The sequence below is a fragment of the Subtercola boreus genome (genome assembly GCF_003399645.1).
GTDB classification, from domain to species: domain Bacteria; phylum Actinomycetota; class Actinomycetes; order Actinomycetales; family Microbacteriaceae; genus Subtercola; species Subtercola boreus_A.
This window is the reverse complement of record NZ_NBXD01000020.1, coordinates 1-57,671: the sequence shown is the minus strand read 5'-3', so window position 1 is coordinate 57,671 and position 57,671 is coordinate 1. Positions and strand designations below refer to the sequence as shown.

Genomic DNA, 57,671 nt, shown 5'->3' with positions numbered 1-57,671 from the left:
GCACCTTCCCGGTGACGCTCCGCCTCGCGGTCATCGCCCTGCTCATCGAGACCATCGCCGGCATCCTCGTCGGAATGGTCGCGGGCCTTCGCAAGGGAAAGCTGTTCGACGGAACGACGCTCGCCATCAGCCTCATCCTGATCTCGCTTCCGGTCTTCGTGATCGCCTTCGTGGCGCAGTTCGTCTTCGGCGTGCAGCTGGGCTGGGCGCGCACCACGGTGGGGGAGGGCGCACCCACCATCGACCTGATCCTGCCCGCCATCGTGCTGGCGAGCATCAGCTTCGCGCAGATCGTCAGGCTCACCCGGTCATCGGTGATCGAAACGTCGAGCCTCGACTTCGTGCGAACGGCCTACAGCAAGGGTCTCGGCCGCGGCCGCATCATCCCCGTGCACATCCTGCGCAACTCGCTCATCCCCGTGGTCACCTACCTCGCCACCGACTTCGGAGTGCTGCTGGTCGGCGCGACCGTGACGGAGGGCATCTTCAACGTTCCCGGCGTCGGCAATACTCTCTACCAGGCGATCATTCGCGGTGAAGGGCCCACGGTGGTCTCGTTCGTCACCGTGATGGTTCTGATCTATCTGCTCGTGAACCTCGCTGTCGACCTGCTCTATGGTCTGCTCGACCCAAGGATCCGCTATGTCAAATGAATTCACTCCGGTGCCCTCCACCGGTCCGGCCACGCAGGAACGCTCGCGAAACCATTTCGTCGCGCCCCTCGAGGAGACCCCGCTCGTCGCCATCGACGTCGTCAAGGTCGCCGAGAAGCCCAGCAACCTCTGGATCGATGCCTGGCGTGACGCGCGCCGCCGCCCGATCTTCTGGATCTCGGGTGTGCTCATCCTGCTGGTGCTCGTCGTCGCCGTCTTCCCCGGGCTCTTCACCAGCGTGGCGCCGAACAACGACTGCCAGCTGGCGCTGTCGAACGGTGGGCCCACCGCCGGTCATCCCCTCGGCTTCACCAAGCAGGGCTGCGACGTCTACTCGCGCATCATCAACGGAACGTCGACTTCGCTGACGGTCGGCATCATCGTCATCCTGCTGACGACCGTGCTCGGTGTCGTGTTCGGTGCCTTCGCCGGTTTCTACGGCGGCTGGATCGACTCCGTGCTGTCGCGCATCGGCGACATCTTCTTCTCCATCCCCTACATCCTGGCCGCCGTGGTCATCATGTCGGTTCTCGCCCAGTACCGAAGCGTCTGGACGATCTCGCTCGCCATCGGCATCTTCGCGTGGCCCTCGACGGCGCGCGTGCTGAGGGCCGAGATCCTGTCGGTGAAGCAGAGCGACTACGTCATGGCGTCGGAGGCGCTCGGGGTGTCGAAGCTCCGCATCCTCTTCCGGCACGTGCTGCCCAACTCGATCGCCCCGGTGATCGCGATCACGACCATCTCGCTCGCCGCCGCGATCGTGGCCGAAGCGACGCTGTCGTTCCTCGGCGTGGGTCTCGGCAGCGACATCATGTCGTGGGGCAACGAGATCAACCAGGCCCAGCGCGACATCCGGACCCATCCGCAGACCCTGATCTACCCGTCGGTTGCACTGTCGGTGACCGTGTTCGCCTTCATTCTGATGGGCGAAGTCATTCGAGAAGCACTCGACCCGAAAGCGAGAGCACTCCGATGAGCTCAGTTTCCAACCCGCGCCGGGATGCCGGCGCCCCCCTCCTCGAGATCAAGAACCTCCAGGTCGGGTTCCAGACCCAGAACGGCACCGTGCAGGCCGTCCGCGGCGCCTCGCTCTCGCTCCGCGCCGGGGAGACCCTCGCCATCGTGGGCGAATCAGGATCGGGCAAGTCCACCACCGCGCACGCGATCATCAACCTGCTTCCCGGCTCCGGTCGCATCACCGGCGGCGAGATCCTGTTCGAGGGCCGCGACCTCGCGAAGCTCTCGCAGAAGGAGATGGAAGACGTTCGGGGCAAGCTGATCGGCTTCGTGCCGCAGGACCCGATGTCGAACCTCAACCCGGTGTGGAGCATCGGCTTCCAGGTCGAGGAGGCCATCAAGGCCAACGGAATCGCCACGGGCAAGCGGGAGATCAAGAAGCACGCGATCGAGGTGCTGAAGGAGGCCGGTCTCGGCGACGCCGACAAGCGGCTCCGCCAGTTCCCGCACCAGTTCTCGGGCGGAATGCGCCAGCGCGTGCTGATCGGTATGGGGCTGTCGTCCCGGCCGAAGCTGCTGATCGCCGACGAGCCGACCTCTGCTCTCGACGTCACGGTTCAGCGAACCATTCTCGACAACCTCGACAAGCTCACCCGCGAGATCGGAACGGCCCTGCTGTTCATCACCCACGACCTGGGCCTCGCCGCCGAGCGGGCCGAGCACCTCGTGGTGATGTACAAGGGGCAGGTCGTCGAGTCGGGCCCGTCGCGCGAGATCCTCCAGAACCCGCTGCACCCCTACACCCAGCGTCTCGTTGCCGCGGCTCCGAGCCTGGCGTCGCGTCGCATCCAGTCGTCGTCGCACTCGCTCGGCGATCTCGACTACTCGGCTCCGAGATCGGTCGAGGGTCTCGACCTCATCGCGGCTGCCGAACATCGCGCCGAACTGCAGGCAGAGGCGCCCCAGCGCGAGGACTCGATCGTGGTCGAGAACCTCACCAAGGTCTACAAGATCCGCGGCGCCAAGGGTGATTTCAAGGCCGTCGACGACGTGTCTTTCGCCATCGAGCGCGGAACCACCACCGCGCTGGTGGGCGAGTCTGGCTCGGGCAAGTCGACCGTGGCCAAGATGCTCCTGCGCCTCGAAGACGCCACCGACGGCAAGATCCTCATCAACGGCACCGACACGGCTCCGCTGAGGGGCAAGGAGCTGCTGGCGCTGCGGCGTCGCATGCAGCCCGTCTTCCAGGACCCCTACGGGTCGCTCGATCCACTTCGCAACATCGGCAACACCATCGGCGAGCCCCTGGTAACCCACAACATCGGCGACCGAACCTCACGCCGTGAGCGCGTGCTCGAGCTGCTCGAGCAGGTGTCGCTGCCGGCCACGCTGTCGACCCGGTACCCGAACGAGCTCTCGGGCGGGCAGCGGCAGCGCGTCGCCATCGCTCGGGCTCTGGCGCTGAAGCCCGACATCGTCATCCTCGACGAGGCCGTCTCGGCACTCGACGTGCTGGTGCAGGCACAGATTCTGCAGCTGCTCTCCGACCTGCAGGGCGAGCTGGGGCTGACGTACCTCTTCATCACGCACGACCTGGCGGTGGTGCGGGTGATCGCCGACAACGTCTGCGTCATGCAGCGCGGGCGCATTGTGGAGAAGGCGAGTACCGACGAGGTCTTCGACCGCCCGCAGATGGAATACACTAAAGAGTTGCTGAATGCGATCCCCGGGGCTGGAATTGCCCTCGGAGTCTAACTCCGCGTTCACTTCCTGCGTGTATTCTCCTGCTGGGTCTGGGCCGTCAGGTCTGGGCCGTCAGGTCTGGCCCCGGAGGGAAGAAAACCCCCGGGCGTCGCAGCCCCAACCCGTTCATTCGCGGGCTCGCCACCAGTATGAGTCCGCACAACTTTGAGGACTATCATCCATGGCGTCAGCCACCCGCGATGACCTACGTAACGTAGCGATCGTTGCCCACGTCGACCACGGTAAGACCACGCTCGTCGACGCGATGCTCAAGCAGACCAACTCGTTCGACGCCCACTTCGAGGGCGAAGACCGCATGATGGACTCGAACGACCTCGAGCGCGAAAAGGGCATCACCATCCTGGCCAAGAACACCTCGGTGCTCTACAGCGGCAAGCACGCAGATGGCAAGAACATCGTCATCAACGTCATCGACACCCCGGGCCACGCCGACTTCGGTGGTGAGGTCGAGCGCGGCCTCTCCATGGTGGATGGCGTCGTGCTGCTCGTCGACGCGTCAGAGGGCCCCCTGCCGCAGACCCGCTTCGTGCTCCGCAAGGCGCTCGAGGCGAACCTCCCGGTCATCCTGCTGGTCAACAAGACCGACCGCCCGGATGCCCGTATCGACGAGGTCATCGCCGAGAGCCAGGACCTCCTGCTCGGCCTCGCCTCGGACATGTCGGACGACCACCCCGACCTCGACCTCGACGCTGTGCTCGACGTGCCGATCGTCTACGCCTCTGGCCGTAACGGCGCCGCCTCGAACAACAAGCCCGAGAACGGCACCCTGCCCGACAACGATGACCTCGAGCCGTTGTTCGAGGCCATCCTGAAGCACGTTCCGGCACCGGTCTACGACGACGAGCACCCGCTGCAGGCGCACGTCACCAACCTCGACGCCTCACCGTTCCTCGGCCGCCTCGCCCTGCTCCGCATCTTCAACGGCCACATCAAGAAGGGCCAGCAGGTCGCCTGGGTGCGCCACGACGGTTCGGTACAGACCGTCAAGCTCACCGAGCTTCTGATCACCAAGGCCCTCACCCGCTTCCCGACCGAGACGGCCGGCCCCGGCGACATCGTCGCCATCGCCGGAATCGAAGAGATCACCATCGGCGACACGATCAGCGACCCCGAGGATGTTCGGCCGCTGCCGATCATCACGGTCGACGACCCCGCCATCTCGATGACCATCGGCACGAACACGTCGCCGATGATCGGTCGCACCAAGGGCTCCAAGGTCACCGCCCGCATGGTGAAGGACCGCCTCGACCGCGAGCTCGTCGGTAACGTCTCGCTGAAGGTCGTCGACATCGGCCGCCCCGATGCGTGGGAGGTGCAGGGCCGTGGAGAACTGGCTCTCGCCATCCTCGTCGAGCAGATGCGACGCGAGGGCTTCGAGCTCACCGTGGGCAAGCCGCAGGTGGTCACCAAGCAGGTCAACGGAAAGACGCATGAGCCGTTCGAGCACCTGACGGTGGATGCGCCCGAGGAGTTCCTCGGCGCGATCACCCAGCTGCTCGCGTCTCGGAAGGGCATGATGACGACCATGCAGAACCACGGCACCGGCTGGGTCCGCATGGAGTTCATCGTTCCGTCGCGTGGGCTCATCGGGTTCCGCACCGAGTTCCTCACCACCACGCGTGGCACCGGCATCGCGAACGCGATCTCGCACGGCTACGACGCGTGGGCCGGCCCCATCGTCACCCGCAACAACGGCTCCATCGTGGCCGACCGTTCGGGCGTCGTGACGCCGTTCGCCATCGTCAACCTGCAGGAGCGCATGTCGTTCTTCGTCGAACCGACGCAGGAGGTGTACGAGGGCATGGTCATCGGCGAGAACTCGCGCGCCGACGACATGGACGTCAACATCACCAAGGAGAAGCAGCTCACCAACATGCGCCAGTCGACGTCTGACACGTTCGAGCGCATGACGCCGTCCCGCAAGCTCACGCTCGAGGAGTCCCTCGAGTTCGCCCGCGAAGACGAGTGCGTCGAGGTGACCCCCGAGTGGGTGCGCATCCGCAAGGTCGAGCTCTCGGCGCAGGCGCGCCAGCGCAGCGCCTCGCGCGTCAAGAGCCAGAACGCGAACGCCTAGGTTCTGCTGAACCACTGAGCGGCGCGGTTCGCGCCCGCTCCCGAAGCCCTCGCCGGCCGAGTCCTCGACTCGCCGGCGGGGGCTCCGTCGTTTCCGGCCCAGGCCGTCTCGCGTCACGGGAACCCACCCGGACTGAGCCCAGTCGATCCTCCGGTGTATTCGGGTCGGGTCTTCCCGGCTCCGTCCGAGCGGGAAGCGCGCCTTCTGGTGCGACGGCCGGGGTGTTAGCGCCACTTATCGCGGGAATGGACGCCATTTCGATCCTCCGCCGCACCATTGGGCGCGGGCCCCCACGAACGTGTCGGTTCTGCGCTCGGCTGCTGGCAGGTAGCTAGGCGGGCGGGCAGACAGGGGTGGGGTGGGAGACAGGGGTGGCGTGGGAGACAGGGGTGGGGTCGGGTGGGGTCAGTCGGCGTCGGCGTAGGAGTCGACGATGCTGATGTCGAGCGGCACGTCGAGCGGAAACTGGCCGAAGAGCAGGCGGGTGGCGGATGCTGCGGAGGCACGGATGGCCTCCGCGACCTCCTCGGCCAGCGCCGCCGGGGCGTGCACGATGACCTCGTCGTGCAGGAAGAACACGAGGTGCGGCGCCCGCGCGAACGGCGCTGCCGCCCGCCCCGCGACCACCGCTGCGCCGCCCCCGACGCCCGCTCCACCCTGGAGGGCGGCGGTGCTCGCCCCGCCCTGCAGGGCAGCAGTGCCCGCCTGACCCTGGAGGGCAGTGGTGCCCGCCTGACCCTGGAGGGCAGTGGTGACCGCCCTACTCTGGAGGGCAGTGGTGCCCGCCTGACCCTGGAGGGCAGTGGTGCCCGCCCCGCCCTGGAGGGCTGCGGTGACCGCCTGACCCGGGAGGGCAGTGGTGCTCGCCCCGCCCTGGAGGGCGGCGGTGCCCGGCCCACCCGCGGCTACGGTCGGTGGCTGCGTGGTGCCGGGGCGAGCGGACGTCGCGGGCGCGGTGGGAGGAGTCGCCGCGGTGGTGGCGGGTGCAGTGGCGGGGTTTCCGGGGGCCGGGCCGGTGGTGGTCGTGCTCACGGCGGCGTGAGCTGCGGCGGGAGCGGCCGCGGGAGCGGCGGTGGGACGGACGCTGCGGCCGGCGGACCTGAGCTCGGCGAGGCGGGCGGCCATGGCGGCGACGGGGTCGGCGGCCTTGAAGGGGGAGTCCGCGGCCTTGCGGCGTTCGCGCTCGGCGATCTCCGCCTCGATGGCGGCGATCCGCGCGGCCTCCCGTTCGACCGGTGACAGTTCCGCGGCCGCCGTGGCGTCGGCCGAGGCATCCGCGTCGGTGGCGACGCCAGCGGCACCGCCGGCGAGACCGTCGTGTGCGGGGTGTGCGGTTGCAGGGCCGGGCGCAGCCGGTGATCCGGACGCGACGGCGGCTGGCGCGACGGCGGCTGGCGCGACGGCGGCGGTGGCGGCGGGGGAGCCGGCGCCGGGCGCCGAGGGCTCGGGCGCGGCGAGTGTGGTCGCAGAGGGGTCCGGCGCGGCCGGCTCGAGCTCGGGCTCGAGCTCGGGCTCCGGCTCGGGTGCAAGGGCCGCCAGGCGGCGGCGGAGGTCGGCCAGCCAGCACAGCGCCCAGTCCGCCGCGCTCGCCTGAACCACGAAGTTGCGCGTGAAGCGACCCCAGTCGCGGGCTTCCCGCCGCGCCAGCTGCTGCACACGCTCGTCGGGGGCGCCCTCCCGCGCGAGCGCCTGCGTCTCCCACCAGGTCTCGGCGGGGCGCGGGGCGCTGCGGCCGAGGCGTGAGGTGACGATCTCGCCCCGCTCGCCGGCCCGCGCGGCGGTCTCGACGTAGTCCAGCGCGGTGGGGAACGCGCGCGCCAGCCGCGGCAGCAACCGCCCGCTCTCACCGCTGGTGGCACCGTACATCGCCCCGAGCATCGCCACCTTCGCCTCGGCCCGCGTCTTCACCGCACCGCTCTCGACGATCCCGGCGTACAGGTCGGAGCCCCGGCCGGCCGCCGCCATCACGGTGTCGGCCGAGATGCCGGCGAGGATGCGCGGTTCGAGCTGCGCCGCATCGGCGACGACGAGCTTCCAGCCGTCATCCGCTGTGACCGCACGACGCACCTGTTTCGGCAACTGCAGCGCGCCCCCGCCGCGCGCGGCCCAGCGCCCCGACACCACCCCGCCCGGCAGGTAGTCGGGGTGGAAGCGGCCGTCTCTGACCCACGACGCCATCCACGACCATCCATTTGCCGTGAAGAGACGCGACAGCTTCTTGTATTCGAGCAGGGGCGGGATCACCGGATGCTCGATTGCCTGCAACTCCCAGGAGCGCGTCGTTGTGACACTGAGCCCGGCGGCGCGGAGCGCGCGCAGCAGCTCCTGCGGCGAATCCGGGTTCAGCTGGGGTGCGTCGAGCGCCCGCCGCACGGCCTGGGCGAGCGCTTCGAGGCGGGCCGGGCGCTGCCCGGCCGGTGCCTCAGGCCCCAGGAGCTCGGTGAGCAGTTCGTCGTGCACGCCTTCGTGCCAGGGCAGCCCGGCATGCGTCATCTCTGCGGCGACGAGTGCGCCCGCCGACTCCGCCGCAATGAGCAGCCGCAGCCGGTTCGGCTCGGTGGCGGTGCGGATGGCGTCGAGCTGCAGCACGAGCTCTGCGACGGCCTCATTCGCCAGCACCTCCTCATCGTCGGGGCCGCCGGGTTCGACGGCGCCGTCGAAATCGAACGCCACCGCCGAGCCCGCGGCATCCCGTTCACCGTCGTCGGCGGCAGCCCCCGGACCGGTGGGCGGCGCTGTCGCATCCCACTCGCCACGGGTCGACAGGGCGAGCCGACTGCCCGCAGAGAGAGCGGATGATCGAAGGATCGCCCGCGTCAGCCGAAGGTCGTGGCACCGGTCGACACGGACCCCGTGCGCCAGCAGCCAGCCGTATCGGCTGGCCGTGTCGGCCCACACCCACCGTGGATTCTCGAGCTCCAACGCTTCGACGGCCTCCGCGAGGTCGTCGCCGGCGAGCTGTTGGGCAGGCTCATCGGGGCCCGGCAGACCGGAGTCGTCGAGCGGCGTGAGGGTGGCGCTGCCCGTTGGGGCACCGGAGATGACGACGTACACGCTTCCATTGTGGTCGCTCGAGGCGGTGGCGGCTGTCGCCTCGCGGGGGGCTGGGAACATCGCCACATTCCCAATGCAGGTAACCCTTACTAAGTGTAGGCTTACCTATGTTCCGTCGACCGGCGAGCATTTCGATCCTGCGCACAGCGCCCTCGAGCTGGAGATCCCCCACTTGCTTGCCACGTTCGTCATCGGCCTTCGCGAAGGGCTCGAAGCCGCGCTGATCGTCGGTATCATCGCAGCCTTCCTGAAGCGCAACGGGCACTCGCTCAAGTCGATGTGGGTCGGTGTCGTCGCAGCCATCGCCCTCAGCATCGGTGTCGGTGTGCTGCTCGAGGTCATCTCCGTCGGCCTGCCGCAGGCTGAACAGGAGGGCATGGAGTCGATCATCGGGGCCGTCGCCGTCGTGATGGTCACGGTCATGATCGTGTGGATGTCGAAGCACGCACGCAACATGCGCTCGGAGCTCGAGTCCGAGGCAGGCGATGCCCTCGCACAGGGTTCTGTTCTCGCGTTGGCCGTCATGGCCTTCCTCGCAGTGCTGCGCGAAGGCTTCGAGACCAGCGTGTTCCTGCTGGCGGCGTTCCAGTCCTCGGTCAGCCCGGTCATCGCCGGCGCCGGCGCCGTTCTCGGCCTCCTCGTCTCCGTCGCGATCGGCTACGCCATCTACCGGGGCGGCATCACGCTGAACCTCGGTAGGTTCTTCACCGTCACGGGTGTCTTCCTCGTCTTCGTCGCCGCGGGTCTGGTGATGAGCGCCCTCCGAACCGCCCACGAGGCAGGGTGGATCGTGATCGGCCAAGGCGCCACGGTCGACCTCTCCTGGCTCGCGCCGGCCGGCTCCGTGCAGGCTGCGCTCGTCACGGGCGTGCTCGGTGTGCCGGCCGACCCCCGAGTGGTCGAGGTGCTCGGGTACCTGCTGTACCTCGTACCCGTTCTGCTCTTCGTGCTCTGGCCGCGGTCGCTCCGCCCCGGAGCGCGCGCCCACCGGGTGCAGTTCGGCCTCGCCGCGGCCGCCGCTGTCGCCGCCGTGCTGCTGTTGATCGCCGTGCCCGCTGGCGCGACCGCTCAGGTTGCGGCGGGCCCGAGCGCCCTCACGGCCGCCGACGGCCGCCAGATCGGAACGACCGAGCTCGCCCCGACGCCCACCGGTTTCGAGCTGCGCTCGACCGTGCTCACGCTGTCGACCACCACCGCGCTCGATGCATCCGCCTCGACGACGGAGTCGCACCTGGGCCAGGATGCCCGTGCCTGGGCCGTCACGACCGAAACCGACCCGACGGGCCTTCCTGCCGTGGTCACGCTCGACCAGATCGGCGTGCTGAACGGCGGCCGCACTCCCGTCGGGGTGAACCGCGCCCAGAACCCCGGGCCGTTCGACGCGGTCTGGCAGGTGACGCTGAACCAGCACGTCTGGGCGGTGGGCGACACCCTGCTCGACGCGACCAGCGCGTCGGTCACCACGCTCACGATCTCGGGCGGCGGCCTGACGGCGCCCCGCACCCTCACCGTCAGCGGGGGAGACACCGCCCCAGAGTCGCTCTCCTGGGCGGTGGCCGCCTCCCAGACCGAACTCGTCTCCGGTGCCCTCGCGGCGCAGCAGTCCGAGACCGACGAGGTTGCTCTGTTCAGGTTCTACCTGCCCGCTGTGCTCGCGATCACGGCGCTGGTGCTCGCGGTCTTCGGGCTGCGCGGCCTCCGGGCGACCCGGCGCGGTGCCCGCGACGTGGCGGCCGGGCCGGCGGGTGGCCAGACCGTGGCCGGCCCGAACGGTGGCGCGCAGGCCGGCGATCGCACCGCCGCCGAACGGGATGCGGCCAAGGCTTCGCCCCCGGGCATCCTGAACCCCGCCGCACCCGCAGAGGGCGCCCCCACACCTGTTTCCGCCCGCAGCTGACCCACCCCCGAGGAGCCTCTTCCATGACACCGTCACGCACCCGCTCGGCCCGAAAGCGCCCGGCCACCCGCGCCACGTATGCGCTGCTCGCCGGCCTCGCCGCCGGCAGCCTCCTGCTCGCCGGCTGCTCGAGCTCGACCACCGCGACCGCCGGCAGCACCGCGTCGGCCGACGGTGCGGCTCCCGTGACGAACGGCGCCGCGCAGGTGAAGGTCACCCTGTCGGGCAACGACTGCGCGATGGACTACGCCAGCGCCCCTGCGGGCCCGGTCACCTTCGAGATCACCAACACCGACGCCGCCGGGCTCAGTGAGGTCGAGCTGATGAGCGACAAGCGCATCCTGGGTGAGCGTGAGAACATCGTCGCGGGGCTCAAGTCCGCGTCGTTCTCGGTGACGCTCACGGGCGGCACCTACCAGCTGAACTGCCCGGGGGCGACGACCGAGAACACCGACTTCACGGTGACGGGTGAGGCCACGGCCGAAGCCAGTGACGTGCAGGGCCAGCTCACCGAAGGCACCTCCGGCTACGGAACCTATGTCGAGGGACAGGCTGCGAACCTCGTCGAGGCCGTGGGAGTGCTCGACGCCGCCGTGCAGTCGGGCGACGTGGCCGCCGCGCAGACCGCCTACGCCACCGCCCGCCCGTTCTACGAGCGCATCGAGCCGGTCGCCGAGAGCTTCGCCGACCTCGACCCCGAGATCGACGCCCGCGTCGCCGATGTCGAGCCCGGTGCGGAGTGGACGGGCTTCCACCCGATCGAGAAGGACCTCTTCGAGACCGGCGCGATCACCGACGCGACGAAGGCGCTGAGCACGAAGCTCGTGGCCGACATCGCCCAGCTGCAGACCCTCACCACCGGTCTCACCTACAAGCCCGAGGAGCTCGCCAACGGCGCCTCGAGCTTGCTCGAAGAGGTGCAGTCGTCGAAGATCACCGGCGAAGAGGAGGCGTACAGTCACATCGACCTCGTCGACTTCGTCGCGAATGTCGAGGGCTCGGAGCAGGCCTTCGAGTACCTCAAGCCGGCCCTCACCACGATCGACCCCGATCTGACCGCTTCGATCAGCGCACAGTTCACGTCGGTCGACGCCATGCTCGCGACCTACAAAGACGCGGCCTCTCCCGGCGGCTACGCGCTCTACACCGAGGCGCTCCGCACCTCCGATGCGCCGAAGCTGACCCAGTCGATCCAGGCTCTGCAGTCACCGCTCGCGCAGCTCAGCGAGAAGGTGGCGACGGCGTAGGTGAGACGCAACAGGATCGAACGGGATGACCGGCAGGGCGACCCCGTAGCGCCCGGTCCCAGCGCTGAGCCGAGAGACCAGCACGCGGGTCTCAGCGCTGGGCCGAGAGACCCGCACGCGGGTCTCAGCGCTGGGCCGAGAGACCCGCACGCGGGTCTCAGCCGCCGCGCCTTCTTCGCCGCCGCGGCATCGAGCGCCGCCGCCGGCGCGGCCATCGGCGTCACCGCCACGGGAATCGCGGGCCAGGCCGCCTCGGCCGGTCAGGTCGAACTCACAGCCCAAGCCGACGAGACGTACCCGTTCTATGGGGAGCACCAGGCGGGCATCCGCACCCCGCCGCAGGATCATCTCGTGTTCATGGTCTTCGACGTCACCACCACGTCGGCCAGCGAGCTGCAGGTCATGCTCGCCAAATGGTCTGCGGCGATCGCCCAATACACCGCGGGGCTCGCGGTCGGTGCGGTCGAACCCGAGCGGGAGCTCGCGGTGCCGGGCGACACCGGCGAGGCCGCGGGCATGGGCGCGAACCAGCTGACCGTCACCGTCGGGTTCGCCCCGTCGATGTTCGACGACCGGTTCGGCTGGAAGAAGTACAGGCCCGCCGCACTGAACGACCTGCCTGCGTTCGCCAGCGACGCCCTGACGCCCGAGTTCACCGGCGGCGACATCTGCGTGCAGGCCTGCGCGAGCGATCCCCTGGTCGCCTACCACGCCATCCGCAATCTTGCGCGAATGGCCCGCACCACCGCGACCACACGGTGGACGGTGCAGGGTTTCGGCCGGGCATCCCGAAGCGGCGACCGGGCGACGCCGCGCAACCTGATGGGGTTCAAAGACGGCACCCGCAACATCGAGACCGATGACGATTTCGCCCAGCAGGTGTGGGTGGGTGACGGCAGCGACCAGCCGTGGATGACCGGTGGCAGCTACCTCGTGGCCCGCAAGATCCACATGCTGATCGAGACCTGGGACACCGACTACATCGCCGACCAGCACGCCGTCTTCGGCCGTACGAAGCTCGAAGGTGCCCCGCTGACGGGCACGAAGGAGTTCGACACCCCCGACTTCCAGGCGACCGGTGCCGACGGCAAGCCGGTCATTCCGGCGAACGCCCACGTGGCGCTGGCGGCGCACGAGAACAACAACGGCACCAAGATCCTCCGGCGGGGCTACAACTTCACCGACGGTATCGACAGCGTGGGCCGATTGGATGCGGGACTCATGTTCATCTCGTACCAGCGCGACCCGCAGCAGTTCATCACCCTTCAGCAGAAGCTCGGCTCGATGGATCGCCTGAACGAGTACATCCGCCACGTCGGCTCAGGTGTGTACGCGGTTCCCCCTGGCCTCAGCGCCGCGGGCGACTACTTCGGCAAGGCCCTGTTCGCCTGAGACCGGCGTCGTTCTTCTTCGCACCGCGCTTGGCTGACCGGCAGTTGGGGCAGTGAGAAGAGAAGTAGCGCGACGGCGCTTGACCGCCTTCTCATTAATGAGCTTCACTCGATTAAGCACCTGTGCTGCACTGCGAGAGGAAGTCTCTGATGAGGAAAAACATTGCCGGGATGACGGTAGTCGTGGGAGTGATCGTCGCGCTGATGGCTCAGCCACTTGGCGCTCAAGCATCAGTACCGAGCTGGACTGATTCCGATTCAACGACGATGACCATTCATGGCTTCGACGCAGACGTTGCCGCCGAGAATGGATTCACCATCATCACGAACGCAGAAGGTATCCAAGAATCGATTCCTGTCAGCGATTCGGCAAAGGCCCTGGTTGTTGCAGCTGCTCAAGAAGGTCATCAGAACACCGGCACGCTCACGTACTCGTGTGGGTCGTCCTGGCTGACCATGACGAGGGCCGGTTCGACGAGTGTCTACTTCAATACGGGCTTCAAAGTCTATCTGCCCACGCTCTGGCATAGCTGGGCCGTAGACATGTTCAGCAGCCGCGGCGGCTACTCGGTCGGTCTTGATGGAGGCCCGACCCCGCCGGTGTGGGATGACGGCTGGACGATCAACGTCGGTAGCAGCTTCGGAACACACGGCAATGTGCGACCGGGATCGTTTGCGGTGCTGACCAACGGGGCGTTCTGCTATTCGAACTCCCCAACGGCCGGCACCTGACCGGAGCACACACGATGTTCTCTGGCGGTCCACCTGGCGCTGGGGGCGAGACCGGTGCGATGCTCACAACACAGAACGAGCCTGAGGCGGCTCGAAAGCTCGAGAGTCCGGTTGGTCACCTTCGATTGAATGACGAAGTTGAATTTCGGGGTTACAGCTGGCGGGGAGGGAGCGCTCCCGGGTTCCCGATCAGGCAGCACATGGTGGACGCAATCTATGGTGTGCACCACGGGGGGCGCGTCGTGGAGGTTAGCGTTCGCAGCTGGTCTGACTCTATGGGGGCTCGCTCGCGCGAAAGATCCTTCGGGTTCGATTCCCGTGTTGCCGTTCACGCGATGGACTTTCTCCATTCAGTGTCTTCAGTGCCGCTCACAGTGGCGCGCGGGCTTATCGAGACTGCGATCGAAGGTGAGATCGCGAGTCCTGGGAGTCCCGCCGTGCTCGTGGTCGGCGATATTCGGTGCGAACTATGGTCTGGGCGTGGCGCTGCCATTACCATCGCGACACAGCCGTCGAATCTCTGGTTCGAAGACCTCCACGCGGAGTTATTCATCACGTCGAACTGAACACAGTCAGACCGGCGGGGAAGCAGGCGGGTGACCCCGCGACCCGGCGAGCGACTTCTGGGCAGCTTCAGGGCGGGCAGCCGTCCAGGCCGGTGCGCGCACTCGCCTTTCAGGGCGAGATTTCTTTCGTCTAGGGCTGGTCCATCGTGTCGGGCACGATGCCGAACGAGTCGGTGAGGTCGGCGACGGCGCTCCTCAGCGAGGTGCGCTGGGTATCGGTGAGGGTGTCGTAGCCGGGGAAGGTAACTCCCGTGCGGAGAGCGTTCAGCTCGTTTTCGACGGCCTCGAAGCGGTGGTCGAGGGTCGTCGCGAGTGCCGCGTTCTGCGTCACGAGAATGGGGCGGAGGCCCGAGAACGCCTCGCGCGACCCGTCGACGTAGCCCTGCAGATCGGAGAGGTCGGTGTGCGAGAGCGGTTGCTCCGTGCCGGCTGCCGCAGCGGTCGCGCGACCGGAGAGCAGGGTGGCCACCCCGTCTGCCTGTTCGGCGACGGTGGGGCGGATGCTCTCGACAGCGGCGACGAGGGCTGCCGTGTCGGCGTCGAGCTGCCGGGCCGGGCCCGACCGCTGCTCGGGTGACGACATCCGCCCCGAGGGAGCCGTTGCCGGAGCGGGGGCATAGAGAGCCTGCTCGATGGTGTGCCAGCCGGCCGACGGTCCGTCGAGCGACGCATCGAGTTCGGGGAACGAGCCGGCTGCGCCGAGCATCCGGTTGTAGAACGAGCGGGTGGGTGCGTACAGCGCACGGGCAAGATCGTCGTCGCCCGACTCGTAGGCTGCGGTGAACTCCGTGGTGCCCGCGCTGAGCTTCTGCGCCTGCTGCCCGAGGTACTCCCCGAAGTCGGTGCTCGACACAGAGAGCTGGCGCGTGATGAAAGCGGCCTGGCTCAGCGGTTTCGCCGCAGCCGCCGCGGCCGCCTCGCCGGGGGAGTTCGTTGCGCAGCCGCTCAGCAGGAGAAGCAGCGCCGCGCCCGCGCCGATCAGGGCGAGACGGGCCCGCGGTGGGGCTGGATGCTGGGGCACGAACGGTCTCCGTGGATGGTGTGACAGGGCTGGGGCGACGCCGTTGTCACCTCAACGCTAACAGCGCCCAGCTTGGCTCGGTACATTGGGGGCACCAACCGAAAGGCAATCGTGATGTCGCAGTTCCCTGCTCCCGTCTCAGGGCCGACCGCCGCCCCGGGCGACGGGCAGGCCGCTCAGGCCGCGGTACCGCATCCCGTGGAGCCCGTCGGCGAGTCGGGCGTCGTGCGAGCCGCCAGCTGGGCCGTCGGCCTGCTGCTCGGCGTGGTCTTCGGCATGCTCGGCACCGTCGTGAACCAGGCGAGCATCAGTTTCTTCGGCCTGTTCGACGCACCGATCGGGCTCGTGCTCGCGATCGCGGCTGTCACCCTGCTGCTCGTGGGCCTCCGGCTCGTGTTGCCGTCGAGGCTGATCGCCTTCCTCGCGGCCCTCGGACTGGTCGGCATCGTGGCCGTTCTCACGCTGCCGAGTCCCGGGGGATCGGTGCTCGTTCCGGCGAACACCGCCGGATACGTGTGGACGTTCGCTCCGACCGTCATCGCCCTCGTGGTGATCGCGTGGCCGAAGCTCGGCCGCCGCCGCGTTTAGAATGGAACCTGTCTGTTCGGAAGGATCTCACCACAGTGACCTATGTCATCGCTCTGCCGTGTGTCGACGTCAAGGATCGCGCCTGCATCGACGAATGCCCGGTCGACTGCATCTACGAGGGTGAACGCTCGCTCTACATCCACCCCGACGAGTGTGTCGACTGCGGTGCGTGCGAGCCCGTCTGCCCCGTCGAGGCGATCTACTACGAAGACGACCTCCCCGAAGAGTGGGCCGACTACTACAAGGCGAACGTCGAGTTCTTCACCGACATCGGATCGCCGGGCGGCGCCGCCAAGATCGGCGTGATTCCGAAGGACCACCCCGTCATCTCGGTGCTTCCCCCGCAAGAGACGCACCAGTAACCGGTGGCGCTCGGCTCTCTGCCCGACTACCCGTGGGACGCGATGAAGCCGTTCGCCCGGGTGGCGGGGGCGCATCCGGGAGGCATCGTCGACCTCTCGATCGGCTCCCCGGTCGATCCCACCCCGCAGGTGGTGCGTGACGCGCTCGCGGCGGCGACGGATGCCCATTCCTACCCGGCGACGGCCGGCAGCCCAGAGCTGCAGAACGCGATCGTGTCCTGGTTCGAGCGTCGTCGCGGCGTGACCGGGCTGACATCGGCGCGGGTACTGCCGACGATCGGCTCGAAGGAGCTCGTGGCCTGGCTGCCGTTCATGCTGGGGCTCGGCGAGGGTGACGTGGTCGTGCATCCACGGGCCGCCTATCCGACCTACGAGATCGGCGCGACGATCGCGGGCGCTCGCTCGCTCGCTGCCGACGACCCCGACGAGTGGCCCGCCGAGACGAAGCTGGTCTGGCTGAACTCCCCCGGCAACCCGGATGGCGCGGTGCTCGACAGCGTGCAGCTCTCCCGTGCGGTCGTGCGGGCCCGGGAGTTGGGCGCCGTGATCGCGAACGACGAGTGTTACGCCGACCTCGGCTGGGACGGCCGGTGGGCGAGCGAACCGGTACCGAGCATCCTCGATCCCCGCGTGACCGGTGGTGACCTGACGGGCATCCTCGCGGTGTACTCGCTGAGCAAGCAGTCGAACCTCGCCGGCTACCGTGCGGCCTTCGTCGCCGGTGACGAGACGATCGTCGAGCGGTTGCTGACCGTGCGCAAGCATGCCGGCATGATGCCGCCCGCACCCGTGCAGACGGCGATGATCGCGGCGCTCGGCGACAGCGCGCACGTCGATCGGCAGAAGGAGCTCTACCGGGCTCGCCGCGACATCCTGAAGCCTGCCCTCGAGACCGCTGGCTTCCACATCGATCGCAGCGAGGCCGGGCTCTACCTCTGGGCGACCCGGCGCCAGGATGCCTGGCAGAGCATCGCCGAACTGGCCGAGCTGGGTATTCTGGCGGGCCCGGGCCCGGGCCCGTTCTACGGCGACCACTTTCCCGAGCACGTGCGGTTCTCGCTCACGGCGACCGACGAGCGCATCCGGGCCGCGGCCGAACGGCTGGGTGCCGACCGTGCTTTAGGCTGAGTGCTGTGCAACACGAATCTCGAGGAGGCGCCGTGGGCGACACCGATCACGCTGCAGACATCGAGCAGAAGGCCACACTGACCTTTCCGGGGGGCACGGCGGAGTTCCCCATCCTGACGAGCGTCGACGGGGCGTCGTCGGTCGACATCTCGACGTTCACGAAGCAGACCGGCCTGACGACGCTCGACTACGGGTTCGTCAACACCTCGGCGACACGCTCGACAATCACGTACATCGACGGCGACAAGGGCATCCTGCGCTATCGCGGCTACCCCATCGACCAGATCGCCGAGAACTCGACCTATCTGGAGACGGCCTGGCTGCTGATCTATGGCGAGCTGCCGACGGCTGAGCAGCTGTCGAAGTTCGACGATGAGATCCGTCACCACACTCTGCTGCACGAAGACCTGAAGCGCTTCTTCGACGCCCTGCCGCACAACGCGCACCCGATGTCGGTGCTCTCGGCCGGCATCTCGGCGCTGTCGACCTACTACCAGGACTCGCTCGACCCGCGTAACCCCGAGCACGTCGAGATCTCGACGATCCGCCTGCTGGCGAAGCTGCCGGTGATGGCGGCGTACGCGCACAAGAAGAGCCTCGGGCAGGCGTTTCTGTACCCCGACAACTCGCTGAGCTTCATCGACAACTTCCTGCGGCTGAACTTCGGCACGATGGCAGAACCGTACAAGATCAACCCGGTGCTGTCGAAGGCGCTGGAGCGACTGCTCATCCTGCATGAAGACCACGAGCAGAACGCGTCGACGTCGACGGTGCGGCTCGTCGGTTCGACCGAGGCGAACATGTTTGCCTCGATCTCGGCCGGTATCAACGCGCTCTACGGCCCGCTTCACGGCGGGGCGAACGAGGCCGTGCTGACGATGCTGGCGCAGATCCGCGACTCTGGTGAGGGTGTGGAGAAGTTCGTCGAGCGGGTGAAGAACAAGGAGGCGGGCATCCGTCTCATGGGCTTCGGTCACCGCGTGTACAAGAACTACGACCCGCGCGCGAAGCTCGTGAAGGAGGCCGCCGACGAGGTTCTCGCGGCCCTCGGTGTTCAGGATGACCTCCTCGACATCGCCAAGGAGCTCGAGGCGATCGCGCTGGCGGACGACTACTTCATCTCGAGGCGCCTGTACCCCAATGTCGACTTCTACACCGGCGTCATCTACAAGGCGATGGGCTTTCCGACGCGCATGTTCACGGTGCTCTTCGCGATCGGGCGGCTTCCCGGCTGGATCGCGCACTGGCGCGAGATGCAGATCGACCCCGCCACCAAGATCGGCCGCCCGCAGCAGCTCTACCTGGGCAGCCCCGAGCGCGAGTGGCCCACCGACCGCTGACCCGCGCCGCGCCCCGCGCCCGCCGCGCCGCCGCGCGCCGGCTCCTCCTCGTAATTGAGACAGCTCCGGACAGGTGAGACAGGCGTGCGCCTCTTACGTGTCCGTAGCTGTCTCACTGGGCCGAGCCGATCGGAGCGGAGCGGGGGAGCGGAGCGGGGGAGGTGGGGCGGGGCGGGGTCAGGCGTGCAGGGTCTCGTTGAGGGTCACGCCGGCGCCGGTGCGGCTCAGGGCCTCTACGGCGCCCGTCAGGGAGTTGCGACGGAAGAGCAGGTTCGGGCGGCCCGAGAGTTCGATGGCCTTCACGCTCGGTGTGCTGCCGTCGTTCCGGCGCGGGGCGCCCACGAGGTACACCTTGGTGCCCGCGGTGACGTAGAGCCCCGCCTCCACCACGGAGTCGTCGCCGATCGAGATGCCGATGCCCGAGTTCGCCCCGAGCAGGGCGCGCTCGCCGATCGATACGCGCTCGGTGCCGCCGCCGGAGAGGGTGCCCATGATGGATGCCCCGCCGCCGACATCCGACCCGTCACCGACCACGACCCCCTGCGAGATGCGACCCTCCACCATGGAGGTGCCGAGCGTTCCGGCGTTGAAGTTGACGAACCCCTCGTGCATCACCGTCGTACCGGGCGAGAGGTGGGCGCCGAGCCGCACCCGGGACGCGTCGGCGATGCGCACCCGGTCGGGGCTGACGTAGTCGAGCAGACGCGGGAACTTGTCGATGCCGTGCGCCGCGATGCCGTGCCGCTGCAGGGACGGGCGAAGACGGTCGAAGTCGGCGGGGAGTACCGGGCCCGCGTTGGTCCACACCGTGATGGGGAGGTGCCCGAAGATGCCGTCGAGGTTGATGGTGTTCGGCCGCACGAGCAGGTGCGAGAGGAGGTGTAGCCGAAGGTAGGCGTCTGGCGTCGAGGCGGGCGGGTCGGCCAGGGTGATCTCGGTCGTGACCACTTCGACGCGCACGTTCCGCCGATCATCCGGAACAGCCTGTGCAATGAGGTCGTCGAGAACGGATGCTGCGTCGGCACCACCCCGTTCAGGGTCGCGTTCGCCGAGCCGGGGTGCCGGGTACCACGTATCGAGAACGGTGCCGTCGCCGGCGACGGTGGCGAGGCCGTGGCCCCAGGCGGATACGGGCACGGAGAGGTCGATCGTCATTCCCCAAGGGTACCGGCGGGGGGCGTGGCGGGCGGCCGCAGCGGATGTCGGCGGGCTCGCCTAAACTGGGCTGCATGCCGGAGACTCTCGCCCCGATCATCCCGCTCGACCTCGCGGCCAGCTCGATCGATCTCACCCGGCAGCTCTGCGACATCCACTCGGTGTCGGGCGATGAGGGGCCGCTCGCCGACGCGATCGTCGCCAGCCTGGCCGGAGCGGAGCACCTCGAGATCATCCGGGACGGTGACACGGTCGTGGCCCGCACGAACTTCGGGCGCGAACAGCGGGTCGTGATCGCCGGCCACATCGATGTGGTGCCCGAGAACGGTAACGTGCCGACGCGGTACGAGACGATCGACGGCCTCGACTACCTCTGGGGCCGCGGAACGGTCGACATGAAGGCCGGCGTCGCGGTGCAGCTGAAGCTCGCGGCCGAGCTCACCGACCCCCGCGTCGATGTGACGTGGATGTGGTACGACCACGAAGAGGTCTCGGCGGCGCTGAACGGCCTCGGCAGGCTGGCAGCGAACCGTCCCGACCTGTTCGTCGGTGACTTCTCGATTCTCGGCGAACCGTCGAACAGCCAGATCGAGGGCGGCTGCAACGGCAACCTCCGCATCGAGGTGCGTGCCTTCGGCAAACGCTCCCACTCGGCACGCGGCTGGGTGGGTTCGAACGCTGTGCACAAGCTGGCCCCTGTGCTGAACACGCTCGCCGCCTACGAGGCCCGCGAGGTGGAGGTCGACGGTCTGGTCTACCGCGAGGGTCTGAACGCCGTGGGTATCAGCGGCGGAATCGCAGGCAACATCATCCCCGATGAGGCGATGGTGCACATCAACTACCGCTTCGCGCCGAGCCGGTCGGGCGACGAGGCCATCGCCCACATGAACGAACTCTTCGGCGACTACGAGGTCACGGTGGTCGACCTCGCCGAGGGCGCACGGCCCGGGCTCGACGCTCCGCTGGCGAAGGAGTTCCTGGCTGCGGTCGGCGGGGAGGCGAAGCCCAAGTACGGCTGGACCGATGTGGCCCGCTTCTCGGCACTCGGCATTCCGTCGGTGAACTTCGGCCCCGGCGACCCGATGAAGGCGCACGCCGACGATGAGCGGGTGCTGCTGTCACAGATCACCTCCTGCGAAGAGGCCCTCCGGGTCTGGCTGTCGAAGAGCTGAGCCGTGATCTCCGACCCGTGCAGGCTGGCATGACGCAGGCCGTAGACGACCGGCACGCCGAACCGGTTCCGCCCGGGGGCGCTGCCCCGGGCATCCGGAGCCGCACCTCGGGCGCGTGGTGGCAGCGCCTCTGGGCCTCGGCGGTGGTCGACGTTCTGCTGGTCTATGCCGGTGCCCGCGTCGTCACCACCGTGATGCTGCTCGTGCTCGCCAGCGTGCAGGGCCAGAACCCGTGGACGGGCGCGAAACCGTCGTACTTCGACTACGCGTCGATCTGGGACGGTACCTGGTACAAGATCGTCGCCTACTGGGGCTATCCGTCGCAGTTGCCGCTCTCGACCTCAGGGCACGTCGAACAAAACTCGTGGGCGTTCCTGCCGGGGTATCCATTCCTCGTACGCGCCCTGACAACCGTGACCGGTGTGCCGTGGGAGTACCTGTCGGTCATCGTGTCGCTGCTCTTCGGCGCCGGCGCGGCCGTCATGTTCTACCGGCTGATGCGGCTCACACTGCCGCACGGCACCTCGATGTTCGCTGTGCTGCTGTTCTGCATAGCTCCCGTGTCGCCGATGTTCCAGGTCGCGTACGCCGAATCGATGTATCTGTTCCTGCTGACCGTGGCGCTGTATCTGCTGGTCAGGCGAAAGTACGCGTGGCTCTTCCCCGTGGTGCTGGTCATGTCGTTCACCCGGCCGAGCGGGCTCGCGTTCGCGCTGGCGCTCGGGTTGCACATCGCGCACCGCTGGTGGGTGCGGGCGCGCGATCCGTTCCCGGTGCGGGAGCGGGTGCTCGCGACCGGCGTCGCCGCCTTCAGTGTGCTCAGCGGACTGCTCTGGACGGTCATTGCCTGGGCCGCGACGGGGTACTTCACCGCCTACACCGAGACCGAGTTGGCCTGGCGGGCGACCTACATCGGCTACAGCCACCTCGTGCCTTTCACCTCCTGGCTCCAGGGGGGCAACTGGTGGCTGGACTGGTGGCTGGGGGTGCCCGTCGGGGTGGGCATCGGCGCCGTTCTGGTGGTGCTGCTGGTGGTGATCTTCGCGCTGGTGATGGCGACGCGCGGGGTGCGGCGCATCCCTCTCGACCTGCGGTTCTGGGTCATCGCCTACGCGATCTACCTGCTCGCGGTGTTCTTCCCGCAGTCGAGCATCTTCCGGTTGCTGATGCCGCTGTTCCCGCTGCTCGGGGTCGTCGCGCTGCCGAAGTCGCGCGTCTACCGCGTGGCGATCGTCATTGTCTTCCTGGCCGCGCAATGGGGCTGGTTGCTGATCTGCTGGGGAGTCGACGGGTCTGACTGGACTCCGCCGTAAGAGGCGCAGGGGCATGGCGGTACGACCGTCGAGGTTCGAAAGCCCCGCGCCGATGAACGATAATAGAGATACGACACCACGGAAGGGGATGCCGCATGGCCGCCATGAAACCCAGGACCGGAGACGGCCCGATGGAGGCTGTCAAAGAAGGACGCCTCATCATTGTGCGAGTGCCGCTTGAAGGAGGAGGCAGACTTGTTGTCTCCGTCAACGACGCTGAAGCACGGGAACTGCACGACGCGCTTGCAGGGGTCGTAGCTCCCGCCTAGGCGATTCATCAGCCGAAAAGGGCCCCCGCCACAGTTCCTCCGGGAAGCGTGGCGAGGGCTCTCTTCTGTGTCGGGGGTGTCTGTATTGGGTGCGGCTGCGCAAGGGGCAGCTGTGCCGGGTGCGGCTCCCGCCGGTTCAGGATGCTCAGCCGAGCACTTTCGAGATCTGGAGCAGACCGTCACCGACCGGTGAAAGTGCCGCGATGACGGCGTTCGACTGCGAGAGTTCGCTGAGCAGGGAACGAAAGTCGGCGACGGTGTCGTCACGCTGCACCGGGTCGGCGACACGGTCGCGCCAGAGGGCGTGCGGCACGGCGACGGTACCGCCCACCCGCACCAGGCGGAGGCCGTGTTCTACGTACTCGATGACGGACTCGGGATCGGCGTCGACGAGCACGAGATCGTACGAGCCCTCGTTCATGCGCGGCAGGACATCTTTTGCGCGGCCGGTGATGAGCCGGATGCGGTTGGCCGCGACACCCGAGGCGGTGAAGGCGGCGCGGGCGGACTGCTGCCTGTCGACCTCGGTGTCGATCGAGGTGAGCGTGGCCTTCGGGGCTCCGGCGAACATCCAGAGCCCGGAGACGCCGAGGCCGGTGCCGATCTCGACGATCGACTGCGCCGATGCCGCGCCGGCCAGCACGGCGAGCTGCGCACCGATCCCGGGGCTCACCGATTCGACCCCGAGCTCGGCCGCGTGGGCGCGGGCGTCGGCAATGACCGCCGGCTCCGTGACGATGTCTTCGGCGTACTTCCAGTTGGTCTCTTTCGACACAGGTATCGACCTCCGCCCTCAGCTTAGGGGCCGTGCCGGGGGCTGGCTGGCAAGCTCGGCGGCAATTGGGTTTGCAGCCCGTTTCGTCGCGTAGGGTGGACACATGTTCGGGTTGACCTTCGAAAAACTGATCATTCTGGGCGTCGTTGCGGCTTTCGTGATCGGCCCCGAACGCCTGCCCCACTACGCCTCAGTGCTGGCCAAGTTCGTGCGCCAGCTGCGCGACTTCACCAACGGCGCGAAGACGCGCATGAAGGAGGAGATGGGCCCGGAGTTCGACGAGGTCGAGTGGAAGAAGCTCGACCCCCGGCAGTACGACCCGCGCCGCATCATCCGTGATGCCCTGCTCGAAGACCCCGTCGAGGCGGCCGCCCCGGTGAAGCCGTCGTCGCCCATGGCGGCAGGGGCTGCGGCAGGTACTGCTGCGGCTGGCGCGGCTTCGGCGAGCGGCGTCGGGGCTCCCGGCCCCGCATCGGCGATGGCCGACGCGGCCGCCACCGACCAGGCCGTCTCGCTCGAGAAGAACGCGCCCACCGAGAACTCCCCGGTCAGCACCGCGGCCACCCCCGACTACCTCTCCGGTCGCAAGACCCTCGACCGCGAGGCCGCAGAGGCGCCCGCGCTGGCCTCGCCGTATGACTCCGAGGCGACCTAGCCGCACGATGACTCGCGGGCGACCTAGCCGCGGGGTGACTACGGGGCAACCTAGCCGCACGACGGCTCCGGGGCGACCGAGCCGCACGCTTCGCCCCGGAGGCGCCGGAGCGCTCTACTTGTTCAGCGGCGACATGTCGGCGTAGCGGTCGCCGACGGGTGCGGCCACCGCGTCGAGGGCTGCACGCTGGGCCTCGCTCAGCACGAGGGCATCGGCAGCGGCGTTCTCCTCGAGGTAGCTCACCCGCTTCGTGCCGGGAATCGGCGCAATGTCGTCGCCCTGCGCGAGCAGCCACGCCAGTGCGACCTGACCGGGCTTCGCCCCGAGTTCGGCGGCCACCGCATCCACCTGCTCGACGATGCGGATGTTCGCCTCGAGGTTCTCGCCCTCGAACCGCGGGTTGGTGCGCCGGAAGTCGGCCTCGTCGAGTTGGTCGAGCGAACGGATCGTACCGGTCAGAAAACCACGGCCGAGCGGGGAGTACGGCACGAATCCGATCCCGAGCTCGCGCACCGTCGGCAGGATCTCTGCCTCGGGGTCACGCGTCCACAGAGAGTACTCCGACTGCAGTGCGGCGATCGGATGCACAGCGTGAGCCCGGCGGATCGTCTCGGGGGCGGCCTCACTGAGCCCGATGTGGCGGATCTTGCCCTGCTCGACGAACTCCGCGAGTGCGCCGACGGTGTCTTCGATGGGTACCTTCGGGTCCATGCGGTGCTGGTAGAAGATGTCGATGTAGTCGGTGCCGAGGCGTTTCAGTGACCCCTCGAGCGCGAGCCGGGCGTTCTCGGGCCTGCCGTCGAGACCCCGGCTGCCGTCGCCGAGGTGCTGGATGAAACCGAACTTCGTGGCGATGACGACCTCGTCGCGGCGGCCGGCGAGCGCCTTGCCCACCAGCTCCTCGTTCGTGAACGGCCCGTAGATCTCGGCCGTGTCGAAGAACGTGATGCCGAGCTCGATGGCGCGGTGGATGGTCGCGATCGCCCCCTGCTCATCGGTGCCGTGCCCGGTGTAGAAAGCGCTCATTCCCATGCAGCCGAGACCGAGGCGGGAGACCTCGGGGCCGTTCGTGCCCAGCGTGATGTTCTTCATGCCTCAAGCCTACGTCTGTCCCCGGAGCCCCCGGCCCCCGCTCGGCCCGCCCGTCCCGCGTTGTGCGCAAAAGCACCTCAAACCGCAGGTTTGGGTGCTTTTGCGCCAAACGCACAACGCAGGCCGGCGTCGGCGCGGGGCGTCAGGTCGGGGTGACGCCGAGGCGGCGGCCGGCCAGGCCGCGGCCCCGGGCCGCGAGGGCGGCCGCGACGCGGAGGATGGCGGCGGCGGCGGGATCGTCGGGGTCGGTCAGCACGATCGGCGCACCCACGTCGCCGCCGGCGCGGAGGGCGACGCTCAACGGAATCGACGCCAGCAGGGGCACCCGGGCATCCTGGACCGCTGAGAGGCGACGCGCGACCTCCTCGCCGCCGCCCGTGCCGAACACCTCCAGCAGCGAGCCGTCGGGCGCGACCAGGCCCGCCATGTTCTCGATGACCCCCACGATCGTCTGCCCCGTCTGGCGGGCGACGACGCCCGAACGTTCGGCGACGTCCGCTGCCGCCGGCTGCGGGGTCGTCACGACGAGCACTTCGGCGTGCGGCAGCAGCTGCCCGACCGAGATGGCGACGTCGCCGGTTCCGGGCGGCAGGTCAAGCAGCAGCACGTCGAGGTCGCCGAAGTACACGTCGGTCAGGAACTGCTGGATCGTGCGGTGCAGCATCGGCCCGCGCCAGGCAACGGCCGCGTTGTCGTCGACGAACATGCCGATCGAGATGACCTTCACCCCGAAACCGACCGGCGGCAGGATCATGTCGTCGACCCGGGTCGGTTTGACGGCGACGCCGTCGACGGTCAGGCCCAGGATGCCCGGAATGGAGAACCCGTACACGTCGGCGTCGACGATCCCCACCCTGAGCCCGTCGGCCGCCAGTGCCACCCCGAGATTGGCCGTCAGCGTCGACTTCCCCACCCCGCCCTTGCCGGAGGTGACCGCGATCACCCGGGTGAGCGAGTCGGGCCCGAACGGCATGACCCGCGCTCCGCCGGGGCCTCTCAGCCGCTCGGTGAGAGCGTTCCGCTGCTCGCGGGTCATCACGCTGAGCCGGATGTCGGCACTCGACACTCCCGGCACACCGAGGGTGGCCGCTCTGACGTCTCGTTCGATTGTGGCCGACGCCGGGCATCCGACGATCGTCAGGCGCACGTCGACCGCGGCGGCGCCGAAGGAGTCGACCGACACCTCGCCCACCATGTCGAGTTCGGTGAGGGGCTTCCTGATCTCGGGATCGAGCACGCGGCCGAGCGCCGTGCGTACGGCCGCCGCGAGCCCGGAGGCGTCAGGCCCGGCCGAGCCCGTACCCGCGCCCTGCTCAGGCACGATCGGCGAGTCTCGCTCCCGACCCCTCGACCGGCTCGTCGGCTGCCGAGAGCTCCTCGAGCAGCGCCCGCAGTTCGGCGCGGATGAAATCCTTGCTCGCCAGGTCCTGCATCGCGAGGCGCAGCGCAACGACCTCGCGGGCGAGGTACTCGGTGTCGGCGAGGTTGCGCTCGGCGCGCTGTCTGTCCTGCTCGATCTGCACCCGGTCGCGGTCGTCCTGCCGGTTCTGCGCGAGCAGGATGAGGGGTGCCGCGTACGACGCCTGGAGGCTCAGGATGAGCGTGAGGGCCGTGAAGCCGATGGCCGCGGAGTCGAAACGGTAGTCCGGCGGTCCGTAGGTGTTGAACCCGATCCAGAGCAGAACGAAGACGGAGAGGATGACGAGGAACCAGGGCGTGCCCATGCCCCGGGCGATGGCCTCGGTGCCCCGGCCGAAGCGGTCGCGGCTTGTGCGGCCCGGTCGGTTGCGGGTGGGGAGCACGCCGCTTCGGAGGCCTTTCGGGGCATCCAGCCGCACGGTGGAACGGGTGGGGGAGTTACGAGCCATTGCCGGTTCTCCTCTCACGGGTGGATTCTGGCTTCAGCTGGCCGTAGCCGGCCGAAGGGGCCCTGACCAGGCCGGGGCCCGCTGCGGGTCGGGACTGCAGGGAGGGCGTGGTGCGAGCGCTGTTGCGGTCGTCGCCCTCGTGACTTCGCCAGTCGTCGGGAAGCAGGTAGTCGAGAACATCGTCAATTGTCACCACCCCGACCAGTCGGTGGTTCTCATCGATCACCGGGACGGAGACGAGGTTGTAACTCGCGAGGATGCGCGAGACCTCGGCCGCACTGGTCTCCGCGGTGACCGCGTCGAGACCGTCGTCGACGAGCGAACCGAGCCGCTCGTGCGGCGGGTAGCGCAGCATCCGCTGGAAGTGCACCATGCCGAGGAAGCGCCCGGTGGGCGGCTCGTAGGGCGGCAGTGTGACGCAGATCGCGGCCCCCAGCGCGGGCGCCAGCTCGTGCCGTCGGATGAGCGCCAGCCCCTCGGCGACGGTCGCGTCGGCCGACACGATGATGGGCTCGGTGGTCATCAGCCCGCCCGCGGTGTCGGGGGCGTAGGCGAGCAGCATGCGCACGTCGTCGGCCTCCTCGGGCTGCATGAGCTTCAGCAGCTCTTCACCCCGGGCCTCGGAGAGTTGTGCGATGAGGTCAGCCGCGTCATCCGGCTGCATCTGGTCGAGAACGTCGGCTGCGCGCGTGTCGTCGAGCCGGTTCAGGATCTCGACCTGCTCGCTCTCGGGCATCTCTTCGAGAACGTCGGCGAGGCGGGCGTCCGGCAGCTCGCCGGCGACCTCGAGCATGCGCAGCTGGGGAAGGTCCATCAGGGTGGTGGCCAGGTCTGCCGGCTTCATGTCGGCGTAGGTGGCGATGAGCTGCTCGGCCGACTGCGACTCGGTGGTCTGCCCGACCTCGACGACCTCGCTCCACGCCGCGAAGACGGTGGGGCCCTTGCCGAACGGACTCGCGGTGGTCTTCGGGCGGCGCAGGAACAGCTGCGACACGCTCCACTCACCGGGGCCCGACTGCTCGATCGCGACGTCTTCGATCGTTCCGAGACCCGAGCCGTCGCTGAAGCGCACCCGACGGCCGAGGATCTCGGCAATCACCCGCACCTCGCCCCCGCGCTGCTCGAATCGGCGCACGTTCATCAGGCCGGTCGTGATGATCTGGCCGCTGCCGATGCTCGTGACGCGGCCGATGCTCACGAAGACGCGGCGTTTGCCGGGAATCTCGACGATCAGGCCGACCAGCCGCGGGGACTGCCCGTTGCGGTAGACCACCAGAACGTCGCGCACCCGGCCGAGGCGGTCGCCGGCGGGGTCGAAGACGGTGCACCCGGCCAATCGGGCGACGAAGACTCTGGTCGCACTCACAGTCCTAACTTAGACCGTCTGTCGGAGGCCGGGCGCCTCGTCCGGGGGCGTTCCCCCAGCATCGTGACGGGCGGCCGTGGGAGAATGGATGCCGTGACCAACCCTCTGCAGAGACCAGGCCGTGCCACTCCTCTGACTCCGCGCATTCCGCGGGGCGAGTCGATCGCGACGTACGAGACCTACGACGAGGCGCAGCAGGCCGTCGACCTGCTCGCGCGGGCCGATTTTCCCGTGCGACAGCTCTCGATCGTCGGCAGCGAGCTGAAGAGCGTCGAGAACGTCACCGGCAAGCTGAGCTACGGCAAGGCGGCCGCCGCGGGCGCCGTCAGCGGGGCGTGGCTCGGCCTCTTCCTCGGGCTGCTGCTCATCATCTTCCAGCCGGCCGCCTCGTCGCTGCTGTTCCTCGGTGCCGCCGTGCTGATCGGTGCTGGTTTCGGGATGCTCTTCCGCATCGTCTCGTACACGCTCACCCGTCGCCAGCGGGACTACACCTCGACGATGCAGGTGATCGCCTCCCGCTACGACGTGGTGGCCGACCCCGAGGTCGCGAACCGTGCCCGCAACCTGGTCGCCCCCGGCGCCACCTGGGGCGCCGCCCCCGGCTACACGCCCCCGGCCGAGCCCGCACACCCCTCCGACCCGCCCCTGGCGCCCGAGCAGCCGACCCCCTGACGCCCGCGCGTCCGCGCGCGCGCCCGGTCACTTGCCCGCTCCCGCGCGTGTCGCTAAGTGAGACACTTACGGACAATTGCGACCCGGCCGCGGGTCTCAATCGTCCGCAGGTGTCTCAACCTCGGGCGAGCCAGCGCTCGACCTCGTCGGCCGTGCGCGGGATGCCGGCCGACAGGTTCTCGGCGCCCGTCTCGGTGACGAGGATGTCGTCCTCGATGCGCACGCCGATGCCACGGAACGACTCCGGCACCGTCAGGTCGTCGGGCTGGAAGTACAGCCCGGGTTCGATCGTGAACACCATGCCCGCCTCGAGCACCCCGTCGAGGTACATCTCGCGCCGGGCCTTGGCGCAGTCGTGCACGTCGAGCCCCAGGTGGTGGCTCGTGCCGTGCACCATGTAGCGGCGGTGCTGCTGGTTCTCGGGTTCCACAGCCTGCTCGGCCGTCACCGGCAAAAGGCCCCACTCCGCGGTCTTCCGGGCGATCACGCCCATCGCCGTCTGGTGGATCTCGCGGAACCGGATGCCCGGCCGCACGATGGCGAGGGCAGCGTCGGCCGCCTCGCGAACCGCTTCGTAGATCATCCGCTGTTCGACGTTGAACCGGCCGTTCACCGGCAGCGTGCGCGTGATGTCGGCGGTGTAGTAGGAGTCGAGCTCGACCCCGGCGTCGACGAGCATGAGGTCGCCCGGGACGACCGGGCCGTCGTTGCGCGTCCAGTGCAGGATGCAGGCGTGCGGCCCCGATGCAGCGATCGTGTCGTACCCCACGGCGTTGCCGTCGAGGCGAGCGCGCCCGTTGAAGATGCCCTCGACCATCCGCTCGCCGCGCTCGTGCTCGGTAATGCGCGGCAGGTCGGCCACGATGTCGTCGAACCCGCGGGCGGTGGCCGCCACGGCGAGTCGCATCTGGCCGATCTCGTAGTCGTCTTTCACGAGCCGCATCTCAGCCAACGTCTGCTCGAGCGGGGGCGCGTCGTCGATCGGCCGGGCCTCGCCCGTGTGCGACGCTTCGAGCGCCAGGAGCGCGTCGAAGATTCCCTCGTCGGATTCGGGCACCAGCAGGGTGTCGTCGATGTCGAGCTCGCCGGCGACACTGAACGAGGCGATGTGCTCCGTCGGCAGGCCGAGGTCTGCGGCGACCTGTGAAAGCGAGGGGCGCGGCCCGATCCAGAACTCGCCGATCTCGGGGTTCGCGTAGAACTCGTCGGAGTCGCGGCCCGCCCGCTCGCGGAAGTAGAGCGTGACGGTGTGACCGCCGCCCGCCTGTGGGTCGAAGACGAGTACGGAGCCCGGCTCGGAGTCGCTTCCCCACCCCGTGAGGTACGTGAAGGCGCTGTGGGCACGATACGGGTAGTCGGTGTCGTTCGAGCGCTGCTTGGCGGGGCCGGCAGGCACGAGCAGGCGCTTGCCCGGGTACCGTTTGGAGAGGCGCTCGCGACGGGCCGCTGCGTAGGCGGCCTCCTCCCGCTCGGGAGGAAGGATGTCGGTGCGCTCGGCCCAGCCGCTGCCGATGTATTGCTTGAACGTGTCGGAGTTCGGCGTGGTCGAGCGGTTCGAGGTGGCGCGGGGGGCGGTGTCGGTCTGGTCAGCCATGGCTCTATTGTCGCTCAAGAGTCGCGGTGATGGGCCGGTGGTCGCTGCCGGCCTCGTTCTCGCTCTGGATGACCTCCGTCGAGACCACATGCCAGCCGCTGGTTGCGAGAACATGATCGATCGGGGTGCCGATGAGAGCGGGCAGCCAGGTCGGCCAGGTGCCGATCGCTGCCGTGTTTTCGCTGAGGGCGGCGTCGTGGCAGTCGGCGAGATCGGTGAGGTGATCGAGCGTGGCATTGAAGTCACCGGCCACGATCGTGTTCGGGGTGGCGCAGAGCCGTGCGACCCAGTCCAGATCGCTCGCCCAGTCGTTGAGATCGTCGGGCACGGGGGCGACCGGATGCACGGCGGCGAGAGTGGGACCGGTTCCGTTCACCGGTGAGGCCACGATGCTCGGCAGGTTGCCGGTGTCGCCGAAGGAGTCGTTCACCGCGTACTCGCCCAGGGCGGAGGAGACGAGGATAGACGTCGACTGGCCGGGGAAATCGCCGTGGCTGACGGTGTGGGACCAGAACGGTGTTCCGCCCGCCGACAGCAGCGCCGCCACCGCCGTGGCCGTGGCCTCCGTCGTCTCGGGCAGCGTCACCACGTCGGCTCCGAGCCGCAGCGCCAGGTCGGCGATGGTCTGGGCGTCGGCCTGGCCGCCGAGGGTGTTCCACGACAGCACGGTGACGGCATCGGCTTGTGCGGGAGCCGTGGTTCCGGCGTGACCGGCACCCGGGGTCCAGCCGCGTGAGGCGAGAATGGCGACGTTGCCGCCGGCGAACAGCAGCAGCACCACGGCGAGAAAACCCAAGAACGCCCGGGTACGGCGGGCGACCAGCATCCCGAACAGCAGCAGCACGGCGACAACGACGGCCGCCACCGCCAGCGCCGGGCGGAAGGCGACGAGCTGGGCCACCCCGAGCGTGTGCTCGAGCCCGAGGGCCTGCGGCCACGCCAGAACCGCGAGGGCGGCGAGCACGGCGAGGGAGATCATGGCGGTGATGATGCGCACGAGCATCCGCCCACTCTAGGGCAGGGCAAGGGGGCGCCCGGGCAAGCCTACGATGGAGGTATGTCCGAAGCCGCTCCTCTCTTTCGCGGATCCATCGATCTGCACACGCACTCGAGCGCCTCCGACGGGACGGAGACGCCCTACAACGTCGTGCGTTCGGCAAGCGAGGCGGGCCTCGGAACGCTGGCGATCACCGACCACGACTCGACCGCGGGCTGGCCGACCGCGTCGGAGGCGGCGCGCGACTACGAGCTGACGCTCATTCCCGGCATGGAACTCAGTACGCGCCTGGACCACGTGAGCGTGCACCTGCTGTCGTACCTCTTCGACCCCACCAACGCCGCGCTGCTCGCTGAAACCGAGACGATCCGGGATGCCCGGCTCACGCGCGCGCGCCAGATCGTCGAGCGCATCGGGGTCGACTACGACCTGACCTGGGCCGACGTGGTCGCCCAGACCCGGCCCGGCGCGACCGTGGGTCGGCCGCACATCGCCGACGCCCTCGTGGCGAAGGGGTTCACGCCCACCCGCAGCGACGCGTTCCAGGGCATCCTGCACTGGCGCGCGGGTTACTTCCAGCCGCACTACGCGCCCACTCCGCTGAGGGGCGTGGAGCTGGTGGTCGCGGCCGGGGGAGTGCCGGTACTGGCCCACCCGGGAACCGGGAGCCGCGAGCGGGTCATGCCGGAGCGACGGCTCGCCGAGCTGGTCGACGCGGGCCTGTTCGGACTCGAGATCGAGCACCGCCAGAACACCGTCGAGGGCAAGGAGCGGCTGCACGAACTCGCGGCGAAGTTCGGCTTGGCCATCACCGGGTCGAGCGACTACCACGGAGAGGGCAAGCCCAACCGGCTCGGTGAGAACACCACGAGCCCCGCCGTACTCGAGCGACTGATCGACCGGGCGAGCGGCTGGGCCCCGGTCTACGGGGCCGTCACACGCTCGCTGTGAACTGCGGCTGAGCCTGCCCTCAGCCGGCGAGGGAGACGAGGCCCTGCGCCACGGTGAAGATCGCCAGCCCGGCGAGTGAGCCGACCACCGTGCCGTTGATGCGGATGAACTGTAGGTCTTTGCCCACCTGCAGTTCGATCTTCTGGCTGGTCTCGTCGCCGTCCCAGCGCTCGACTGTCTCTGCGATCACTGCGGCGATATCGTGTCGGTAGCTCGAGAGCAGGTGCGTCGCCGCTCCCTCCACCCAGGTGTCGACCTTCTGGGCGAGAACGTCGTCGCTGCCGAGCCGTACCCCGATGTCGGTGACCGTCGACTCGAGGGTCACGCGCAGGGCGCTCGCGGGGTCGGCGAGCGAGGCCAGCAGGGCATCCTTGATCGACTGCCAGGCTGTTGCCGCGAGGTCGCGGATGCGCGGGTCGTCGAGCAGCTGCTCCTTGACGCCCTCCACGCGCAGGCGCATGACCGGATTGTGCTGCAGATCCTCGGCGAGCTGGCGCAGGTAGTCATCGAGGGCGACGCGCACGCGGTGATCGGGATCGGCCTGTACCGCCTGAACGAACTTGAGCGCTTCGCGGTAGGCCCGGTCATCCACGACCCGGTCGACGAACGACGGTACCCAGGTGGGCAGGCGCTTCGAGACCGCGTCGCTGAACGAGTCGGGATTCGCGACCAGCCACTCCTCGGTCTTGTCGACGAGCAGGTCGACTGCGTGGTGGTGCTGGCCCGAGTCGAGGACCTTCGCGGCGAGGACGCCGAGCTGGGGCGACCAGTCCCGGCCCACGAGGTGGGTGCGGGCGAGGCTCTCGATGACGGCCCGGATGTCGTCGTCGTCGAGGAAGGCCATCGCCCCGGTGAGTCCGGCCGAGACCTCGGCCGTCAGACGACCGGCATTCGCGGGCTTCGCCAGCCAGCCGCCGACGACGCGGGAGATGCCGACCGAGGCGAGCTTGTCGCGAACGACCTCTGCCGAGAGGAAGTTCTCTTCGACGAAGTCGCCGAGGGTCGCCCCGATTTCGTTCTTGCGCGTCGGAATGATCGCGGTGTGCGGGATCTTCAGGCCGAGCGGATGCCGGAACAGCGCCGTGACCGCGAACCAGTCCGCCAGGGCGCCGACCATTCCGCCCTCACTCGCCGCGCGCACGTACTCGAGCCACGGAAAGCGGCCCTGCAGCGCGAACGACACCGCGAAGATCAGCGCCATGACGATCAACAGGCCGGTCGCCAGAAGCTTCATGCGCGAGAGCGCCTGCAGTTTTGCCGCGTCGGCGGGTGTCATCGAGACAAGGGTCGCCCGGCGCGCCCGGGTCGCCCGACGGGTACCGGAACGCCCGGTCGACACGGGTGGACTGCCGGTCGTTCTACTCGGCGCGGGGCGCACGGCCCCGTGAGCGGCTGCGGCGACGCGGCGCGCTGTTGCCGTCGTGGTGCTCGTGGCCGGCGTGCGATCCGGATGCTGCGCCCTCACTGCGGCCGGCGGCCTGCGCTTCGCCCGAACCCGAGAAGCTCACCGCCGTGGTCTCACCGTGCATCGCGCTGGCCACGGCCTCGGAGCTCGACGCGGAGCCGCCCTGCTGGTTGCCGCCCTGCTGGGTGCCGGCCTGCCCGTTCCCGGCTGCGGCACCGGATGCGCCGGAGCGGTTGCGGCTGCGGTTGCGCGCGCGCTGGGGGCGGTCATCGCCGTCGCGCGGCTCGGCTGTCTCCCGGGGGAGGCGAGGGGGCCGCTGGGCGCCCTCGAACGCAGTGGTGGTGTCGCTGTCGGCATAGACGCGCGAACTGTCACGCGTGCCGCGGCCGGTACCCTGGCTGCCACGGTTGTCGCGGGCTGCCTCGGTGGTGCCGGCGCCGGCGGTGCCGCCGGTGCTGCGGCTGCTGTCCAAGTTTCCCGCCTCGGCGGTTGCGGTGCCGCGGCTCTCGCCGGTGCGGCCGTTGCCCGCACCCCGGCTGTCGCCACGCCCGCTGTCGCCGCGGCTGCTGTCGCCGCGGCTGCTGCCCCCGCGACCGCCGTCGCGACCGCCCTCGCGGCCACCCTCACGCGGGCCGCGCGATCCCGATCCGCCTTCGCGCGGCGGGCGGCTTGCGGCGCCCTCCGGGCCCTTCGCAGCGGGGGTCGGCTTCAGGCGACCCTTCACGCCCGCGGGGATGTCGAGGTCGGTGTAGAGGTGCGGCGACGAGGAGTAGGTCTCGACCGGTTCGGGCTGGCCCATGTCGAGAGCGCGGTTGATGAGCGCCCACTTGTGGAGGTCGTCCCAGTCGACGAAGGTCACCGCGATTCCGGTCTTGCCGGCGCGGCCGGTGCGACCGGCGCGGTGCAGGTAGGTCTTCTCGTCTTCGGGGATGGTGTGGTTGATCACATGCGTGACGTCGTTCACGTCGATGCCGCGAGCCGCGACATCCGTGGCGATCAGCACGTCGCGCTTGCCGGCCTTGAACGCGGCCATGGCACGCTCGCGCTGCTCCTGGTTGAGGTCGCCGTGCACGGCGGCGGCGTTGAACCCGCGGTCGCCGAGCTCTTCGACGAGGCGTGCGGCCGCGCGCTTGGTGCGAGTGAAGATGACGGTCTTGCCGCGGCCCTCGGCCTGCAGGATGCGCGCGATGACCTCGTCTTTGTCGAGGTTGTGCGCGCGGTAGACGACGTGCTTGATGTTCGCCTGCGTCAGGCCCTCATCGGGATCGGTCGCGCGGATGTGGATGGGCCGCGACATGAAGCGACGTGCCAGCGCGACGACCGGGCCGGGCATGGTGGCCGAGAAGAGCATGGTGTGGCGGCCGGCCGGGGTCTGGGAGAAGAGCTTCTCGACGTCGGCGAGAAAGCCGAGGTCGAGCATCTTGTCGGCCTCGTCGAGCACCATCACCTTGACGTTCGCCAGCGAGAGCAGGCGCTGGCCGGCGAGGTCGAGAAGGCGGCCGGGGGTTCCGACGACGACCTGCGCGCCGGCCTTCAGCTGCTCGATCTGGCCCTCGTACGACTTGCCGCCGTAGATCGCGATGACGGTGGTGGGGCGGTTGGAGGCCGCGAGCTGGAGGTCTTCGGTGACCTGCACGGCGAGCTCGCGCGTCGGCACCACGACGAGCGCCTGCACGCCGGGCTCGGGGTTCGCGCCGAGGCGCTGCAGCAGGGGGAGGCCGAATCCGAAGGTCTTGCCGGTGCCCGTCTTGGCCTGGCCGATGATGTCCTGGCCCTCGAGGCCGAGGGGGATCGTCTGTGTCTGGATCGGGAACGGGTGCAGGATGCCCTTCGAGGCCAGCGCCTGAACGAGGTCGGGCTCGATCTTGAGGTCGGCGAACGTGGTGTCGGTGAGGAAGGCATCCCCGACCAGCGGGTCGGGAGCGACGACGTCGATGACGGCGACCGGCGCGTTGAGATCTTCGGGAACGCTGAGGTCGACCGCGGCGAGCACCTCGGCGGCGGTGCGGTTCTCGGCTGCGGGATCAGCGGTGGGATCGGGTGTGGACGGTTCGGGTGTGGACGGATCTGTAGTCACAGTGAGGGGCCCTGTCAGGTCAATGGGTACGCTGCGGGCAGTGGGCGAGCGGTGCGGATGCACGACGCGAACCTGTGCGTGTTGGTGGCAGGCGATGGCGCCTGGCGGCAGCGTGGAGGCCCCGATTCGTGTCAGGGTCACCCCTAGTTTAGTGCCTGGTGTGTGTGCACCCGCCGTACGCCGCGCATCGCGGTGTGAACGGGTCGGTAGAGTGGCGGAGTGTTCGACAACTTCAGGCGCCAGGCGGTGCGCATCGATGTTCCGCGGCTGAGGCCGCGCCGGGCACCGAACGCCCTGCCGAAAGTGAACCTGGCCGAACTCACGCCCGAGGTTCTGCCCTACCTCGGGCAGGCGGCGTACATCCAGCTCGCCATCTTCGAGTCCATCGCCCGGGCCGTCATGCTCTCACCCACGGTGCGCGCCAAAGAGGCCCTGGCGCCCGCTGCCGGCGTTGCCCTCGACAAGCACGTGAAGCTCGTCGCCGAACTCCGTCGCCGCGACGACGACCCGGCGGCCGTGATGGCCGTCTTCGCTCCGGCCATCGACCGCTACCAGGCGGTCGTGCGCGGATCGGACTGGTTCGAGTCGCTCGCGAGCATCTACCTCACGGCGGGCATCCTCGACGATTTCTTCGTGCTGCTCGCCACCGGGCTCGAGGGCGAGATCGGGCCGCGCGCCTCGCAGATCGTCGACGCCGCGTCCCACCGCGACGCCATCGTCGTGCTGCTGAACGACGCCATCGGCTCCGACGCCTCTCTCGGCTCGCGCCTGGCGCTCTGGGGCCGCCGCCTGGTCGGTGACACGCTGCTCGTCGCCCGGTCGGCCATCCACCACACCGACAATGCGCGAACCGATGAGGAGCGCATCGAGCCGGTGTTCACCGAGCTCATCGCCAAGCACAGTCGCCGGATGGACGGGCTGGGTCTCACGGCCTGAGCTTCTCGAGCTCGGAGCGAACCGCCTGGAGCCCCTCCGCCACCTCGCGAAAGCTCGTGGTGAGCGGCGACAGCCCCACCCGCAGCCCTTCGGGCGCCCGGAAGTCGGGAATGACGCCGTCTTTCCAGAGTGACGCGACGACCTCCCTGAACCGCGGATGGTCGAGGGTGACGTGGCTCCCGCGCTCCGCACTGTGCCGGGGTGAGGCGACCTGAACTCCCAGCGGCTCGAGCCAGTCGTCGGCGAGCGCGATGGTGAACTCCGTCAACGCGACCGATTTGGCGCGGATTCGGTCGATGCCCACCTGAGCGATGAGGGCGATCATGTCGCGCATCGCAAGCATCCCGATCACCGGGGGTGTGCCGCTCTGGAAGCTCCGGATGCCGGGGGCGGGCGTGTAGCCCGGGCCCATGTCGAACGGGGCGGCGTGGCCCAACCAGCCCCAGATGGGCTGCTGCAGCTCGGGCTGCAGCTCCGACCGCACGTACAGGAAGGCGGGGGAGCCCGGACCGCCGTTCAGGTACTTGTAGGTGCAGCCCACAGCGATGTCGACCTGCCAGTCGTCGAGCAGGATGGGCACGCTGCCCACCGAGTGGCAGAGATCCCACACCACGAGGGCGCCGGCGTCGTGGGCGAGGCGGGTGAGTGACGCGACATCGGCGAGGTGACCCGACCGGTAGGCGACCTGGCTGGCCACCACCACGGCGGTCTGCGGGCCGAGCACCGGCGCGAGCAGGGCTTCGGTCAGGCCCGAGGTGCGCGAGGTCTCGACCCACCGCACCGAGAGAGCGCACTCGGCCGCGATGCCCTCGACCAGGTAGCGGTCGGTGGGGAAGTTGTCGCTGTCGACCACGATCTCGGTGCGGCCCGGGCGCGCAGCCACAGCGGCGCGGATGGCCTTGTACAGCAGCACGGTCGTGGAGTCGCCGATGAGGGTCTGCCCCGCAGCTGCGCCGAGTGCGGCCCCGGCGAGCTCGTCGCCGATGACGGTCGGCAGCGACATCCATTCTTCGTCCCAGCCGCGGATGAGGCGGGTGCCCCAGGAGTCGTCGACGAACGAGCTGAGGACCCTGGCTGTTGAGAGCAGAGGTCGACCGAGGGAATTGCCGTCGAGGTAGGCCACGACGGAGTCGGACGGTGCGTTCTCGGTTCGTGCGGCCGGTTCGACGAAGAGCGAGCGCAACCCGGCGAGGGGATCAGCGGCGTCGAGGGAGTCAGCGCGGTCGAACTGCATGTCGGGGCGTCAGCTGACGCGGGCCTTCGGGGCCAGCAGGCGGCTCAGCTCAGCGCGGTCGTGCGAACGCCGTGATCGACCGAGGAACGTGGTCGCGATGGCCACCACGACGGCGGTGCCGACGAAGGTGATCACCCAGATCCACCCGCCGTCGTAGGGCAGGCCGAGCCAGGTCAGCGCCTCCCACACGATGGCCGCGGTCAGGGCACCGATCGCCGGAACGAGGAGCGCACCGTGCATCTCGCGAAGCGGCAACAGGTAGCGACCCAGCAGACCGATGATGATGCCGCCGAGAATGACGAAGAGGAGTTCCATGTGCGTGGCCGGGGCTGGGTCGGCGACTAGCCGACGAAGCCGATGCGGCGGTACTCTTCGGTGCCGATCTCGACGTAGCTGAGGCCGGCGACGGGCACGAGGTAGAGCTTGCCCTTGTTGTCCTTCAGGGCGAGGTGGCCGGTGCCCGTGGTGAGGGCGGCCGAGACTGTCTGCTCGATGGCATCGGGGGACTCGTTGGTCTCGAAGCTCAGTTCGCGAGGAGAGTGTGCAATGCCGATACGAATTTCCACCAGGTGCGCCTTTCGAAAAGTTGTCGTGGCCTGTGAACAGAACCACCCGTTCAGAGTACGGCAGAACGGATGCCCGTCCTGCCGCCCGGGCCCGTTGCGTCACTCGCCGAGAGCGAACACCGGCGATGTCGGAGGTGCGGGTTAGCGTCGTCGTGTGAGTACTCCGCAGACCCTCGAACACCTGTCGGGTTCGACGGCGCCCGCAGATGCGTCGCCTTCTGAAACCGGAACAGGAACCGGAACCGACGCCGGGGCCCGGGGCGGGCTCTCGCTCGATGCGTCGCAGTCCGCCGTACTGGCGCTCGCCGACGGTGTGAGCGCGTCGGTGATCGGGGCACCGGGCTCCGGCAAGACCGGCACGCTGGTCGAGGTCGTGGCCGAGCGGGTGCTCGTGCGCGGGTACGCGGCCTCGGAGGTGCTCGCCCTCACCCCCACGAGGCAGAGCGCGACGCGGCTCCGCGACAGGCTCGCCCTGCGTCTCGGTCTCCCGACCAACGGGCCGCTCGCCCGCACGGTGAACTCCCTGGCATTCCAGATCGTGCAGGGTGCCCGGGCCGCCTCCGGTGCCGAGCCGCCGGTGCTGCTCACGGGTTCCGAACACGATCGCATCATCGCCGACCTGCTCGACGGCCACCTCGCGGAGGGCCTCGGCCCCGAGTGGCCCGATCCGCTCACAGCCGATGTGCGAGCGTTGCGCGGCTTTCGAACCGAACTGCGCGAGCTCCTCATGCGGGCCACCGAAGACGGGATCTCACCCGAGGCCCTGCAGCGGCTCGGGCGGGAGCACGGGGTGCCGGAGTGGGTCTCGGCGGGGCAGTTCGCCCGGGAGTACCAAGACGTGGTGGCGAGCTTTCGAGACGCCTCGCTCGACGCCGCCGAGCTCATCGCCGCGGCGCGGCTGGAGCTCGCCACGGGCAATCCGCTGTTCGGCAGCCAGGTGCTCACGGGCGTGCGGATGATCGTGGTCGACGACACGCAAGAACTGAGCCGCGGCGCGCTCAACTTCCTCGCGACCCTCGCGCGCCGTGGCGTGGCGGTGATCGCGTTCGGAGACCCCGATGTGGCGACCACGACGTTCCGCGGTGGTGAGAAAGACACGCTCGGACGCCTGGGCGCGGTATTCGGACCGCGGGCCCGGACCGTGGGGCCGCTCTACCTCTCCACGGTCTACCGGCACGGTGCGGTCATCCGGAGTCTCGTCGAGCGTGCGACCTCGCGCATCGGGGCGGCGGCGGCGGGGCAGCAGCGCGCCGCGCGTGCGGTCGGTGCCAGTGCGGCCGCGGTTGGTGCTGGTGGGGTCGCCGGTGCGGACAGTGCGGACAGTGGGGGCAGTGCGGAGGGGGCGGAAGACCTGGGCGGGGTGCCGGCCGTTCGGCGCATCGAGGCGGTGTCGCCCTCGGCCGAGACTGCCGCCATTGCCCAGCTGCTTCGCGAACACCACCTTCTGCGCGGCGTCGCGTGGCGCGACATGGCCGTGGTGGTGCGCTCCGGCGCACTCATCTCGTCGCTGGTTCGCTCCCTCGCCCTGGCCGAGGTGCCCACCGCGACCCAGACCGGTGGGCGGGCCCTTCGCGACGACTACGCGGCGCGGCACCTCGCGCTCGCCGTCGCGGTCGCAATCGGCTCCGAGCCGCTCGACGACGACCGCGCCACGGAGCTGTTGCTCGGCCCCTTCGGAGGTCTCGACGCCGTCGCCCTCCGGCGCCTGCGGCTGGCACTCCGCCAGGAGGAGCTGGCCGGCGGTGGCAACCGCCCGGCCGAGGCCCTCGTCAGAGAGTGCCTCGAAGACTCCGGGCGCCTCGTGACCCTCGACTCCGCCCCGGCCAGGCGCGCACGCCGGTTCGCCGACGCACTCGCCGCCGTGCGGTCACAGGGCGCTGCGGGAGCGAGCATCGAAGAACTGCTCTGGGAGCTCTGGAGTCGCAGCGGGCTCGCCACCGAATGGCTGAAGCAGTCGCAGGGCTCGGGGATCCTCGCCGCCGAGGCCGACCGCAACCTCGACGGGGTCGTGGGGCTGTTCAGCTCGGCCACGCGTTTCGTCGAGCGAACGCCGCATCGGCCGGCGGTCGACTTTCTCGTCGACATGCTGACCGCCGAAGTTCCGGAGGACTCCCTCTCGGCGCGCTCGGCGAGCGACGCGGTGGTCGTGTCGACGCCGAACGGGGTGATCGGAGCGCAGTTCGAGGTGGTGGTCGTCGCAGGCCTGCAGGAGTCGGTCTGGCCCAATCTGCGGCTCCGCGGTTCGCTGTTGCACCCCGACCGCCTGAGCGCGATCGTGGCCGGGGCCCGGCGCGCCGACGTCGACGAACGTGCCGAAGTGCTCGGCGACGAGCTGCGGATGTTCGTGCTCGCCGTCTCGCGTGCCAGAACCCAGGTCGTGCTGACCTGCGTGGCCGACGACGACGAGCAGCCGTCGCCCTTCATCCGCCTCGCGCCGGAGCCGCCCGTATCGGATCGGCCCGCACCGGCCGAGCGGCCTGAGCGGCCCGCACCGGCGCCGCCGGCCCGCCCCGCCGCAACCGCGCCGCCCGCGCGCACCGCCGCCGAGCATCCACTCTCCCTCCGTGCACTCACCGGCACCCTGCGAAGGCGCCTCGCCGAGACCGGCGACCCCGCGGCGGCGGATGCGCTTGCGCGGCTCGCCCGCGAACAGGTTGCCGGGGCCGACCCGGCGTCGTGGTACGGGTTGCTCGAACCCTCCACGCTCGAACCCCTCGTCGACCTCGAGGTGCCCGAGAACGTGGTCGAGGTCTCGCCGTCGAAACTCGAGACCTTCGAGAAGTCGCCGCTGGCGTGGTTCATCGACAAGGTGTCGGGGTCGACCTTCGGGCTGTCGGCCGGTATCGGCACGCTCCTGCACTCCGTCATGGAGGAGGTCACCGCAGAGAGCGGGGCAGATCTCAGCGAGGAGGCCCTCTGGGGCGCGCTCGACGAGCGCTGGAACGAACTGCAGTTCGAGTCACCCTGGCTTGGGGAGCGCGAGCGCTGCAAGACTGCGCAGAAGGTCAGGGGCCTGTCGGAGTACCTGCTCGACTTCGAGCGCGATGGCGGCGCACTGTTGGGCGGCGAAGCGAGTTTCGCCCTCGATGTCGGGCGTGCGCGGCTCCGCGGAACCGTCGATCGGGTCGAACTCCGCCCCGACGGGCGGGTCTCGGTGGTCGATCTGAAGACCGGCGCCTCTGCGCCAGCTGCCGCTGCCGTCGCCAGGCACGCCCAGCTCGGCAGCTACCAGCTCGCGCTGCAGTCGGGAGCGATCGGCGCCGAGGCGCAGGCCGTCGTCGAGCAGGCTGCGGTGGAGGCGGCGGTGGGAGCGGCGGTGGGTGCGGTGGACGCCGCCATCGGCTCCGCGGGGTACCCGCACCAGCCCCGGGTGAACGGCGGCGCAGTGCTGCTCTACGTCGCCCTGGCCTCCGGCGCCGGTGCGAACAGGGCGCTCTACAAACTCCTCAGCCAGGCGCCCCTCGACGAGGAGTCCGTCGCGTTCTTCCGCGACCGCATCGAGACGGCCGCCCTCGGTATGGCCGGTACGACCTTCCCCGGGCGTGAGGGTCTCGACGAACATGACCCGCACGGCAGCTGGCCCTATCGCATCCACCTGGTGAAGGCGGTGAGCTCGCGATGATCAGCGCCCTCACCATCGCCCGGGCCCTGCAGCTGCCACCGCCCACGCCCCAGCAGCAGGCGGTCATCGAGGCGCCCCTGTCGCCCAGCATCGTCATCGCGGGAGCCGGCAGCGGCAAGACAGAGACGATGGCGAACCGCGTGGTCTGGCTCTTGGCGAACGACCTCGTCGCTGTCCCCGAGGTGCTGGGGCTCACCTTCACGCGCAAGGCCGCCGGTGAGCTCGCCCAGCGCGTGCGGTCGCGCATCGACCAGCTGGCGGCAGCACGGCTCACGTCGGTGGTCTTCGATCCGTTCGACTCGCCCACGATCGCCACTTACAACTCGTTCGCCAACAGCATCTTTCGCGACAACGCCCTGCTGGTGGGGCGGGAGGGCGATTCGAGCATCCTCAGTGAGGCATCCGCGTGGCAGATCGCCCGTCGACTGGTGACGACCAGCACGGATGATCGGCTCATCACCCTCGACAAGTCCATCGACACGATCACCGCGGCCGTGCTGTCGCTCAGCCGGGCGATGAGCGAGAACGTCGTCACGTCCGCCGAGGTCACGCAGATGGCCGGCCGATTCGGCGAACTCGCCGAGCTGCCGACCGGTTCGACGAAGGTCACCGTTCTGAACGCCAAGCTGCGCGATTCGCTGACCGCGGTGCAGGCGTTGCCGGTGCTCGTCGACCTCGCCGACCAGTTCGCCCGCGAGAAGATTCGGCGCGGCTTCGTCGAGTACTCCGACCAGGTCGCGCTCGCCCTTGCGATCGCGGAACGGGTGCCGCGGGTCGTCAGCGAGTACCGCCAGCGCTTCAGGGTCGTGCTGCTCGACGAGTACCAGGACACGAGCGTCGTGCAGACCCGCCTCCTGGCGACCCTCTTCGCCGACCGGCCCGTGATGGCGGTCGGCGACCCGCACCAGTCGATCTACGGCTGGCGCGGGGCGAGCGCCGCGAACCTCGGCACCTTCGCCGTCGACTTCACGGGCGACCCTGCCGGCGCGCTGGCCTTTCCACTCTCGACGAGCTGGCGCAATCCGTTGCGGGTGCTGGATGCGGCCAACCGCCTCGTCGAACCGCTGACCGCCGTCTCGGCCGTTCCGGTGGCACGCCTCGATCCGCGGCCACAGGCACCGACCGGAACCCTCGACGCTTTCTTCGGCGAGACCGTCGACGACGAGGCCCGGGCCATCGCCGGCTGGTTCGAGGCCCAGCTCGCACAGCCCGGCCCGGGCGGCGCCCCGAGGTCGGCGGCCATGCTCTGCCGCTCGATCAAGAAGATCGATGCCTTCACGACGGCGCTCAGCGAGCGGGGTGTTCGCTTCCACGTGCTGGGCCTCGGCGGCCTGCTCGAGGAGCCTGCGGTCGCCGACCTCGTGTCTGCCCTGCGGGTCATCTACTATCCGAACGCCGAGTCCGAACTCGTGCGCCTGCTCACCGGGGCCCGCTGGCGGGTCGGCCTCCGCGACGTGTTCGAGCTCAGCCGGGTCGGTTCGTGGCTCGCCGAGCGCGACCACCACTTCGCGAAGCTGGATCCGGCGCTGAAACAGCGCCTCCGGGAGTCGGTCGTCGTCGACGAGGGCCGGTCGCTCGTCGACGCCCTCGATTTCGTGTCCGACTGCCCAGACGGGCACCGGATGCTCGAGAACTTCTCACCCGTCGGGCTGGAGCGCCTGCGTTCCGCCGGTCGCCAGCTCACGTTCCTCCGCACCCGCACCGGGCTCGACCTCCCCGACCTCGTCAACCTCGTGACCCAGGAGCTGCTGCTCGACATCGAGGTGGCGGCCAACGAGAGCTCCTACCTCGGGCGCGCCAGCCTCGATGCCTTCTCGGAGCAGATCGCGGGCTTCGTCGCCGCCGACCGCACTGCCGGCCTCGGCGCCTTTCTCTCCTGGCTCACCGAGGCGGAGAAGCGCGACAAGCTGAGCCCGCGCTCCGAGGAGCCGGAGCCCGGCACCGTGCAGATCCTCACGATCCACGGCTCGAAGGGCCTCGAGTGGGACGTCGTCTCCGTGCCGCGCATGGTCGACGACGAGCTCCCGGGCAAGCCGCAGAGCAAGCAGGGCTGGCTCGCGTTCGGTGAGCTGCCGTACGAGTTCCGTGGCGATGCAGGCCAGCTTCCGATGCTGCCCTGGCGGGCATCCGTCAGCCAGGCCGAGTTCGCGAAGGCGAAAGACGCCTATAATTCCGAGATCGTCGAACGGTACGCCGAAGAGCAGCGGCGGCTCGTCTACGTGGCGGTGACCAGGGCGCGCGAGAGCCTCCTGCTGAGCGGGTCGTTCTGGTCGACCCAACTCAAGCCGCGTCGCGCCGGGCTGTTCCTTCGCGAACTTGCCGAGCACGGCCTGGTCGCTCCGGATGCTCTGCCCGATGAGCCCGAGAACACCGAGAATCCGCTGGCCGACTCCGTGATGCTCGTGCCGTGGCCGCTCGAACCGCTCGGATCGCGCGGGGAGCGCGTCGCGGCGGCGGCCCAGGCCGTGCTCACCGCCGACCCCGGCGCCGAGACGCCCTGGTCGGCCGACATCGAGCTGCTGCTCGCCGAGCGGGCGGAGGCCCTCGCCGGGGAGAAGCCGGTCATTCCGACCCGCGTCGCCGCCTCGCGCTTCAAGGACTACGTGACCGACCCGGAGGCGGTGCTGAACCGCCTGCGCCGCCCGATGCCGGAGAGGCCGTACCGGCAGACGCGGCTCGGAACGCGATTCCACTCCTGGGTCGAGAACCGGTTCGGCCTCGTCGGCGGGTCGGAGCAGCTCGATGTGTCGGGGGAGTTCGGGATGGAGATGGATTTCGGAACGGAGACGGAGTTCGGGACGGAGACAGTGTTCGGCGCCTCAGCGGAATCCGGGTTCGCGTCGGCGGACGGTCTCGCTGCGTCCGGCCCCCCGGCTGCGGCTGCGGGTGCGGGTGCGGGTGCCGGCTCCGGCACCGGAGCCTCCGGGGACGCCGAGCTCGAACGGCTGCAGGCGACCTTCGAGGCGTCGGAGTGGGCAGGGTTGCAGCCCGAAGAGGTTGAACTCGAGATCCACCTCGTGCTGGGCGGCAACATCGTGGTCTGCAAGATCGACGCGGTGTTCCGGCGCGGAACCCGTCACCAGATCGTCGACTGGAAGACGGGCCGCGCACCCTCAGACGCCGCCGACCTCGACGAGAAGCAGTTGCAGCTCGCGCTGTACCGCCTGGCGTACGCGCGCTACCGAGACGTCGACCCGGTCGATGTCGACGCCGTCTTCTACTTCGTGGCCTCCGACGAGGTCATCGCTCCCGCCCGCCTCTACTCGGAGGCCGAACTCCTGGCCCTCTGGGAGCGCGTCGCCCCCGCCCTCGCGGGCTGATCAGTCCCCGCCGATCCTCGCGCGAGCCGGGGTCAGTCGTCGTCGCTGATGCGGGCGGCGTTGGCGTGGTCGCGGGCGTTGACCGGCTCGCGGCGGGGGGTCTGGCTGAGCATAGCCTCGACCTCATCGACCGCGAGCACCCGACCGGTGTCGCTGGAGAGCGGATTGACGAGATCGGCCTGCGCTGTCGACGCGAGCCCGTTCAGCATGCCCACCGCGTCGTCGACGATCGCCGCGTCGCGGAGGTCGGAGCCGTGCACGAGCCACTTCGCGATCTCGAGCTCCGCATAGAGCCGGGCGCGTTTTCGCAGCTGACGGTCGACCGGGCCGGCGCGCCCCACGTTGTACCCCGAGAACACCCGGGTGGCGGACTCCTCGCGGGTGACCGAGCTCAACCAGTAGAGGTCGCTGGCCGGGTCGCCGACTTTGAGGTTCGACCAGTCGAGGATGCCGGTGACCCGTTCGCCGGAGATGAGGAACGACTCCGGCCCGAGCGAACCGTGGATGACCGCCGGCTGGAACTGCCAGAGCGCACTGTCGTCGAGCGCCAGCGACCACCGGGTGAGCAGATCGACGGGCACCCGGCCGGTGGATGCCGCCCGGTCCTTCACGCTGGTCGCTGCCCGCACCGACTCGCTCGCGCTGAACACCGGGAGTCCCGCGTCGGTGATGACCGAGGTGGGAAGCGAATGGACGGCGGCGATGGCCAGCCCGAACGATTCGGCCAGTTCGACGCTGTGGTCGAGGCTCTCCAAACTGGCGGGCGCCCCGGGGATGAAGTCGTAGACGTGGCCCCGGGTCTGCCCGACGGGTGCCTGACCCCGGAATTCCGGCGCGCGGAAGGGCAGCCGACCGCGGGAGCCGGTGGTGAGTGCACGCAGCGCGACGAGGTCGCCGGACTGCTCGGTCTCGGCTTCCTGAGATGTCGGTACCCGGATGATGAGCTGCTCACCGCCTCTCGCTGTGAGCAGCGCAGAGTCGAAGCGACCCGTCAGCCCGGTGGAGATCGGGGTGGTCGAAACGACGTCGAGCCCGGCGACGGCAGCAGTGGCGAGCGCGGCTAGAGTGAGAGAGGATCTGGCCATACCTTCAGGGTAGGGCGGCTTCTCCGCTCACAGGCTTTCGCCACGCATGATTGGTCAACCCGTGCACACGACTTTCCTCGACACCCTTCCGTTGTCGCGCTTCGACATCGATCGCGACCACCTCTCCCGTGACACCGCCGACCTGTTCGGGGTGCTCTGGGCCGATGACACCGTGCGCGTCCTGCCGATCTGGAACCAGCAGGCCCTGCTCGCAGGCGGTAATGCGATCGCGGGCGAGGCGGACTGGGCCGGTGCCACAGACCCCGAACGAGCGGCCGCCGCCGAGCATCCGACCCTCGCCTTCCTCCGAACAGCAGCCGTTCCCGAGTACGATCTCGCGGTCTACCTCGGCACCTCCCTCTCGACCGACGCCCCCGAGCCCGTCGGCACCCGGCTGGTGGCCGTCGACCTCTCTGAGGAGGCTGCCCGCACCCTCGAGCCCGACGAGAATCGCTGGGTCAGCCTCCGCACGGTGGCAGCGGAGCTGAGCGACCGTGACGCGGGCGCGTTCACGGAGGCGCTCGGCATTCTCAACTGGCACCACTCCCACACCCACTGCCCGCGCTGCGGAGCGGCGACGCTCCCGGAGAAGGGCGGCTGGGTTCGGCGGTGCCCGGTGCAGAACATCGAGATCTTCCCCCGCACCGACCCGGCCGTGATCGTGGGCATCGTCGACGCCGACGACCGCATCCTGCTCGGCTCCAACGCACTGTGGGCGAACAACCGGTACTCGTTGCTCGCCGGGTTCGTCGAGCCGGGGGAGTCCCTCGAGGCAGCGACCGTTCGTGAGGTGTTCGAGGAGTCGGGTGTGCGCATCCTGCAGCCCGAGTACCTCGGCTCACAGCCCTGGCCGTTCCCTGCCTCCCTGATGTGCGGCTTTCTGGCCCACGTCGACCCGGCCTCGGCCGCCGACCCGCTGCTGCCCGACGGCGAGGAGATCCTCGACGTGCGCTGGTTCAGCCGCGCAGACCTCGAAGACCCGAACCAGACCGTGCTGCTGCCCGGCTCCTCATCCATCGCCCGCGCCATCATCGAGCACTGGTACGGCGGGCCGCTGCCTCGGCCGACGTGGTGACGAACGATTCCGACGAGCGTTCCCTCCCGGCGACGGGGGTGGATGCTCTGCTCTCGGGTCTCGACGACGAGCAGCGAGTCGTGGCCAAGACACTCCTCGGCCCCGTCGTGGTGCTCGCCGGTGCCGGAACCGGCAAGACCCGGGCCATCACCCACCGCATCGCGTACGGAGTGGCGACGGGGGTCTTTCCGCCCGGCAAGGTGATGGCCCTGACGTTCACCGCGCGATCGGCCGCCGAATTGCGTTCGCGCCTGCGACCCCTCGGCGCCGGCGGAGTCTCGGCCCGCACCTTCCACTCTGCAGCGCTCGCCCAGCTCAACTTCTTCTGGCCGCAGGTGGTCGGCGGCGACGTTCCGCGGCTGCTCGAGGGCAAGGCCCGCTTGATCGGCCAGGTGGCTGAGACGCTCAGGCTGCGGGTCGACACTGCGACGCTTCGCGATCTCGCGGCCGAGATCGAGTGGCGCAAGATCTCGAACCTGTCGATCGAGGCCTACGGTCTCGCAGCGCGCAGCAGCCGCACCCTCCCCGGCACGCTCAGCGTGGAGCAGGTGCTCGATCTGCAGACGGGGTACGAGCGCATCAAAGACGAGCGCAAGCAGCTCGACTTCGAAGACGTGCTGCTGGCCACGGCCGGCATGATCGAGTCAGAACCGTCGGTTGCGATGCAGGTGCGTGAGCAGTACCGGTTCTTCGTCGTCGACGAGTATCAGGATGTCTCTCCCCTCCAACACCATCTCCTCTCCCTCTGGGTCGGTGACCGCCGGGATCTCTGCGTGGTCGGCGATGCGAGCCAGACCATCTATTCGTTCGCCGGGGCCCAGTCGGCGTTCCTTCTGTCGTTCGCCTCTGCCTACGAGAATTCCACCGTGGTGCGCCTGGAACAGAACTACCGCTCGACACCCGCGGTGGTCGACACGGCCAACCGGCTGATGCGCGGGCGCACGGGCGCGCTCAACCTGCGGGCCTCCGCCGATCAGCTCGGCCGGGGCCCGGAACCGTCTGTCACCGGTCACTCCTCGGAGGCGTCCGAGGCCCGAGCCGTGGCTGCCGCCGCCGCACGCCTGATCGTGGAGGGAACGAAGCCGGAGGACATCGCGATTCTCTACCGCATGAACGCGCAGGCGGCCGCTCTCGAAGGAGCATTGGCCGAGGCCGGGGTCACGTACCAGATCCGTGGATCGCAGCGTTTCTTCGACCTGCCCGAGGTGAAGCAGGCCGTGATGTCGCTTCGGGCGGCATCGGTCTCGATCAGCGGGGAGCCCCTCTTCAAGTCGGTGAGCGACGTTCTGCGCTCGCTCGGTTGGTCGCAGAGCCCTCCGGAGGGCCGTGGTGCCGTTCGCGACCGGTGGGAGTCGCTGAACGCGATCATGAGCCTCGCCGAGCAGCAGCCCGCTCGAACCTCGTTCCGCACGTTCACCGACGAGTTGCTGGAACGCCAGGCGGGGCAGCACGAACCGACCATCTCGGCCGTCACGCTCGCGACCCTGCATTCGGCCAAGGGCCTCGAGTGGCCGACGGTCTTCATCATCGGACTGAGCGAGGGGCTCGTTCCGATCAGTTACGCGACCACTCTCGACCAGGTGGACGAGGAACGTCGCCTGCTCTACGTGGGCATCACCCGGGCGAGACAGAGACTTCTGCTGTCGTGGGCCGAGACGGGGGCGAGTCGCTCGCAGGTTCGCTCGGCTTCACGGTTTCTGGCAGAGCTCGGCACGCGCACTGCGGATGCACGGCCTGCCGGCTGAGACGAACCTCGCCGGTGATCGCATCGAGGTGGGTGACGGCACCCGGTCCCGCATCCCCACCCGCGCCCAGGCGCAGGTGCAGCACGCACAGCGAGGCCACCACCGGCAGCACCCGCGCGATCAGGAGCGGAACCTCGGTGGGTGCCGGCCGGCCGTAGAGCTGCCCCGCGATCGCCGGCCATGACGGTTCGCGCTCGATGCGGTGCCGCTCCCGGCAGTGCAGGCACGCACCCCCGCCCGGAACGACGAGCGGCCCGACCGTGGCCCCGGTATCGCTGAAGACCACGTCGAGGTGCGGAATGTCGCGCCGAAGCCAGGCGGCGGCCTCCGGCGGGGGAGTCGACCACGACGAGACGATCACGGCGAGCTCGACGGGTGACCCGGGTACGGCCCCGAGCTGTCGCAGCAGCCCCTGCACCGCCGGGCGGGCGGCGGAGCCGCCGACCACTGCGATCGCGCGGCCAGCGAGCGGGGTCGGGGTGAGCGCCACGGCTGCGGCGCCATGATCTTCACGAAGGAGGGCGGGGGCGACCCGCCGGAGGAGGCGTGAGGCCGACCCCGGTGCTCCGCCTGAGCGTGCCCCGATCATCCGGAGCCCCTCGAGGCTGACCCCGGTGAGGAGCGAGTGCAGCAGGTGTTCTTCGGCCAGGGTGACGTCGTCGAGGCGCACGACGGGCGCGTCGATGCCGAGCTGCAGGGAGGTCGGTGTTCGCCAGACGAGAGGGAAGCGCGGATTCAGACGAAGGGTGGGGGAGTGCATGCGCCCATGATGCACCTCTGCCGCGGGGGGCGTCAGAAGTTATCCACAGGTCGAGCGGGTCAGACGACGGGGGGTGCCTCGGGGTCGCGATCCGCAGGCTCAGCCGGCCCAGGCTCGGTCTGCCCAGGCTCAGCCGGCCCGGACTCAGCCTGCACAGGCTCAGCCTGCCCGGATGCGTCCGGGCCCGACTCCTCCGCGCGGAAGAAGTCCTCCAGCGCCAGATCCATCTCGTCGGGCTCCGGGGCTCCCGCGAGCAGCCGCGCCACCAACCCTTGCGGGTTGTCGATGTCTTCGCTCGTGGGTACCACATCGGGGTGGGACCACAGTGCGTCCCGTGCCTCAGCACCGACGGCATCCGTCACCGCCTGCCACATCACTGCAGCCTCGCGGAGGCGGCGCGGCCGCAGTTCGAGACCGACCAGCGTTGAGAACGCCGACTCGGCCGGCCCACCCGTGGCCCGGCGGCGGCGCACGGTCTCGGCGACCGCGTCGCGCTTGGGCAACCGCACGGTTGCGGCCGCCGTCACCACGTCGACCCATCCTTCGACGAGCGCGAGCGTCGTCTCGAGGCGGGCCAGCGCCTGCAGCTGCGTCTCCGACTTCGGCGGGATGAGCGCGCCGCTGACCATGGCCTGCCGCAGTTCTTCGGGGTTCGAGGGGTCGAAGCTCGACGCGAGGTCTTCGAGGCGATCGGTGTCGATGGAGATGCCCCGGGCGAATTCCGTGATCGAGGTGATCATGTGCAGCCGGAGCCACTTCGCGTGCCGGAACAGCCGCGCGTGCGCGATCTCCCGAACGGAGAGATAGAGCTGCACCTGGTCGGTGGGGATGTCGAGACCCTCGCCGAAGGCTGCGATGTTCTGCGGGACGAGGGCCGCCTGCTGGTCTGCCATCAGCGGAATGCCGACGTCGCCGCCGGAGACGACCTCGGTCGACAGCTGCCCGACGACCTGACCGAGCTGCATGGCGAACAGTGCCCCGCCGATGTTCCGCATGAGCTGGCTCGCGCTCGCCATCATGCCGGAGAGTTCTTCGGGAGCCTGGTCTTTCAGTACCCGGGTGAGAGCGTCGGCGATACTCAGTGCGACGGGTTCGGCGACCTCCGCCCAGACCGGCATGGTCGCGGTCGCCCACTCCTTGCGGGTCAGCAGGCTCGGTGTCGCAGCGAGCTCGGTGACGTAGGTGACCTCGTCGAGCCACAGGGCGGCGACGTGCAGGGCCTGTTCGAGAGCGGAACGCTGAGCGGGAGCAATGGTCACGGCATCCTTGACCGCGATCTGCTGGGCGGCGTCGAGCGCCACCTTCCAGTCGACACCGTCGCCGGTGTTCTGCATCGCGTTCTGCAGCTGCTGCATCAGTGCTGCGACGGCGGCGGGGTCTGAGGGCAGCCCGGCAGCGCTCGCCAGCTTCGACGGATCCAGCTCGGAGTTGCCCGACAGGAATTGGCGAAGCATTTCGGTGAACTCGTCTTCGGAGTTCTTGTCTGGCTCGTCAGTCACGGTGAAACCCTTCAGTGCCGGCTATCAGCATCGACTTCTACGCTAGCCGGTGGCCCAATCGCCAAGCTGGGATTTCTCATAAGCTGAGATGTCGGCCGTGCGCCTGTGGCGAACACCCCAACCACCCCTTTGAAAGGACACCGTGAGCCTTTTCGGTGAAACGCAGCCGACGGAGCCCGCGAAACCCCGTTCCCGTCGACGCACCGCAGGCTGGGTCAGCCTCATCGCCGCGCTCGTTCTGGCGCTCGGGATGAGCTTCATTCCCTCCCCTTATGTGATCGAGCAGCCCGGTCCTGTCTTCAACACCCTCGGCACCAGCGATCACGACGGCACCGCTGTCCCGCTCATCACCATTCAGGGAGCGACGACCTACCCCACCTCGGGAGCGCTCGACATGCTCACGGTCTCTGTGGTCGGTACGCCCGACTCCCGCCCCAGCTGGGCCGAGATCGTCGGAGCGTGGTTCGACACGTCCCGCGCCATCGTTCCGCTCGAGGCGATCTATCCGCCGTCGGTCAGTGTCGACCAGCAGAACGAGGAGAACGCGGCGCAGATGGTCGACTCCCAGCAGGAGGCGATCGCCGCAGCGCTCACCGACCTGAAGATCCCGTTCACGACCACAGCAACGGTGGGTGTCGCCCAGGTCGCCGACGGGTCGCCGGCCACGGGCATCCTGCAGTCCGGCGACCTCATCGACTCGGTCAATGGCACGGCGGTCACGACGGTCGACGGGCTGAAGGCGGCGGTGACGGCGAACGGGGATGCTGCACCAGCCACGATCGTGATCACCCGTGATAGCGCCGAGAGTACCGTGCAGGTCACGCCGAAGGCGGGCGACGGCGGTGCGGTTCTGCTGGGCATCGGCGCGGCCACCACGGCGAACTACGACTTTCCCTTCACCGTGAACATCCAGCTCGACAACGTCGGCGGACCGAGCGCGGGAATGATGTTCGCGCTGGGCATCATCGACCAGCTCACGCCGGGAGAGCTCAACGGCGGCCAGAAGGTCGCTGGAACCGGCACGATCACGGCCGATGGAACCGTCGGGCCGATCGGCGGCATCCGCCAGAAGCTCTCGGGTGCCAAGCAGAGCGGGGCGACCGTCTTTCTTGCGCCGTCCACCAACTGCGATGAGGTGGTCGGGCACGTTCCCGACGGGCTGAAAGTTTTCGCCGTGACGACCCTCAGCGACTCGCTGACCGTACTGAACGACATCTCCTCCGGGACGAACACGGATTCGTTGCCAACCTGTGACACGGTTCAGGCGGCCGGCTGAGCCTCGGAGGCGGCTTCCCAGTATTGGTTGTCTAGGATTAGGCCCAAACCCCACAGCTAACACAAGAGGCTATCCGTGACATCCTCCACAGCCCAGAAACCCGCCAGACGATCGCGAACCGTCGTCGCGGTTGCGATAGCGGTCATCGCCGTTCTCGCGATTCTGTTCTTCGTCTTCACCAACCTCTACACCGAGGTTCTCTGGTTCAACCAGCTCGGCTTCCTGAGTGTGCTGACCACCCAGTGGATCGCGGGAGCGGTGATGTTCGTCGTGGGGTTCCTGGCCATGGCCATTCCCGTCTTCGTCAGCATCGAGATCGCGTTCCGGTTCCGCCCGGTCTACGCGAAACTCAACTCGCAGCTCGATCGCTACCAGCAGGTCGTCGAGCCGTTGCGGAGGCTCGCGGCCATCGGCATCCCGGCCCTGCTCGGCCTGTTCGCCGGCGTCTCTGCCGCCGCCCGCTGGCAGGTCGTGCTGCAGTACCTGAACCGCACCTCGTTCGGCAAGACCGACCCGCAGTTCAATCTCGACATCTCGTTCTACGTCTACGACTTGCCGTTCTGGCAGAGTGTGGTGGGCTTCGCGTCGGCCGTCGTTCTGATCGCCGGCATCTCGGCCATTGCGACGAGCTACCTCTACGGCGCCATCCGGTTCGGGCAGCGCGAGGTGCGCATCTCGAAGACGGCCCGCATCCAGATCGCGATCACGGCGGGCATCTACCTCCTGCTGCAGGGTGTGAGCATCTGGCTCGACCAGTTCGCGACACTCACCAACAGCGGCGGCCTCATCACGGGTGCCTCCTACGCCGACGTGAACGCCACCATCCCGGGACTCCAGATCCTCGCCGGAATCGCCGTCATCGTCGCCGTTCTCTTCCTCCTCGCCGCGTTCATCGGGCGCTGGCGCCTGCCGGTGATCGGAACGGCGCTGCTCATCGTGAGCGGCCTCGTGCTCGGATCGCTCTACCCGTGGGTGGTGCAGCGGTTCCAGGTCGACCCGTCGGAGCGGAGCCTCGAGCAGCCGTACATCCAGGACAACATCGACCTCACCCGCGACGCCTACGACGTGAGCAATGTCGAGACCATTCCGTACGATGCGACCACGACGGCGGAACCCGGGGCACTGCGGGCCGACGCGGCGACGACGTCGAGCATCCGTATTCTCGACCCGGCCCTCGTCAGCAGCACGTTCGCGGCGCTACAGCAGTTCCGCCAGTACTACCAGTTCCCGACCGACCTCAACGTCGACCGGTACACGATCGACGGCAAGAGCCAAGACACGGTGTCGACCGTTCGTGACCTCAACCTGGCCCAGCTGGGCACGTCTGCCAGCTGGTACAACCAGACCGTCGTCTACACGCACGGGTACGGCCTGGTCGCCGCCTACGGCAACCAGCGGTCGGTCGACGGCCAGCCGGTGTTCGCCGAGTCGGGCATCCCGAGCACGGGTGTGCTGGGCGACTACGAGCAGCGCATCTACTTCGGTGAGAATTCGCCCGACTACTCCATCGTCGGCGCTCCCGCCGGGTCACCGCAGATCGAGCTCGACTACCCATCGGGCACCAATGGCGCGTCACAGACGTACACGACCTTCGACGGCGACGGTGGCCCGAAGCTCGACAACGTCTTCAACAAGCTCGCCTACGCGCTCAAGTTCCAGTCGCAGGAGATCTTCCTCTCGGAGGCCGTCAACAACGACTCGCAGATCCTCTACGACCGCGACCCTGCCACTCGGGTGTCGAAGGTAGCTCCGTACCTGACGATCGATTCGGATCCGTACGCATCCGTCGTCGACGGCAAGGTGGTCTGGATCGTCGACGGCTACACGACGACGTCGGAGTACCCGTACTCGCGCACCGAGGGTCTCAGTGCAGCGATCGCCGACACCTACACACCGAAGCCGGGATACGCGCCCGACAACAACATCAACTACATCCGCAACTCGGTGAAGGCCACGGTCGACGCCTACGACGGAAAAGTGACGCTCTACGCGTGGGACGACCAGGATCCGCTGTTGCAGACCTGGCAGAAGATCTTCCCGTCGACCATCAAGCCGATGAGTGACATGGGTGCGCAGCTGATGAGCCACGTGCGGTACCCGGCTGACCTCTTCAAGGTGCAGCGCGCCATCCTGGGGCAGTACCACGTGACCGATGCGGGATCGTTCTACTCCCGTGAAGATGCGTGGACGACGCCGAACGATCCGACCTCGCCTGCCTCCAACCCCACCGTGCAACCGCCGTACTACCTCACGCTGAAGGTGCCGGGCCAGGACTCGCCCCAGTACTCGCTGTACTCGACGTTCATCCCGCTCACGGGCGAAGACACGTCGAAGAGTCTCAACGGCTACCTGGCCGTCGACTCGAACGCGGGCGATGTTGCGGGGCAGAGGTCTGCCGACTTCGGCAAGATGCGGTTGCTGACTTTGCCCAAGGATGCGACGGTGCCGGGCCCCGGGCAGGTGCAGAACAAGTTCAACTCCGACCCGACGGTGTCTCAGGCGCTCAACCTGCTGAAACAGGGGTCGACCGAGGTGCTCAGCGGAAACCTGCTCACCCTCCCTGTCGGAGGCGGCCTGCTGTACGTGCAACCGGTCTACGTGCGATCGAGGGGTGAGACGAGCTACCCGCTGTTGCAGAAGATCCTCGTCGGCTTCGGTGACAAGATCGCCTTCGAAGACACCTTGGATGCTGCGCTCGACGACCTCTTCGGAGGTGATTCGGGGGCCACAGCCGGCGACGGCGGCGTCACATCGCCCACCACGGGCACCGGAGCGGCCGCAGGAACCGGCACGGGCGCCGCAGCCGGCACGGGCAACAATGCCGCGCTCACGCAGGCGTTGGCCAACGCCAAGACCGCGCTGGCGGCTCGGGATGCTGCGCTGCAGGCCGCGGACTGGACGGCCTATGGCGTAGCCGACCAGCAGCTCAAAGACGCGGTGGCTGCGGCCATCGCAGCCTCAGGGCAGCAGTAGCGTCTCGCTGGCACTGTGATCGCGGGGCTTTCGGGCCCCGCGGTCACCGGCTGCTTGAGGCTGTGATAGTGTTACATCTTGTGCCGCGGGGTGGAGCAGTTCGGTAGCTCGCTGGGCTCATAACCCAGAGGTCGCAGGTTCAAATCCTGTCCCCGCAACAAAAGGCAGTAAACAGAAGGCCCGGTCTCATTCAGACCGGGCCTTCTGCGTTGTGTGGGTAAGTTTCTTGGGACCAGATCCGCGGGTATGGGCTGGGTCGAAAACTCTCAGAAAGAATTTTCTGGATTGGTCTGTCTCGTGGTGTGTTTGCTGAGGTAATGTCAGTGGTTGGTGTTTGACTTGAGTCATGAAACCACCGCCCACACCTCCTGTTGCTGACACGGCGTCGGCGATTGTGGGGTGCGTGGATGCTCTTTTGAGCCTGGGCGTTTTGGATCCGTCTTCGGGTGCCGTTCCTGCCGCGCCCACGGGGCTTGCCACTGGTGTGTTGATGGCTGGTGTGGTGCAGGTGGAGTACCTGGAACGGTTGGTCACATCGTTGCGTCTGCAGTTGGCTGGGGAGGTGGCTGAGCGGTGCAGGCCCGAACTCGGCGAAGACGGGATGTCGAAGAAGTCGAACTTCACCACCCCCGCCGGGTTCCTCGCCGCGAATACGGGTACGAGTGAGCACACGGCGAAGAAGCTGATGAAGGTCGGTGGGGAGCTCCGTGTGACGATGTCGCTGTGTGGGCTGCCGAACCTTCCCGCGTTCTCCCACGTCGCCGAAGCGGTCGGGCTCGGAGCGATCGGTCTTGACGTAGCCACCGTGATCACGACCAGGCTCGGCCGGGTGGCGAAAAGTACCGGGTTCACGGATGCTCTCCTGGAAGCCGAAGCGCAACTGGTGTCTCTGGCGCAAGAGTCGTTGGGGGGCCAGTGCTACTCCGCAGACGTCATCGACCGTTTCGCGGTACGGATGATCGCCCACCTCGACCCCGACGGCACAGAGCCGACAGAGGCGCAACTGCACGACAGACGTCACCTGACCTTGGTCACGGAGAAGACCGGGATGACCAAACTCACCGGCCTCCTCCCCCCGACCGCGGCCGGTCATTTGCGGGCAGCCCTGGAGCCGTTCACGAGTCCCCGCATCCCCACCTTCACCGACCACACCGGCACCGGCACCTCCGACCCGACCGGCACCACCGGTGAGGGTGACCCGGCTGACGGCGGCGAGGTCGACCCGCTGCTCCGCGACACCCGCACTCGGGGTCAGAAACTCGCCGACGGTCTCCTCCAACTCGTCACCACCGCAGCAGGTCTCCCGACCATGCCGCGGCTGAACGGGGCCGCACCCACCGTCAACGTGCACGCCACCCTCGACGACATCATCTCCGGCCGGGGTGTCGGCTGGATCGACGGTCTCACCGAACCCGTGCCTGCGAGCACGATCGAAACCCTCCTCT

43 protein-coding genes, 1 tRNA gene and 1 pseudogene (1 of these 45 running past the window's edge) are annotated in these 57,671 nt (G+C 68.8%); 27 read left to right on the top strand and 18 right to left on the bottom strand.

Annotation, left to right across the window (positions count from 1 at the left end; translation table 11 throughout):
* The 4 genes from B7R24_RS10470 to typA form a co-directional block, all read left to right on the top strand.
* Positions 1 to 653, top strand: the 3' portion of a protein-coding gene (locus B7R24_RS10470; protein ID WP_116418906.1) for an ABC transporter permease. Its footprint begins 277 nt before the window's first position; 653 of the gene's 930 nt are visible here — the last part of the coding sequence; its start codon lies beyond the left edge, outside the window; its stop codon occupies positions 651 to 653.
* Complete coding sequence (locus B7R24_RS10465) at positions 643 to 1,629, top strand: ABC transporter permease (RefSeq protein WP_116418905.1); 987 nt, start codon at positions 643 to 645, stop codon at positions 1,627 to 1,629. Before B7R24_RS10470 ends, B7R24_RS10465 begins: the two co-directional genes overlap by 11 nt.
* A complete protein-coding gene (locus B7R24_RS10460) occupies positions 1,626 to 3,365 on the top strand; it encodes a dipeptide ABC transporter ATP-binding protein (protein ID WP_116418904.1) in 1,740 nt (579 codons plus the stop codon). The genes B7R24_RS10465 and B7R24_RS10460 overlap by 4 nt, the downstream gene beginning before the upstream one ends.
* Positions 3,366 to 3,534: 169 nt before the next feature.
* Positions 3,535 to 5,448 (top strand): translational GTPase TypA, encoded by a 1,914-nt coding sequence (gene typA / locus B7R24_RS10455; protein WP_116418903.1) that lies wholly within the window; start codon positions 3,535 to 3,537, stop codon positions 5,446 to 5,448.
* Between the two features lie 405 nt (positions 5,449 to 5,853).
* On the opposite strand, the gene B7R24_RS18125 is transcribed toward typA, so the two are convergent.
* The gene (locus B7R24_RS18125; RefSeq protein WP_253259402.1) at positions 5,854 to 8,562 is read right to left on the bottom strand and encodes a bifunctional 3'-5' exonuclease/DNA polymerase; all 2,709 of its coding nucleotides are present in this window, start codon (positions 8,560 to 8,562) and stop codon (positions 5,854 to 5,856) included.
* A 112-nt stretch (positions 8,563 to 8,674) separates the two neighbouring features.
* Here B7R24_RS18125 and efeU point away from each other — a divergent pair, with 112 nt between their 5' ends.
* The 4 genes from efeU (at position 8,675) to B7R24_RS10430 (ending at position 13,769) form a co-directional block, all read left to right on the top strand.
* Positions 8,675 to 10,399, top strand: a complete 1,725-nt coding sequence (efeU, locus tag B7R24_RS17800; protein WP_216363670.1) for an iron uptake transporter permease EfeU — start codon at positions 8,675 to 8,677, stop codon at positions 10,397 to 10,399.
* 23 nt (positions 10,400 to 10,422) lie between these two features.
* Positions 10,423 to 11,646 (top strand): iron uptake system protein EfeO, encoded by a 1,224-nt coding sequence (efeO, locus tag B7R24_RS10440; RefSeq protein ID WP_116418902.1) that lies wholly within the window; start codon positions 10,423 to 10,425, stop codon positions 11,644 to 11,646.
* On the top strand, positions 11,647 to 13,038 hold the full coding sequence (efeB, locus tag B7R24_RS10435) for an iron uptake transporter deferrochelatase/peroxidase subunit (protein WP_253259401.1): 1,392 nt from the start codon (positions 11,647 to 11,649) through the stop codon (positions 13,036 to 13,038).
* A 149-nt stretch (positions 13,039 to 13,187) separates the two neighbouring features.
* Positions 13,188 to 13,769, top strand: a complete 582-nt coding sequence (locus tag B7R24_RS10430; RefSeq protein WP_147304015.1) for a hypothetical protein — start codon at positions 13,188 to 13,190, stop codon at positions 13,767 to 13,769.
* Between the two features lie 696 nt (positions 13,770 to 14,465).
* On the opposite strand, the gene B7R24_RS10420 is transcribed toward B7R24_RS10430, so the two are convergent.
* A complete protein-coding gene (locus B7R24_RS10420; protein WP_116418899.1) occupies positions 14,466 to 15,356 on the bottom strand; it encodes an EfeM/EfeO family lipoprotein in 891 nt (296 codons plus the stop codon).
* 114 nt (positions 15,357 to 15,470) lie between these two features.
* Between B7R24_RS10420 and B7R24_RS10415 the strand changes: the two genes are divergently transcribed.
* Genes B7R24_RS10415 through B7R24_RS10400 form a run of 4 tightly spaced genes read left to right on the top strand, consistent with a single transcriptional unit; the run spans position 15,471 to position 18,774 of the window.
* The gene (locus B7R24_RS10415; RefSeq protein WP_116418898.1) at positions 15,471 to 15,944 is read left to right on the top strand and encodes a hypothetical protein; all 474 of its coding nucleotides are present in this window, start codon (positions 15,471 to 15,473) and stop codon (positions 15,942 to 15,944) included.
* Positions 15,945 to 15,979: 35 nt separating this feature from the next.
* Positions 15,980 to 16,306: a ferredoxin gene (gene fdxA / locus B7R24_RS10410; RefSeq protein ID WP_116418897.1), complete on the top strand. Its 327-nt coding sequence runs from the start codon at positions 15,980 to 15,982 to the stop codon at positions 16,304 to 16,306.
* Between the two features lie 3 nt (positions 16,307 to 16,309).
* Positions 16,310 to 17,434, top strand: a complete 1,125-nt coding sequence (gene dapC, locus B7R24_RS10405; RefSeq protein WP_116418896.1) for a succinyldiaminopimelate transaminase — start codon at positions 16,310 to 16,312, stop codon at positions 17,432 to 17,434.
* 32 nt (positions 17,435 to 17,466) lie between these two features.
* Positions 17,467 to 18,774, top strand: a complete 1,308-nt coding sequence (locus tag B7R24_RS10400; RefSeq protein WP_172582791.1) for a citrate synthase — start codon at positions 17,467 to 17,469, stop codon at positions 18,772 to 18,774.
* Positions 18,775 to 18,951: 177 nt separating this feature from the next.
* Here the strand turns inward: B7R24_RS10400 and dapD are convergent, their stop codons facing one another.
* Positions 18,952 to 19,929 carry a 2,3,4,5-tetrahydropyridine-2,6-dicarboxylate N-succinyltransferase gene (gene dapD, locus B7R24_RS10395; protein ID WP_116418895.1) on the bottom strand — a complete coding sequence of 326 codons (978 nt, stop codon included), beginning with the start codon at positions 19,927 to 19,929 and terminating at the stop codon, positions 18,952 to 18,954.
* Between the two features lie 74 nt (positions 19,930 to 20,003).
* Between dapD and dapE the strand changes: the two genes are divergently transcribed.
* From dapE to B7R24_RS10380, 3 genes are all read left to right on the top strand, one after another.
* Positions 20,004 to 21,101: a succinyl-diaminopimelate desuccinylase gene (gene dapE, locus B7R24_RS10390; protein ID WP_116418894.1), complete on the top strand. Its 1,098-nt coding sequence runs from the start codon at positions 20,004 to 20,006 to the stop codon at positions 21,099 to 21,101.
* A 29-nt stretch (positions 21,102 to 21,130) separates the two neighbouring features.
* Positions 21,131 to 22,414: a hypothetical protein gene (locus B7R24_RS10385; RefSeq protein WP_253259400.1), complete on the top strand. Its 1,284-nt coding sequence runs from the start codon at positions 21,131 to 21,133 to the stop codon at positions 22,412 to 22,414.
* A gap of 95 nt (positions 22,415 to 22,509) precedes the next feature.
* Positions 22,510 to 22,683: a DUF3117 domain-containing protein gene (locus B7R24_RS10380; protein ID WP_104244821.1), complete on the top strand. Its 174-nt coding sequence runs from the start codon at positions 22,510 to 22,512 to the stop codon at positions 22,681 to 22,683.
* Positions 22,684 to 22,828: 145 nt separating this feature from the next.
* Here B7R24_RS10380 and B7R24_RS10375 read toward each other — a convergent pair whose 3' ends face one another.
* Positions 22,829 to 23,458 carry an O-methyltransferase gene (locus tag B7R24_RS10375; RefSeq protein WP_116418893.1) on the bottom strand — a complete coding sequence of 210 codons (630 nt, stop codon included), beginning with the start codon at positions 23,456 to 23,458 and terminating at the stop codon, positions 22,829 to 22,831.
* A gap of 103 nt (positions 23,459 to 23,561) precedes the next feature.
* Between B7R24_RS10375 and B7R24_RS18520 the strand changes: the two genes are divergently transcribed.
* On the top strand, positions 23,562 to 24,113 hold the full coding sequence (locus B7R24_RS18520) for a hypothetical protein (RefSeq protein WP_437123527.1): 552 nt from the start codon (positions 23,562 to 23,564) through the stop codon (positions 24,111 to 24,113).
* A 114-nt stretch (positions 24,114 to 24,227) separates the two neighbouring features.
* Here B7R24_RS18520 and B7R24_RS10365 read toward each other — a convergent pair whose 3' ends face one another.
* From B7R24_RS10365 to B7R24_RS10350, 4 genes are all read right to left on the bottom strand, one after another.
* Entirely contained in the window at positions 24,228 to 25,205 is a 978-nt protein-coding gene (locus B7R24_RS10365; protein ID WP_116418892.1) for an aldo/keto reductase, read from the bottom strand.
* 142 nt (positions 25,206 to 25,347) lie between these two features.
* Positions 25,348 to 26,526 (bottom strand): P-loop NTPase, encoded by a 1,179-nt coding sequence (locus tag B7R24_RS10360; protein WP_253259399.1) that lies wholly within the window; start codon positions 26,524 to 26,526, stop codon positions 25,348 to 25,350.
* Positions 26,519 to 27,073, bottom strand: a complete 555-nt coding sequence (locus B7R24_RS10355; RefSeq protein ID WP_116418891.1) for a DUF1003 domain-containing protein — start codon at positions 27,071 to 27,073, stop codon at positions 26,519 to 26,521. The genes B7R24_RS10360 and B7R24_RS10355 overlap by 8 nt, the downstream gene beginning before the upstream one ends.
* Complete coding sequence (locus B7R24_RS10350; protein WP_116418890.1) at positions 27,063 to 28,439, bottom strand: magnesium transporter MgtE N-terminal domain-containing protein; 1,377 nt, start codon at positions 28,437 to 28,439, stop codon at positions 27,063 to 27,065. Before B7R24_RS10350 ends, B7R24_RS10355 begins: the two co-directional genes overlap by 11 nt.
* Before the next feature lie 93 nt (positions 28,440 to 28,532).
* Here B7R24_RS10350 and B7R24_RS10345 point away from each other — a divergent pair, with 93 nt between their 5' ends.
* Positions 28,533 to 29,111 (top strand): general stress protein, encoded by a 579-nt coding sequence (locus B7R24_RS10345; RefSeq protein WP_253259398.1) that lies wholly within the window; start codon positions 28,533 to 28,535, stop codon positions 29,109 to 29,111.
* A gap of 115 nt (positions 29,112 to 29,226) precedes the next feature.
* On the opposite strand, the gene B7R24_RS10340 is transcribed toward B7R24_RS10345, so the two are convergent.
* Both B7R24_RS10340 and B7R24_RS10335 read right to left on the bottom strand, forming a co-directional pair.
* Complete coding sequence (locus tag B7R24_RS10340; RefSeq protein ID WP_116418888.1) at positions 29,227 to 30,705, bottom strand: aminopeptidase P family protein; 1,479 nt, start codon at positions 30,703 to 30,705, stop codon at positions 29,227 to 29,229.
* A gap of 4 nt (positions 30,706 to 30,709) precedes the next feature.
* Entirely contained in the window at positions 30,710 to 31,708 is a 999-nt protein-coding gene (locus B7R24_RS10335; protein ID WP_116418887.1) for an endonuclease/exonuclease/phosphatase family protein, read from the bottom strand.
* Positions 31,709 to 31,762: 54 nt separating this feature from the next.
* Between B7R24_RS10335 and B7R24_RS10330 the strand changes: the two genes are divergently transcribed.
* Positions 31,763 to 32,653, top strand: a complete 891-nt coding sequence (locus tag B7R24_RS10330) for a PHP domain-containing protein (protein WP_116418886.1) — start codon at positions 31,763 to 31,765, stop codon at positions 32,651 to 32,653.
* Between the two features lie 19 nt (positions 32,654 to 32,672).
* Here the strand turns inward: B7R24_RS10330 and B7R24_RS10325 are convergent, their stop codons facing one another.
* Together B7R24_RS10325 and B7R24_RS10320 are read right to left on the bottom strand one after the other, a co-directional pair.
* Positions 32,673 to 33,929, bottom strand: a complete 1,257-nt coding sequence (locus tag B7R24_RS10325; protein WP_116418991.1) for a DUF445 domain-containing protein — start codon at positions 33,927 to 33,929, stop codon at positions 32,673 to 32,675.
* Positions 33,930 to 34,011: 82 nt separating this feature from the next.
* Positions 34,012 to 35,922 (bottom strand): DEAD/DEAH box helicase, encoded by a 1,911-nt coding sequence (locus B7R24_RS10320; protein ID WP_437123528.1) that lies wholly within the window; start codon positions 35,920 to 35,922, stop codon positions 34,012 to 34,014.
* A 432-nt stretch (positions 35,923 to 36,354) separates the two neighbouring features.
* Here B7R24_RS10320 and B7R24_RS10315 point away from each other — a divergent pair, with 432 nt between their 5' ends.
* Positions 36,355 to 37,071, top strand: coding sequence for a ferritin-like fold-containing protein (locus B7R24_RS10315; RefSeq protein ID WP_253259397.1), 717 nt, complete (start codon positions 36,355 to 36,357; stop codon positions 37,069 to 37,071).
* Here the strand turns inward: B7R24_RS10315 and B7R24_RS10310 are convergent.
* From B7R24_RS10310 to B7R24_RS10300, 3 genes are read right to left on the bottom strand one after another with little or no spacing between them, the layout of a single operon-like run.
* Positions 37,061 to 38,305: a kynureninase gene (locus B7R24_RS10310; RefSeq protein ID WP_116418885.1), complete on the bottom strand. Its 1,245-nt coding sequence runs from the start codon at positions 38,303 to 38,305 to the stop codon at positions 37,061 to 37,063. The genes B7R24_RS10315 and B7R24_RS10310 overlap by 11 nt on opposite strands.
* A gap of 9 nt (positions 38,306 to 38,314) precedes the next feature.
* Positions 38,315 to 38,620 (bottom strand): hypothetical protein, encoded by a 306-nt coding sequence (locus B7R24_RS10305; protein WP_116418884.1) that lies wholly within the window; start codon positions 38,618 to 38,620, stop codon positions 38,315 to 38,317.
* A 26-nt stretch (positions 38,621 to 38,646) separates the two neighbouring features.
* Positions 38,647 to 38,871 (bottom strand): DUF3107 domain-containing protein, encoded by a 225-nt coding sequence (locus B7R24_RS10300; RefSeq protein WP_116418883.1) that lies wholly within the window; start codon positions 38,869 to 38,871, stop codon positions 38,647 to 38,649.
* Positions 38,872 to 39,025: 154 nt separating this feature from the next.
* Between B7R24_RS10300 and B7R24_RS10295 the strand changes: the two genes are divergently transcribed.
* Together B7R24_RS10295 and B7R24_RS10290 are read left to right on the top strand one after the other, a co-directional pair.
* Positions 39,026 to 42,493, top strand: a complete 3,468-nt coding sequence (locus B7R24_RS10295; RefSeq protein ID WP_253259396.1) for a UrvD/REP family ATP-dependent DNA helicase — start codon at positions 39,026 to 39,028, stop codon at positions 42,491 to 42,493.
* Positions 42,490 to 45,813, top strand: a complete 3,324-nt coding sequence (locus B7R24_RS10290; RefSeq protein ID WP_253259395.1) for an ATP-dependent DNA helicase — start codon at positions 42,490 to 42,492, stop codon at positions 45,811 to 45,813. The genes B7R24_RS10295 and B7R24_RS10290 overlap by 4 nt, the downstream gene beginning before the upstream one ends.
* A gap of 32 nt (positions 45,814 to 45,845) precedes the next feature.
* Here the strand turns inward: B7R24_RS10290 and B7R24_RS10280 are convergent, their stop codons facing one another.
* Positions 45,846 to 46,898 (bottom strand): phosphotransferase, encoded by a 1,053-nt coding sequence (locus B7R24_RS10280; protein ID WP_116418882.1) that lies wholly within the window; start codon positions 46,896 to 46,898, stop codon positions 45,846 to 45,848.
* 61 nt (positions 46,899 to 46,959) lie between these two features.
* On the opposite strand from B7R24_RS10280, the gene nudC reads away from it, so the two are divergent.
* A complete protein-coding gene (gene nudC / locus B7R24_RS10275) occupies positions 46,960 to 47,973 on the top strand; it encodes an NAD(+) diphosphatase (RefSeq protein ID WP_253259394.1) in 1,014 nt (337 codons plus the stop codon).
* Positions 47,970 to 49,718: an ATP-dependent helicase gene (locus tag B7R24_RS10270; RefSeq protein WP_116418987.1), complete on the top strand. Its 1,749-nt coding sequence runs from the start codon at positions 47,970 to 47,972 to the stop codon at positions 49,716 to 49,718. The genes nudC and B7R24_RS10270 overlap by 4 nt, the downstream gene beginning before the upstream one ends.
* Here B7R24_RS10270 and B7R24_RS18120 read toward each other — a convergent pair.
* A pseudogene (locus tag B7R24_RS18120) lies at positions 49,672 to 50,307 on the bottom strand (hypothetical protein); the annotation flags it as partial. The gene B7R24_RS10270 and the pseudogene B7R24_RS18120 sit on opposite strands and share 47 nt — an antisense overlap.
* A gap of 230 nt (positions 50,308 to 50,537) precedes the next feature.
* On the bottom strand, positions 50,538 to 51,977 hold the full coding sequence (locus tag B7R24_RS10260; RefSeq protein ID WP_172582790.1) for a zinc-dependent metalloprotease: 1,440 nt from the start codon (positions 51,975 to 51,977) through the stop codon (positions 50,538 to 50,540).
* A gap of 142 nt (positions 51,978 to 52,119) precedes the next feature.
* Between B7R24_RS10260 and B7R24_RS10255 the strand changes: the two genes are divergently transcribed.
* The 4 genes from B7R24_RS10255 to B7R24_RS10240 form a co-directional block, all read left to right on the top strand.
* The gene (locus tag B7R24_RS10255; protein WP_172582789.1) at positions 52,120 to 53,253 is read left to right on the top strand and encodes a YlbL family protein; all 1,134 of its coding nucleotides are present in this window, start codon (positions 52,120 to 52,122) and stop codon (positions 53,251 to 53,253) included.
* A 75-nt stretch (positions 53,254 to 53,328) separates the two neighbouring features.
* Positions 53,329 to 56,226 carry a UPF0182 family membrane protein gene (locus B7R24_RS10250; protein WP_116418880.1) on the top strand — a complete coding sequence of 966 codons (2,898 nt, stop codon included), beginning with the start codon at positions 53,329 to 53,331 and terminating at the stop codon, positions 56,224 to 56,226.
* A gap of 84 nt (positions 56,227 to 56,310) precedes the next feature.
* A tRNA-Met gene (locus B7R24_RS10245) sits at positions 56,311 to 56,384 on the top strand.
* Between the two features lie 245 nt (positions 56,385 to 56,629).
* Positions 56,630 to 57,671, top strand: a 1,042-nt coding sequence (locus tag B7R24_RS10240) for a DUF222 domain-containing protein (protein WP_216364029.1), incomplete at its 3' end; no start/stop codon positions are given.

Coding starts and splice junctions, on each gene's coding strand:
- B7R24_RS10465 (WP_116418905.1), top strand. CDS start 643: ATGTCAAATGAATTCACTCCGGTGCCCTCCACCGGTCCGGCCACGCAG.
- B7R24_RS10460 (WP_116418904.1), top strand. CDS start 1,626: ATGAGCTCAGTTTCCAACCCGCGCCGGGATGCCGGCGCCCCCCTCCTC.
- typA (WP_116418903.1), top strand. CDS start 3,535: ATGGCGTCAGCCACCCGCGATGACCTACGTAACGTAGCGATCGTTGCC.
- B7R24_RS18125 (WP_253259402.1), bottom strand. CDS start 8,562: ATGTTCCCAGCCCCCCGCGAGGCGACAGCCGCCACCGCCTCGAGCGAC.
- efeO (WP_116418902.1), top strand. CDS start 10,423: ATGACACCGTCACGCACCCGCTCGGCCCGAAAGCGCCCGGCCACCCGC.
- B7R24_RS10430 (WP_147304015.1), top strand. CDS start 13,188: ATGAGGAAAAACATTGCCGGGATGACGGTAGTCGTGGGAGTGATCGTC.
- B7R24_RS10415 (WP_116418898.1), top strand. CDS start 15,471: ATGTCGCAGTTCCCTGCTCCCGTCTCAGGGCCGACCGCCGCCCCGGGC.
- dapD (WP_116418895.1), bottom strand. CDS start 19,929: ATGACGATCGACCTCTCCGTGCCCGTATCCGCCTGGGGCCACGGCCTC.
- dapE (WP_116418894.1), top strand. CDS start 20,004: ATGCCGGAGACTCTCGCCCCGATCATCCCGCTCGACCTCGCGGCCAGC.
- B7R24_RS10385 (WP_253259400.1), top strand. CDS start 21,131: ATGACGCAGGCCGTAGACGACCGGCACGCCGAACCGGTTCCGCCCGGG.
- B7R24_RS10380 (WP_104244821.1), top strand. CDS start 22,510: ATGGCCGCCATGAAACCCAGGACCGGAGACGGCCCGATGGAGGCTGTC.
- B7R24_RS18520 (WP_437123527.1), top strand. CDS start 23,562: ATGTTCGGGTTGACCTTCGAAAAACTGATCATTCTGGGCGTCGTTGCG.
- B7R24_RS10365 (WP_116418892.1), bottom strand. CDS start 25,205: ATGAAGAACATCACGCTGGGCACGAACGGCCCCGAGGTCTCCCGCCTC.
- B7R24_RS10355 (WP_116418891.1), bottom strand. CDS start 27,073: ATGGCTCGTAACTCCCCCACCCGTTCCACCGTGCGGCTGGATGCCCCG.
- B7R24_RS10340 (WP_116418888.1), bottom strand. CDS start 30,705: ATGGCTGACCAGACCGACACCGCCCCCCGCGCCACCTCGAACCGCTCG.
- B7R24_RS10335 (WP_116418887.1), bottom strand. CDS start 31,708: ATGCTCGTGCGCATCATCACCGCCATGATCTCCCTCGCCGTGCTCGCC.
- B7R24_RS10330 (WP_116418886.1), top strand. CDS start 31,763: ATGTCCGAAGCCGCTCCTCTCTTTCGCGGATCCATCGATCTGCACACG.
- B7R24_RS10325 (WP_116418991.1), bottom strand. CDS start 33,929: ATGACACCCGCCGACGCGGCAAAACTGCAGGCGCTCTCGCGCATGAAG.
- B7R24_RS10310 (WP_116418885.1), bottom strand. CDS start 38,305: ATGCAGTTCGACCGCGCTGACTCCCTCGACGCCGCTGATCCCCTCGCC.
- B7R24_RS10305 (WP_116418884.1), bottom strand. CDS start 38,620: ATGGAACTCCTCTTCGTCATTCTCGGCGGCATCATCATCGGTCTGCTG.
- B7R24_RS10290 (WP_253259395.1), top strand. CDS start 42,490: ATGATCAGCGCCCTCACCATCGCCCGGGCCCTGCAGCTGCCACCGCCC.
- B7R24_RS10280 (WP_116418882.1), bottom strand. CDS start 46,898: ATGGCCAGATCCTCTCTCACTCTAGCCGCGCTCGCCACTGCTGCCGTC.